The sequence below is a fragment of the Streptomyces sp. NPDC006458 genome (assembly GCF_040612135.1).
Lineage (GTDB): Bacteria > Actinomycetota > Actinomycetes > Streptomycetales > Streptomycetaceae > Streptomyces.
Genome location: NZ_JBEXPR010000005.1, coordinates 113,747 through 169,272, shown reverse-complemented (window position 1 = coordinate 169,272; position 55,526 = coordinate 113,747). Strand labels below are relative to the sequence as shown.

Below are 55,526 nucleotides of genomic sequence, written 5' to 3'. Positions count from 1 at the left end.
CTCGGCGGCGGGGTGCTCGCCGCGTACGGCGGCGGCGTAGGTGCCACGCTCGCGGGCCTCGGGGGTGGCGGCCTGCTGCTGCGGCACCCGGACGGGGCTGATGCCCGGTTCCGGAAGGCCGGTTCCGGCGGCGGAGCACTGCGCGCCCTGGTTCACGGGTCCTCCTCCGGGCTTGTCGGTACTTGGGGTCATTACGGCGGGTTGTCACTCGTCCGTCAAGCACCTTAGGCGTAAGGCCGGACAGTTCAAATTCCGGACGGAGCCAGTAAGGTAAGCCTTGCCTACTTGAAGTGCGGGCCCTCTGCTCACGCCCGCACTCCTGCTCCCACCCCCGCCCCCGCCCCCGCTCGTCCCCTCGTGAATCGGTGGTCCCGGAATGCCTGTCCCCGCCTCGGCCCTCGCGGACGCCCACGCCCGCCTCACCGAGGCCTACCCGGGCCTGACCGTCACCGAGCTGAGCTGGTCCGAGCCCCTGCCGGAGGGCGACGGATGGGTCACCGCCGCCTCGCTCGCGGCCGGAGGCGAAGCCCTGGAGACCTTCCTGGCCTGGGACGACGCCCAGATCCTGCGGGACTACGGACAGCGCGGCCGCCCGGACGTCGTCGCGAGCTTCGGTCTGCACCGCTACGCCTGGCCCGCCTGTCTGCTGTTCACCGTGCCGTGGTTCCTGCACCGCCGGGTGCCCCGCCACGGCGTGGCGGACGTGTCCTACGACCGCACCGCCGGCCGGCTGGCCGTGCGCACCGCCTCCTTCGCCTGTCTGCCCGGCGACCCGGCCGCCGCCCTGCCCGGCGCCCGCGTGGTCGACGGCGAGGACGCGCTGCGCGCCGAGCTGCGCGCGGCGGTGGCCGAACACCTGGAGCCGCTGCTGGCGGCCTTCGGGCCGCGGCTGCGGCGGCGCGGCCGGGCCCTGTGGGGCATGGTCACCGACGAGGTGGTCGAGGGCCTGTGGTACGTCGCCGGGCAGCTCGGCGCGGACGCGGAGCGGCGGGCGAGGCGCGAGCTGGAGCTGCTGCTGCCGGGCTCGGCCGTGCCGTACGTCGGCACGCCCGGGTTCCGCGAGCTGAACGGGCCGAAGGGCGAGGCGCTGCCCACCCGGGACCGGGCCAGCTGCTGCCTCTTCTACACGCTGCGCCCCGACGACACCTGCGTCACGTGCCCGCGCACCTGCGATGCCGACCGCGTCGCCAAGCTGACGGCCGCCACGGCCGCCTGACGTCCGTTCAGTGGGACGGAGCACTGCAGTTCAGCCGCTAGGATCGTCGCGAACGAGGCCCCCCGCTCGGTTACAGCGGTTTCACAATTTTCTCACTCGGCACAGGAACTTTCCGTGGAACCACCCGTACGGGTAGTCTTATTCGAACTCAACTCCCGCGCCTCAAGCGGCAGTTCGAGCAGAAAGCCGTCTTGGGCAACCCCTTGCGCCTCGTTGGCGGCCTCTTGCCCCGAAACCCCCTGAGGACCGGAGGGTTTGGGTCACTATGGCGGGCGTTACGCCCTATCCCAATGCAAGGGACCCCAGATGAGACTGACCGACATATCGCTGAACTGGCTGCTTCCGGGCGCCGTACTGCTCCTGGGCATGCTGGCGGCGGTGGCGGTGCTGCGCGGCAAGCGCTCCATGGGGAAGGACTCTGGCTCGGAGGACTCGTGGGAGCGCAGCGAGGAGCGCCGCAGGCGCAAGGAGGCGCTGTACGGCACGTTCTCCTACGTGCTGCTGTTCTGCTGTGCCGCGGTGGCCGCCGCGCTGTCCTTCCACGGCCTGGTCGGCTTCGGCGAACAGAACCTCGGCCTGACGGGCGGCTGGCAGTACCTGGTCCCGTTCGGCCTGGACGGGGCGGCCATGTTCTGCTCCGTCCTCGCGGTGCGTGAGGCCAGCCACGGCGACGCCGCGCTCGGCTCCCGGATACTCGTGTGGACCTTCGCCTTCGCCGCGGCCTGGTTCAACTGGGTGCACGCGCCGCGCGGCCTCGACCACGCGGGCGCCCCGCACTTCTTCGCGGGCATGTCCCTCTCCGCGGCCGTGCTGTTCGACCGGGCGCTGAAGCAGACCCGCCGGGCCGCGCTGCGCGAGCAGGGCCTGGTGCCCCGGCCGCTGCCGCAGATCCGCATGGTCCGCTGGCTGCGGGCGCCGCGCGAGACGTACAGGGCCTGGTCGCTCATGCTCCTGGAGAACGTGCGCAGCCTCGACGAGGCCGTCGAGGAGGTGCGCGAGGACATGCGCCAGAAGGAGGAGAACCGGCTGCGCCGCCGCGATCAGCAGCGCGTGGAGCGGGCGCAGCTGAAGGCCATCAGCCGGGGTCACCGCGGCCCGTTCCCCGGCCGTGGCCTGGGACGGCAGGCGGAGGTGCCGGCGGTGGAGCGCGCGAGCTCCGAGCGCGTCACTGCGGAGCCTGCCATATCGACGCCGGAGCAACTGCCCGTGCGTACGCGGCCCTCCCTCCAGCCGGTGCGCCAGAGCACTGAGCCGATCACCGTCGACCTCACCGCGGAGGACGACACCATGGCCCTGCCGCGCCTGGACTCCCTGGAGCGCAAGCTCAAGGACCTGGAGCAGCAGTTCGGCTAGGAACGGCGTTGAACGCGGCAGGGGCACGGCTCGTCAGGGGCCGTGCCCCTGCCGCGTGGTCAGGGTTTCACGCGGCGTCGGCGCCGAGTTCGAACCAGACGGACTTGCCCACCCCGTGCGCCTGCACACCCCAGTCGTCGGCGAGCGACTCGACCAGGATGAGCCCTCGGCCGTGCGTACCGTCGTCGGCGGCCGGTACGCGTGGCCGGGGCCTGCTGCCCACGAAGTCCCGTACCTCCACGCGCAGTCCGCGGGTGGAGACGACGGCGGTCAGGACCGCTTCGCGGTCGGTGTGCACGAGTGCGTTGGTGACGAGTTCGCTGGTGAGCAGCTCCGCGATGTCCGCTCGTCCCGGCCTCCCCCAGTGCCGTAACAGTTCCCGCAGTTCGCGGCGCGCCTCGGGCACCGCCCTGAGGTCCGCCCGTCCCAGTCTGCGGCTGATCTGCGGCTCCCGTTCGGGAGCGCCGGCGGCCCGGTCCCGGGCCGAGTGTGAGGACGCCCCGAATGTGAGCGGACCGCCCCTTGGTGCCTGCCTTTTCATGACCCCCGCCTGCGCGCCGATGCCGGTTTCCCCTCTGATCGAACACGTTCACGGGAATCCATGCCCCGTCGGCACCGGGACAGTCATACGGGTTGACAGAGCTGTCAGAGGTTCGGACCTTGCCTGTCAGGGCCGGGGCACGTTGCGCAGATTGGAGCGGGCCATCTGGAGCATGCGCCCCACGCCTCCGTCCAGCACAATCTTCGACGCGGACAGGGCGAAGCCGGTCACCATGTCGGCGCTGATCCGCGGCGGGATCGACAGCGCGTTCGGGTCGGTCACCACATTCACGAGCGCCGGTCCCTTGTGCCTGAAGGCGTCCTTGAGCGCGCCTGCGAGCTGTCTCGGCTTCTCCACGCGCACGCCATAGGCGCCGCAGGCGCGGGCGACGGCCGCGAAGTCCGGGTTCTTGTTCGCGGTGCCGTACGACGGCAGCCCGGCGACGAGCATCTCCAACTCGACCATGCCAAGCGAGGAGTTGTCGAACAGGACCACCTTCACCGGCAGGTCGTACTGGACGAGCGTGAGGAAGTCGCCCATGAGCATGGCGAATCCGCCGTCCCCGGACATCGACACGACCTGCCGGCCGCGGTCGGTGAACTGCGCGCCGATCGCCATCGGCAGGGCGTTGGCCATCGAGCCGTGGGAGAAGGAGCCGATGATCCGGCGCCGCCCGTTGGGCGTCAGGTAACGGGCCGCCCAGACGTTGCACATGCCGGTGTCGACGGTGAACACCGCGTCGTCGTCGGCGAGTTCGTCGAGCACCGAGGCCACGTACTCGGGGTGGATCGGCACATGCTTGTCCACCTTGCGGGTGTAGGCCTTGACGACCCCTTCCAGCGCCTCGGCGTGCTTCTTCAGCATCTTGTCCAGGAAACGCCGGTTCTCCTTGGGCCGCACCCGCGGGATGAGACAGCGCAGGGTCTCCTTGGCGTCGCCCCACACCGCGAGGTCCAGCCTGGAGCGGCGGCCGAGGCGTTCGGGCCGTACGTCGATCTGCGCGATGGTCACGTCGTCGGGCAGGAACGCGTTGTACGGGAAGTCCGTGCCCAGCAGGATCAGCAGGTCGCACTCGTGGGTGGCCTCGTAGGCGGCGCCGTAGCCGAGCAGACCGCTCATGCCGACGTCGTAGGGGTTGTCGTACTGAATGAATTCCTTGCCGCGCAGGGCGTGGCCCACCGGGGACTTGATCTTCCCCGCGAACTCCATCACCTCGGCGTGGGCGCCCGCGGTACCGCTGCCGCAGAACAGCGTGATCCGTTCGGCGCGGTCGATCAGCTCGACCAGCCTGTCGATCTCGGCGTCACCGGGGCGCACCGTGGGCCGGGCGGTCACCAGGGCGGTCTCGGCCGTCTTGTCCGGGGCGGGCTGGGCGGCGATGTCGCCGGGCAGGGCGACGACGCTGACGCCGCCCCGGCCGATCGCGTGCTGGACGGCGGTCTGCAGCAGCCGGGGCATCTGCCGGGGGTTGGAGATCAGCTCGCTGTAGTGACTGCACTCGCGGAACAGCTGGTCCGGGTGGGTCTCCTGGAAGTAGCCAAGGCCGATCTCGCCTGAGGGGATGTGCGAGGCGAGCGCGAGGACCGGGGCCATGGAACGGTGGGCGTCGTACAGGCCGTTGATGAGATGGAGGTTGCCGGGGCCGCTGGAGCCCGCGCAGGCGGTCAGCCTCCCGGTGATCTGGGCCTCCGCGCCGGCCGCGAAGGCGGCCGTCTCCTCGTGGCGCACATGCACCCAGTCGACGGCGGAGCTGCGGCGTACGGCGTCCACGACGGGGTTGAGGCTGTCGCCGACCACCCCGTACAGGCGTCTGACCCCGGCGCGGGCGAGGATGTCCACGAACTGCTCGGCGATGTTCTGCTTGGCCATGGTGGTCGGGTGCCCTTCGGTCTCCGGGAGGATCCCTGTGGGTTTCCATCAATCCACACCCGGGCCCGCTACGCCTCCCACACGGCCGCCGCCGTACGGTCGTCGGCGTACCCCTTGACCCGGACCTGGCTGTCGGCGAGGAATTCCGCGAGGCCGGGTGCCTGAGGGCCGGACCACCGGTCGGTGAGATGCGCGCACAGCTCCGGCTCGCCGCGCAGGGGCTCCGCGAGGCCGCCCGTGCACAGCAGCAGCGTGTCACCCGGCCGGGCTACCGAGGCGCGGAAGCGGAAGGGTTCGCGGGGTGGCCGCGGGGCGGGTTCGTAGGGGCTCGGGGGCTTCGGGATGCCGAGTTCGAGGGTGAGCCGGTCGCCCTCGGGGGTCTCGGCGGGTGTCGCGGCGAGTGCCTCGGCGGACGGCGAGCCGAAGCCGACGACGGGCTCGCCCGTCACATCGGTCGCGGCGGGCTCGATGTCTCGCCACACCCCGTCCCGCAGCCGGAACAGCCCACCCGCGCCGACCCCGAAGAACACCCGGGTACGGCACTCGGGGTCGCCCGGCAGCAGCAGACAGCGCAGGGTCGCCGCGTACTCCGCCGGGGACACCCCCTGCTCGGCGGCGCCGGCCCGCAGCTTTCCGAGGCTGCGGTCGGTGAGGCGGTGCAGTCCGGACTTCAGGTCGCCGCGCCGGCCGGAGCGGATGTCCTGCGCGAGCCGCACATGGCTGCGCCCGACGGCCTGCCCGATCCACCGGCAGACCTCGGCCGCCGCCCGGTGCGCCCCCGTGGTGGCCCGCGCGCCGGTCGCCATCGCGACGAGCACCAGGGCCTGCTCGCCGGCGCCGAACCGGGCGACGAGCAGCGCGTCCCGCCGCGGCTCGCCCCGGTACCGGGCCGAGTCCCCGCGCACGGACACCGCCCGCAGTGTGCCCGCCCCGCACCGGGCGCCGTCCAGCACGGTGTCCGCGACCAGATCGTCGAGGCCGTCGGGGTCGGCCGGGGGCAGGGTGGTGGGCTCGGCCTCGTAGGTGGGCGGACCGGAGCCGAGGTGGACGGGCCGGGGGGCGGGGGCGACGGACAGCCGCTCGGTGTCGGCGTCCTTCGGGGTTCCGCCCGGGGGTGGTGCCGCGTCACCGGTCGCCGACGTGGTGTCGCCCGCCGGTGCCCGCCGGGTCGAGGCCGCCGGACCGGGGTCGGCCGGGAAGGTGGCCGGACCGGCCGGTACGGCGGGCGGGCGCTCCCAGGGGGCGCGGGTCCGTGGCTGACGGGTGGCGGAGCGAGGGCTGCCGGGCCTGTCGTCGGCGGCGCCGGGGTCCGGCTCACGGGCGGGCGCACGGGGATCCGGCTCACGGGCAGGCGCACGGGGATCCGGCTCACGGGCCGCACCGGCGGCGGTGGGCGCGGCCCCACCGTCACCCGCGCGGGGTGGGGGGACCGGCCCGGCCCCGGTGCCCGCCGGGGAGGCCGGTGCCGGGCCCGCGCCGGAGTCCGCGGGGTCCTCCCCGGCCGCCACCCCCGAGGCCGAGGCGAAGCGGTCGTCCAGGGAATCCGCCGCGGCCGTGGGGCCGGTGTCCGAAGTGCGGTCGTCGTAAAGCTGCCCCCACCAGTCGTCCTCGGGAGCGGGATCGGTGGGCCTTCCCCCCTGCTGGCTCATGACCCTCATTGTCCACCGCGCGGGCGCGTTGAAAACGGGGCATCGGGAAAATCCCGCGCGCCCGTGTCAGCGCTGACGGAGCGTCAGGGAGCCTTCGCACGGGGGTGCGAGCACACGTGTCAGGTGTCGCGCGGCGGGCCGGACCGTGCCGGACAGGCCCTCGGGGTGGCCACCGGGCGGCTCCACCCCCCACGGGAGAACCGCCCGGTGACGTTTGTGTGACCCGGGTCCGGCTCCCCTGCGCTCGAACGCGTGCCGGGTCCGGGGCCACCGCCTTGGGAAACGGCCGGGTACCCGCCGTCGCGCGGCCAGGCCCGGCCCACCGGGACGGGCGGCTGAGCACCGCCCCCGGTGAACCATTGGCCAACACCTTGGCAGAGTGATCAGACGTACGGGGATGATGTCCCAGGCGGATTTGCGCCGTGGCCGGTTTCCGCCATGGCCGGTGCGCATGGAGTCGAGGGTTCCGGGAGGGGCTGCGCCTGATGCTGACGGCGATAGGGCTGGACGAGACGCACGAGTCGGCGTACCGGGCGCTGGTGACGGTGGGCGCGGCCGACGTACCGGATCTGGCCCGGCGGCTGGCACTGGGCGAGCACGACACCGAGCGCGCGCTGCGCCGGCTGGAGCGGCACGGCCTGGCCGCCCAGACCCCGGCCCGCCCCGGCCGCTGGGTCGCCGCCCCGCCCGGCGTCGCGCTGGGCGCGCTGCTCACCCAGCGGCGGCACGAACTGGAACAGGCCGAGCTGGCGGCCGCGCTGCTGGCCGAGGAGTACTGGGCGGCCGCGGCCGAACCGGCCGTGCACGACCTGGTCGAGGTGGTGATCGGCGCGGCCGCCGTCACCCAGCGCTTCCTCCAGCTCCAGCTCGGCGCCACCGAGGAGGTCTGCGCGCTGGTCACCGGCAATCCCGTCGCCGTCACCGGCATGGAGAACGAGGCCGAGGAGCAGGCCGCCGGGCGCGGGGTGCGCTACCGGGTGGTGCTGGAGCGCGCGGCGCTGGACCGGCCCGAGGGGATGACCGAGCTGAGCGCCGCGCTCGGCCGCGACGAGCAGGTGCGCGTGGTGGACCAGGTGCCGACCAAGCTGGTGGTCGTCGACCGCGCGCTGGCGCTGGTGCCGCTGACCTCGCACTCCGCCGAACCCGCCGCCCTGGTGGTGCACGCCAGTGGGCTGCTGGAACTGCTGTCGGGCCTGTTCGAGTCGGTGTGGCGGGACGCCCTGCCGCTGCGCATCGGCGCGTCCGGCCTCGGCGAGGAGGACCCGGACGGCCCCGACGCCACGGACCTGGAGATCCTCTCCCTGCTGCTGGCCGGCCTGACCGACGCGAGCGTCGCCAAACAGCTCGACCTGGGCCTGCGGACCGTACAGCGCCGGGTGAAGCACCTGATGGAACTGGCCGGTGTGACGACCCGTCTGCAGCTGGGGTGGCACGCGTACGAACGGGGCTGGGTGGCGCGCGAGCGCTAGGGGCTGTCGTTCCTCCTGACCTGCGACGCAGGACGTCCTCCTGCACGCTGGGCAGATGGGCGTGTGGGAGCTCCTGCTGGTCGGCACGGTGATCCTGCTCGGCCTGGGCGGGGTGCTGGTGCCCGGCGTCCCGGGGTCGTGGCTGGTGTGGGCCGCGGTGCTGTGGTGGGCGCTGAAGGACCCGCAGCCGGTGGCGTGGTGGGTGCTGGTCGGGGCCACGCTCGCGCTGTTCCTGTCCCAGGTGGTGCGCTGGGCCCTGCCGCCGAGGCGGCTGCGCGCCAGCGGCGCCACCCCTCGGATGGCGGTGTACGCGGGGGCCGGCGCGCTCCTCGGGTTCTTCCTGATACCCGTGCTGGGGGCGATCCCCGGCTTCATGGGGGGCATCTACCTGTCCGAGCGCCTGCGTCTGGGCCGCCACGGCGAGGCCCGCGCCGCTCTGCGCCAGGCGATGCGCAACGGCGGCTCCAGCGTGCTGACGGAGCTGTTCACCTGTCTGCTGATCGCCGGGGCGTGGCTGGGCGCGGTGATCTGGGGGTGACGGCGGGGGTGAGGGCGTAGGCCCGAGGGCCTAGGGCGCGCTGCCGATGTGCGGGGCGGGCCGGAGTGCTTGGCTGCTGCCATGACCGAATTCAGCGAGGCCGAGCGCGCCTATCTGAGGACGCAGCGGCTGGGACGGCTGGCGACCGTCGACCCCGAGGGCCGGCCGCAGGCCAACCCCGTGGGCTTCTTCCCGCAGGACGACGGCACGATCCTGGTCGGCGGCCTCGCGATGGGCCGCACCAAGAAGTGGCGCAATCTGCGGAGCAACCCGAAGGTCGCGCTCGTCGTCGACGACATCGTGAGCCTGCGGCCGTGGCGGGTGCGCGGCGTCGACATCCGGGGCGAGGCGGAGCTCCTCACCGGCCCGCACGAGCTGGGCCCGCACTTCAGCGAGGAGGTCATCCGCATCCACCCGCGGCGCGTCCACAGCTGGGGTCTGGAGGACCAGGGGCCGTCGTCCGGATCAGACCGGCCATGACACGATCCCGACGAGAGCCGCTGGGGTCCTAGCTAGAGATTTTCCTCCAGCGTCAGCAGCAGCCGCTTGCGTTCCAGGCCGGCGGCGTAGCCGACCAGTGAGCCGTCCGCGCCGATCACACGGTGACAGGGGCGCAGCACCAGCAGCGGGTTGGCGCCGATCGCGGTGCCGACAGCCCGTACGGCGGCCCGGGAGGCGCCGATGCGGGCGGCGATCTCGCCGTAGGTGACGGTCGAGCCGTAGGGCACGGACTCCAGGGCCGTCCACACCCGCTCGCGGAACGCGGTGCCCTCGCTGCGCAGCGGCAGCGAGAACTCCTTCAGGTCGTGCGCGAAGTACGCGTCGAGCTGCGCCCCGGCCTCCCGGAACAGCCCGGGATCGTGCACCCAGCCCTCCTGCACGCTCCGCCCGCCCTTCTGCTCCGGCAGGGACAGCGAGGTGAGGGTGCCGTCGGGGTCGGCGGTGAGCAGGATCGGCCCGAGGGGGCTCTCGTGACGGGTCCAGTGGGTGGTCATGCGTACTCCAGGTCACGGGCCGTGCGCAGATGGCGTACGGCGTACGAGCGCCAGGGGCGCCAGGCATCGGGGACGTCCTCGCCGGGCGGGGCGACGTCGGGGTCGCCGAGGGCGCGGGTGCGGACGACGGCGACCACGGCGGGGGCCATGCCGGGCAGTGCGCGCAGGGCCGCCTCGGCGTCGTCCCGGTCGGCGCCCGCGTCCAGCCGCACGGCCCCGTCCGCGAGCGCGGCGGCCAGCGCCCCCGCCCTTCCGTCCGGCTCGGCCTCGGCGAGGACGGCCGGCTCGGGGAAGAGGTGCGTCAGGCTGCCGCAGGGGGCGTCGAGGGCCTTGCCGTAGGCGCGGACGAGACGCTCGGCCTCGTCGCGCCCCACCAGAGCACGTATCGCGAGTTCGTCGGGGTCGGCGGCGCCCGGCGAGCGCAGCCCCGGCCGGGCGGCGACCAGCGGGGCGAGCCGGGGATCGGCCGCGAGCCGCTCGTCGACGGCGTACGGGTCGGCGTCCAGGTCGAACAGCCGCCGCAGGCGCTGCACGGCGGTGGTGAGATCCCGGGGGTCGGTCAGATGGAGCCGGGCCTCCAGCCAGCCCCCGGGGTGTGCTGCACCCGAGGCGCCCGCCGTGCTCCGCTCCTCGACGGCCGCGATCCCGGTCCCGTACGGCAGCCGCAGCGTACGGCGGTAGGTGCGCGCGCCGGCCGGGCCGCCGACCTCCTCCACCCCGGGCACGGCCTCGCGCGCGAGCAGGTCGAAGACCGCGGCGGCGGAGTACGGCCCGCGGTGGGCGAGCCGCAGGGGGATCCCGGCGGCCGGGGTCCCGGAGCGCCGGGCCCGGTGCCCGCCCCGGGGCGCGGCGGCGCGCAGCCCGCTGGGGGTCAGGGCGTAGACGGCCCGGACGGTGTCGTTGAACTGCCGGACGCTCGCGAAACCCGAGGCGAAGGCGATCTCGGTGACGGGCAGCTCGGTCGTCTGCAGCAGCACGCGCGCGGTGTGCGCACGCTGGGCGCGGGCCAGCGCGACCGGCCCGGCCCCCAGCTCGGCGGTGAGCTGGCGCTGGACCTGCCGGGCGCTGTACCCCAGCCGCCCGGCGAGCCCGGCCACGCCCTCCCGGTCCACGACCCCGTCCCCGATCAGCCGCATGGCCCGCCCTACGACATCCGCGCGGGCGTTCCACTCGGCCGACCCGGGCGAGGCGTCCGGCCGGCACCGCCGACAGGCCCGGAACCCCGAGCCCTGGGCGGCGGCGGCCGTGGGGAAGAACTTCACGTTCCGCCTCTTGGGCGTGACCGCCGGACAGCTCGGCCGGCAGTAGATCCCGGTCGTCGAGACGGCGAAGTAGAACTCCCCGTCGAACCGGGCGTCCCGGCTCCGCACCGCCTCGTACCTGCTGTCCTCGTCCATCACACCCCCCAGTGTCCGCCCCCCGCCGAACCCCCGCTGGCGGATTTCGGACACAGACATGAGGCACCCCCAAGGACACGAGAAAAACAGCGCGACCACCGCCTCAGGGGCGCAGGGGAACAGGGGCGCGGGGAACTGCGCGACCACCGCCTTAGAGGCGCAGGGGAACAGCCCGACCACCGCCTTAGGGGCGCGGGGAACTGCGCGACAAGCCACACACAACCGGCACCCGAACCACCGACCCCCACCCCCACCCCCACCCCCAGCAGAGGGGCGCGGGGAACTGCGCGACAAGCCACAGACACCCCGCACCCGAAACCCGGCACCCGCCCCCTACCGCCCCCGCTACCGCCCCCCACGCTTGAACTCCATCGCGGCCCGCCCGGCCGCCCCCTTCCGCTTCCACTCCTTCCGAATCTCCGCCCGAACCCGCGCATCCGTCTTCGCGACGATCCGCTGGTTCTCCCGCAGCAGCTTCCGATAGCTGTCCAGCCGCCGCTGCGACAACTCCCCGCTCTCCAGCGCGGAGCGCACCGCACAGCCCGGCTCCCCCTCATGCGCACAGTCGTGGAACCGGCACCGCTCGGCCAGCGACTCGATCTCGGAGAACGTCTGCCCGACCCCGCCCTCGGCGTCCCAGAGCCCGACACCGCGAAGCCCTGGCGTGTCGATGAGCGCACCGCCCCCTGGCAGCAGCATCAGGTTGCGGGTGGTGGTCGTGTGCCGCCCCTTGCCGTCGGCGTCCCGGGTGGCCTGAACGTCCATGACGTCCGCCCCGAGCAGCGCGTTGGCCAGCGTGGACTTGCCCGCGCCGGACTGCCCGAGCAGCACGGACGTACCGCCGCCGACGGTCGCGGCGAGGACGTCGAGCCCCTCCCCGTCGTGCGCGCTGACGGTCAGCACGGTCACACCGGGCGCGGTGTTCTCCACGTCCTGGACGAGATACGCCAGGGAGACCGGGTCGGGCACGAGGTCGGCCTTGGTGAGGACGACCACCGGCTGGGCGCCCGACTCCCAGGCCAGGGCGAGGAACCGCTCGACCCGTCCGAGGTCGAGTTCGACGGCCAGCGAGACGGCGACGATCGCGTGGTCGACGTTGGCGGCGAGGATCTGCCCCTCGGACCGCTTGGAGGAGGTGGAACGCACGAAGGCGGTACGGCGCGGCAGATACGCGCGGACGTAACGGGGGTTGCCGTCGGCTTCGAGGGCGACCCAGTCGCCGGTGCACACGACCCGCAGGGGATCGTGCGGGGTGACGAACGCGGTGTCGGCCCGGACGATCCCGTCGGCGGTGACGACGTCGCACTGCCCGCGGTCGACCCGGATCACCCGGCCCGGAAGCAGGCCTTCGGCGTCGAGGGGGGCGAACTCGTCCGCCCATGCCTCGTCCCAGCCGTAGGGAGCGAGAGCGGTGAAAGCATCAGCGAAAGCGCTGGAGGTCAAGGGGGAACCCTTCCCAAGGGTGGCCCCGGCGAAGGAAGTTGTGTCAGCCGGCGGCCACGGAGGTGGACTTGATGATCTGAATGCGGGCAGCGCCCATCGCAATGACAGCCATCGTCGGCACCTCCTCGGTCACAACTCGCTCGGCAAGAACACGCACACCGTAGCCGGAACCCCCGCGGGCTCGTCAACGGGTTTTTCCCGCGCACCTCGGGCCCCCGCGCCCGCCGGGTCCGCGCGCCCCTCGGGCCCCGCACCCGTCAGGCCCCGCGCACCTCAAGTCCCCGCGCACACCTTGCCGTTGAGGGCGAAGCCGGCCGCCGGGCCGTTCGCCCCGCTCCGGGAGCCGAGGAAGCCGAAGGACAGGGTGCCGCCGGCTGGGACGGCCCGGTTGTACGACGTGGCGGTGGCGGCGACGTGGGAGCCCTGCTGGGTGAAGTCCGCGTCCCACATCCGGGTCACCCGCTGCCCGTCCGGGAAGGACCAGGTCAGGCGCCAGTCGTCGAGGGCCTGCTCGGTGGTGACGGTGACGGTGGCCTGGAAGCCGTCGGGCCACTCGCCGGCCTGGGCGTAGGCGACCCGGCAGGCGGGCCGGGCGCTCGGCTCGGGGACGGTCGTGGTGGGCGTGCCCAGGGGTCCGGGGACGGTCCAGGCGGACGGGCGCGCGGAAGCGCGGCCGGGCTTGCGCGCCTCGGACCGGGTCGGTGTCGGCGACGGGGCGGCCGGGGAGCCGGTGGCCGCCGCCGACGAGGGTGGCCGCGTCGGCTCCCGCGGTGAGGGCTGGGTGTCCGCCACCGGCCGCCGGTCGTCGGCGTCGTCCGCCGCGGCCCCGTCGTCCGTGCCGCCGGGCGGCATCAGCGAGACCGCCAGCGCCAGCAGCGAGACGAGGACGGCCGCGACGATCAGGCCGTTGCGCAGCACCCGCCCCCGGTTGCCCGGCTCCGGCTCGGCGCCGGCCTCGGGACGGCCCGCGCCCAGCCGCACCTCGGCCGCGCGGCGGCGGCGTTCCAGATAGGCGAGGCCGCCCCAGCCGATGACGCCGCCGGCCAGGGCCGCGGGCAGGCCGCCGCCGTGCGGGCGCAGACAGGCGGCGGCCTCGGCGCACTGCGCACAGCGGGCGAGATGACGGGAGAGGTCTTCGGGGGTCTCGCCGGCCGGGGCGCGGGTGACGGCGTCGAGCAGCCGGGCGTAGGCGCGGCACTCGGCGTCCATGGGCCGGTCGAGATGGCCGCGCCGGCAGCGGTCGCGGAACAGGCCGCGCACCTCGGCGAGTTCCTCGGCGAGGCCGGCCGGGTCCAGGCGCAGCCGGCGGGCCACGACCGCCGACGGCAGCGACTCGACCTCGATCAGCCACAGCAGCTCGGCGTCGCCCTCCTGCATGTCGCGCAGGGCGCGCAGGGCGAGGGGGCGTCGCAGCGGCGGGCCGGCGTAGCGGGCGGCCTGCTCGGAGTGGAGCCACAGCCGCAGGTCGGGGGCGAGGCGATGCCCTTGTCCCTGGGTCTCCCAGGCGGTGGCGGTGGCGCGTACGGCGGTCAGCAGCTGGAGGACGGCGGGCAGCCGGGGGACGCGGCGGCCCGGGTTGCCACCGCCGCCCGACTCCTCGGCGCGCAGCTCGCGCAGGCCGTGGGTGAGCGCCTCCTGGGCGAGGTCGTGTGCGGCCACGGAGCCGGCGGTGCACAGGTCGGCGTAGGACAGGACGGTGTCCCAGTACTCGGAGAAGAGCGCGGCCTCGGCGGCGTTCCGGGGGCTCGGCAGGTCGGGCATGACTCTCCTGCGTTCAGTGCGAGATCAACTCACCGTAGGACATGGGGAGTTGTGGGGGAACCTCGCCACAGGCCGAGCCTTTCACGTATTCGTCACAACTGACAAGCAAGCTGTTCAGATGCCGACGGGCCCCGACTCCGTTGGGAGCGGGGCCCGTCGGCGGGGTGCGCGGGTCAGACGGCGGCCGGGTTCGCGGCGGGGAGGCTGTCCATGAAGGAGCTGACGGAGAACACCGCGTTGCCGGGTCCGGGCGGGCCGTATCCGGGCGGGGAGGTCAGGCCGAACTCGTCCATGGTGGCGCGGTAGGCCTCCAGCAGACGGATGTGGTACTCCAGCGGCGCGCCCTGCGGGTTGGCCTTGCCGAGCGGGGTGGTGGGTTCGGGGCACCAGGTGGTGAAGCGGGGCGTGATGCCGTGCGACATGAAGAAGCGCAGGCCCTCGGTGGTGGAGGCGATGGCCTCGTCGACGGTGGTGAAGCCGAACGGCTCGGCCATCTCCACGCCCGCGACGAAGTTGGGGATGACGTTGCGCGCGCCGAACACCTCGGCCGAGTCCAGGATGCGCCGGTGCCACTCGTCGCGGCCGACGTAGCGCTCCTTGCCGGGGCAGTACAGCTCGAACAGGCGGCGGTCCCACACCTCGTAGTTGGGGTGGTAGATCTGCACGCCGTAGTCCTTGAAGCGCTGGACGTCGTCGCGCGGGAGGGCCTGGGCGACGACCTTGCCGATCCAGCGGCCGGGGAAGCGCTCCTCGATGGCCTTGGCGTAGTGGCCGTAGAAGTCGGCCTCGTCACGGCCGGCGACGGTCTTGGTGATCGCGCCACCGGTGAGGGTGTAGGCGGTGGAGGCCTTGGCGGTGTCGTACCGGTCGATGATCTCCAGCGCCTCCAGCACCTCCTCCACGTCCTTGACGCCGGTGTAGGGGCGGCCGGCGGCCTTGTGCTGGCGCCAGTTGTGGTTGATGTCGCAGTACTGGCACTCCTCCTTGGCGCCGAAGTACTGGCAGACCCGGAAGACGGTGAGGTAGATCAGGTAACCCCACTGGATGGTCGGGGCGACCTCCATGACCGACTTCCCGTTGGAGAGCTTGTGCCGGTAGTACTCCGGCATGGGCGGCACGCCCACGTCCGCGATCCGGCTGCCGTCCAGGTACAGGCCGAGCAGGCCCTCCTCGTCGGCGGCGACCCGGTAGGGCGAGGCGGGATTCACCCGCACGGAGACCACGGTCCGGCGCAGGTCGTAGGGGCCCCCGGTGAGGATGATCTCCTCGGGCGGCCGGCGCAGGGCGGCCTCGCCCAGCTCGGGGAGCGTGCCGTGGTCGAAGGAGAAGATGAAGTACGACTTCGGTTTCACCTCGCCGTCCTCGTTGTCGCTGAGGGCGGACGCGTCGAAGGCCACACCTCCGCGGAGCAGGTCCTCCTTGAAGACCGCCTCGCGCGGTACGTGCGGGAAGCGTTCCATCAGATCCTCGACGAGCGCGGTGCGGCTGCCCATCCCGTGTCTCCTCCCGATTCAGGCGTACGACTCCTCACGGTATGCCCCTTCCCGATCGGCCGCGCAGCCGGGGTCGGGGCACAGGGCGGGGCGAGCGGTGGTGATGTGATGTGTCCGACACGCTCGACACCTCGGAAAGGGGACCGCATGACCGGTGCTTCGGCCGTGACGAACTGGGCCGGCAACATCACCTATGCCGTCGACGAGCTGCACCGCCCGCGGACGCCCGACGCGCTGCGGGCGCTGGTCGCCGGGAGCCCGGCGGTGCGGGTGCTGGGCAGCGGGCACTCGTTCAACCGGATCGCCGAGCCGCCGCCGGGCGGTGTGCTGCTCTCGCTGGACGCGCTGGACGCCGGGATCGAGGTGGACGCCGCGGCCCGGACCGTCCGGGTCGGGGGCGGCGTCCGCTACGCCCGGCTCGCCGAGGCCGTGGACACGCACGGCCTCGCCCTGCCGAACATGGCCTCGCTGCCGCACATCTCGGTGGCCGGGTCGGTGGCGACCGGCACCCACGGCTCGGGGGTGCGCAACGGGTCGCTCGCGGCGGCCGTGCGCGAGGTGGAGCTGCTGACCGGCGACGGATCGGCGGTCGTGATCGGGCGGGACGACGAACGGTTCGGTGGCGCGGTCACCGCGCTCGGCGCGCTCGGGGTCGTCACGGCGCTGACGCTGGACCTGGAGCCCGCCTTCGAGGTCGAGCAGCATGTGTTCACGGAACTGCCCCTGGAAGGGCTGGACTTCGAGAAGGTGGCCGGTGCCGCGTACAGCGTGAGCCTGTTCACCGACTGGCGTGCCCCCGGCTTCCGGCAGGTGTGGCTCAAGCGGCGCACCGACCAGCCGCTGCCGGAGTTCCCCTGGGCCGCCCCCGCCCGTGAGCCGCGGCACCCCGTGCCCGGCATGCCCGCGGTCAACTGCACCGAGCAACTGGGGGTGCCCGGCCCCTGGCACCAGCGGCTGCCGCACTTCCGCGCCGAGTTCACGCCCAGCAGCGGGGAGGAGCTGCAGAGCGAGTACCTGATGGCGCGCCCCTACGCCGAGGAGGCGCTGGGCGCGCTCGACCGCGTCCGGGACACCGTCGCGCCCGTGCTCCAGACCTGCGAGGTGCGCACGGTCGCCGCCGACGGGCAGTGGCTCAGCCCGGCGTACGGGCGGGACTCCGTCGCCGTGCACTTCACCTGGGTCGCGGACGCCGGGGCGGTGCTGCCGGTGGTGCGGGCGGTGGAGGCGGCGCTGGAGCCGTTCGCGGCGCGGCCGCACTGGGGCAAGGTGTTCGAGATGCCGGCGGCGCATGTCCGCGCCCTGTATCCGCGCACGGAGGACTTCGCGGCGCTCGCCCGGGAGCTGGACCCGGCGGGGAAGTTCGGCAACGCCTTCGTACGGGACGTACTCGGCGGCTGAACTCACCCCACGACGGCTCGCCGCGTCGTTCACGGCTTGCCCAACTCGCTTGTATGCCAGGCTTGTTGGTGCCGCGCCGGGCGTGGCAGGCGAAGCCCCTGAGCGGACGGGAGACCAGATGGGCGACCGGGACGAGCTGCTCGCCGGGTTGCGCGGCCTGATCGACACGGTCGTCCAGCGGCAGGACGGCACCGTGCTGTACACACCCGCCGCCGAGCGCGCGGCCGCCGCGCTGGCCGCCGCCACGGACCCGGCCGCCGATCCCGAGGCGGCCTACGTCCTGGGCTGGTTCCACTGGCTGCGCTTCGAGACGTCCGACGAGGAAGACGAGAGGGCCGAACTGGTCGAGGGCGTCCGGCTGCTCGCCCCCGTGTACGACGCCGCGCCCGAGACGATGCCCGACCTGCTGCACCTGATACTGAAGGGCGGCCCGCGGGACGGGGTGACCGGTGAGGCCGCGCTCGAACTCGGCCTCGCCGTCACCCTCGCCTACGAACACGGCCGCCATTTCCCGCTGCTGAACCGGGCGGTGACGCTGTTCCGCTCCGCGGTCGCGGGGCCGTTCGAGAACCCGCTGGACCGTGCGATGGCCCTGAACAACCTCGGGCACGCGCTCCGGATGCTGCACGAGCAGGGCGCCGGGGACGGGGAGCTGGACGAGGCGGTCGCGGTGACCCGGCAGGCCGTCGCGGTCACCGGACATCCCGAACACGTCATGTTCCGGAGCAACCTGGGCGTCGCCCTGCTCCTGCTCCACTTCCGCGACAAGGACGTGGCGCATCTGGAGGAGGCCGTGGCCCTGGCCCGCGCGGCCGTGGCGGCCGCCCCGCCCGAGGACCCGAACCTGACGCGGTACCGCAACAACCTGGGCGTCGCCCTGCACACCCTCGCCGACGAGCGCGACGACCCCCGCGTCGGCGAGGAGGGACTCGCACTGACCCGCGCCGTCCTGGAGGTGCTGCCCGACGGCCCGGCACGGCTCGCCCAACTGCACATCCTGTCCATGGCGTTGCGCACCCAGTACGAGCGGGTGCGCGAGGCGGGTCTGCTGGACGACGCCGTGGCGGCCGCACGCGCGGCCGTCGCCGGCACGCCCGAGGGGAACCCCGCCCGCCCCGAGCGCCTGGACAAGCTCGTCGTCTGCCTGATCCTGCTGTTCCAGCGGACCGGGGACCTGACCGTGCTGGCGGAGGCCGTCACCGCGGCGCGGTCCGCCGCCCGCGCGCCGGTCGCCCCGCAGCGGCCCCGCTACCAGGCCAACCTCACCGAATGCCTGCGCCTGACGGCCGAGCACAGCATCGATCCGGCGGCCGCGCACGAGGCGGTCGCCGCGGCGCGTGCCGCGCTGGCCGCGGGGTCCGACGACGTCGTGACGCACAAGAACCGGGTGGGCGCCCTCGGCACCGCCCTGCACACCCTGTACCTGTACACCTCCGATCTGGACCACCTCACCGAGGCCGTGGCCCGCGCCCGCGAGGCGCTCGCCGCCCTGCCCGCAGGTGACCCGGATCGTCTCCGGGAGCTGAGCAACCTGGGGTTCGGGCTGCGCACGCTGTACGAGGCCGTCGGCTCCGACGAACTGCTCGACGAGGCGATCGAGGTGACCCGCCGGGCGCTGGCCGCGATGCCCCGCAGCCACCGCATGCGGCCCGGCGTCCTCACCAACCTCGCCAGCATCCTCATCCGCAAGCACGAGCGCGTCGACAGTGTCACGCACGCGCACGAGGCCGTCGCGCTCGCCCGGGACGCCGTCGCGGCGACACCGCCCGGCCATCCGGACCGCCCCAGCTGGCAGAACAACCTCGTGCTGGCCCTCTACGACATCGGCACCCGGCTGGGCCTGCCCGATCGGCTGCGGGAGGCGATCGCCGTCTGCCACGAGGCGCTCAGCGCGCTCCCCGAGCGGCATCCACGCCGGTCCGTCCTCCTCAACAACCTCGCCAACAGCCAGGTGGCCCTGTTCGAGCTCACCGGCGACCTCGCCCTGCTGCGCGAGTCCGCGGCGACCGCGCGCGCCGCCGTCGACGCCACCCCCGAGGGACATCCGCACCGGGGCATGCACCTCAACGGCCTCGGCCGCATCCTCCAGCACCTCACCTGGAACACCGGCGACTCCGCGCCGCTGGCCGAGGCGATCGCCGCCTGCCGGGCCGCCGTCGCCGCAGCGCCTCCCGGCCCGATGCGCCAGATGTTCCTGGGCAACCTCGGGGCCGCCCTCGACCTGGCGTTCCGCCGGCAGGGCCGCCGGGAGGACATCGCCGAGGCCGTCGAGATCTGCCGGGCGACGGTGGCCGCGCTCGCCTCGGACCATCCGCTGCGGGTGGTGCACCTGCACTCGCTGACCACGGCGTTGCTGGCGCACGCGCTGCTCGGCGACGGCGGCCCGGATGGCGTGGACGAGGCCGTCGACTGCTCCCGCGAGGCCCTCGCCGGCCGGCCCGCCGACCACCCCGACCGGGTCCGCGCACTCGCCGACCTGGCCCACGCGCTGCGCGCCCGCCACCTGGTCCGGGACGATCCCGCCCCGCTCGCGGAGGCGGTCGCCGTCACCCGCGAGGCCGTCCGGCTGCTCCCGCCCGGCGCGCCGGTGCGTCCCGGGCTGCTCCACGACCACGCGGTCACGCTGCATCTGCTCCACGAGCAGACCGGCGATGCCGCGCTCGTGCCGGAGATCCTCGCCGCGTCACGGGAAGCGGCGGCCGACTCGTCGGCGCCGATCACCGTGCGGGTGGCGGCGTACCGCAGGACCGCGGTGCTGCTCGGGCAGGCCCGCGGGTCCGGCGGGCAGGGGAACACGATCGCCGCCGGGAACGGGCGCCCCCGAGCCGACGCGGACGACCCCGTCGCCGAGGCCCTGGCCGCCGTGGAGGCCGCTGTCGCGCTGCTGCCGCAACTCGGGCTGAACGGGCTCGACCTCGGGGATCAGGGGCACCAGATCGGCGAGGCCGGTTCGCTCGCCTCCGCCGCGGCGGCGGCCGCGCTGGACGCGGGGCTGCCGGGCCGGGCCGTGGAACTGCTGGAGCAGTCACGGGGTGTGCTGACGGCGGACTCGGCGACCGACGGCGGTGCCGAGGGCGACCGGCTGCGGGCGACGGTGCCCGAACTGGCCGATCTCTTCGAGGAGGTGCGCTCGCGGCGCGAGGCCCTGAACCGGCCCGTCCCGCCGCCCACCGACACCCCGCAGCCGTACGACGTGCGCGCCGCCGCCCGCCGGGAGGCGCAGACCGAGTGGGAGGCCGTCCTCGCCCGCATCCGCTCGCTGGACGGCTTCGCCGGATTCCTCGCCCCGCCCTCCGCCGCCCGGCTGACCGCCGAGTCCGCGGAGGGCACGGTGGTCTACGTCTCCGCCGCACCGACCCGCTGCGACGCGCTCGTACTGACCGGCGACCCGGCCGAACCCGTACGGGTCGTCCCGCTCGGCATCACCGAGCGGGACGTGCTCGCGCGCATCCGGACCCTGGGCGGGGCCATCGACCGCGCCGCCGACCGCGACGTCGGCCTCGACGACCGGCAGACCGCCCAGCACGACATCCTCGGCGTACTGGACTGGCTGTGGGACACCGTCGGCGAGCCGGTCCTGACCGCGCTCGGCCGCACCGGCCCCCCGGCACCGGGCGAGCCGTGGCCGCGGGTGTGGTGGTGCCCGGTGGGTCTGATGGCCTATCTGCCGCTGCACGCCGCCGGACACCACGCGGACCTGGCGGCGGCCCCGGAGGCACCGCGCGCCGTCGAACCCGCCGAGCCGGACACGGCACCGCCCCGCACCGTCCTGGACCGGGTCGTGTCGTCGTACACGGCGACCGTGCGCGGCCTGGCCCGGGCCCGCCGGCACCGCCGGCGCGGCGCCGCGGCACCCGCCGCACGCCCCGCGGTCGTGGCCGTGCCGGAGGCTCCCGGGGTCGTCGGCCTCCCGGGCGCCCTCGCCGAAGCGGACCTCCTCGCCGGGCTGCTCCCCGGCGCCGACGTACTGCCGCACCCCACCCGCGCCTCCGTGCTCGCCGCGCTGCCGGGACATCCGGTGGCCCACTTCGCCTGCCACGGCGCACCCCACCGCATCGACCCCTGGCGCGGCCGGCTGATCCTCCACGACCACGACACCGACCCGCTGACCGTCGCCGACATCGGCGCCCTGCGGCTGGACGGCGGGCTCGCCTTCCTGTCCGCCTGCAACACCACGCTCGCCCCTTCCCGGCTGGCCGACGAGGCCCTGCACATCACCGGAGCCTTCCAGCTCGCGGGCTATCCGCACGTCGTGGGCACGCTGTGGCCGGTCTCCGACCGCGCCGCCCACCAGCTCGCCGCCGACTTCTACACCCGCCTCACCGGCTCCGGCGCCACCCCGCCCGACCCCCTGCGCTCCGCCGACTCCCTGCACCACGCCACCCGCGGCCTGCGCGCCCGCTACCCACGGACGCCGACCCTGTGGGCGGCGCACACGCACACAGGGGCCTGACACCCCCTCAGAACGCTGTGCGAAACTGCGGCCCACAGGCTCACCCCGGCCGGCTCCCGGAGCCTGTCGGAGCAGACGTGAGGAGCAGAATGAGCACCAGCGAACCGGCCCGGTCCGACAGCGGGCGCCGGTGATACCCGAGGCCCTCGGTCCGTACAACCGCAGGGTTCGCCTGGTCGTCGAGGTCCGTGACGACCAGGACGAACTGGACCTGACGACAAGCCTGTTCACCGCGCAGGGCTGGGGCGTGCGACCGGCGCAGTGCAGGCGCTGATCAGCGGGTTCCTCCGCGTGATGCTGGGTCTGGCGGGACTGGTCGCCGTCCTGACGGTGGTGCAGCTCGCGCTGGACGACGTGGAGCGGGCCGCCGACCGGGCGATGGACGCGGCCGCGGAGGGACGGCGTCCCCCCGCCTGGTTCGGGCTGCGCGCCGACCTCGTCTGCGTGGAGCCGCTGGACAAGGAGACCCCGGTGGTCAACGGCCCCGTCCCGACCACACACCCGGTGCTCTCCTTCCAGCCGAGCGGGGACACCGTCTGGCTCTGGGACCCCGACCCGGCACGCGGCGAGGAGACCGAGCGGCACGCCCTGCGGGTGCGGGCGGAGGACGTGGCGCTGGTGGGGGCCCGGGGCAAGCACTGCTGAGCAGGGGCGCGAACCTGGGCCCACTAGGCTTTTGCCCAGACCCCCCAGGTTCTCGTCGAGGAGGCCCCATGGCCCGTGCCGGTGTCACCGTGGACCGGCTGGTCGCCGCCGCGGCCGAACTCGCCGACGAGGCGGGCTTCGAGCACGTCACCCTGTCCGCGCTGGCCCGGCACTTCGGCGTGAGGGACGCGAGCCTGTACGCGCATGTGCGCAGCCTCCAGGACCTGCGCACCCGGCTCGCGCTGTACGCGGGCGGCGAGCTGATCGACCGGATCGCCGAGGCGGTGGCGGGCCGGGCGGGCAAGGACGCGCTGGTGGCGTTCGCGGGCGCCTACCGGGAGTACGCCCTGACGCACCCCGGGCGGTACGCGGCGACGCAGATCCGGTGTCGACCAGGATCTGATCGCCGACTCGCCCGCGATGCGCCGTACCGCCGACATCACCTACGGCATGCTCCGCGCGTACGGCCTGGCCGAACCCGACCTCACGGACGCCGTCCGCCTGCTGCGCAGCACCTTCCACGGCTACTGCGCCCTGGAGGCCGCCGGCGGCTTCGGCGCCCCGCGCGACGTACGGCTCTCGTGGGACAGGGCGGTGCAGGCCCTGCACGTGGCCCTGGAGAACTGGCCGCGACAGGAGTGAGCCCGCGGCCGCCTCAGAGGGTCAGCTGGAACTCCAGGGCGGTGTGCGTGGGGCGGTAGCCGAGCCGGTCGTTGACCGCGCGCATGGGGTGGTTGTGGTCCGCGGTGTCGGTGAGCAGCCCGCCGAGGCGGGGGTGGCGCTCACGGGCGTGGAGGATCGAGGCGGCCTTCATCCGGATGCCGAGACCGTGGCCGCGGTGCTCGGGCAGGACGGCCGTACCGTAGTGCTGGGCATCGCCCTCGCCGCTGCCGGGGACGACCAGTTCGGTGAAGCCCACGAGCGATCCGTCGGTCTCGTCGACGGCGGCCACCGTGTGCAGCACGTCGCCGCGGCCGGCGACGGCGGCGGCAGCGGCCCGCACCCGGTCCAGGTCCCAGACGACCCGGCCGTGGTCGACGGCCCCCATCGGCATGTCGTCCATGGCCCGGCGCGAGGCGACGTAGCTCTCGGCGAGCTCGTCGGGCACCAGGCCCTCCCAGGACGTGAGCCGGTACCCGGCGGGTGCCCCGGCCACGAGCGCGGTGAGCGCCGGCAGGTCCGCCCGCTCCAGCGGCAGCCGGGCGTGGACGAGACTCAGCGCGGTCTCGAAGCCGCGTGCGCCGAGGAACCCGGCTCCGGGGCTGCCGCTGTCGGCCTGGGCGAGAACGGCGCGCCGCCCGTCCTCGCGCGCGGCCCGCACGACGGCGTCGAGCAGCAGCGTCGCCACTCCCCGGCGGCGTTCGGCCGGGTGGACCCGGACGTCGGCCTCGGCGAGATGCCGCTGCCCGTCCTTGTCGAACAGGCGCAGGGAGGCCGTGCCGAGGGGGCTGCCGTCCTCCCCCGAGGCCAGCCACACCAGCCGGCGGCTGCCACCGTGGACGGCCGTGTCGGTGAGGGCGCGGAGGTGGACGGGCGGTTCGGTGCGCGAAGAGGTCAAGGAGACTCCGTGGACGAGGGAGGCCCGCCTCACGGGAGGGGAGCCCGACGACGGAGGTCACTCTGCACCCGCCGCCGCCGGCCCTCAACCGAGTTTCGCGATCACCTCACTCCGTCAGCTCGGCGAACATGCCGGGCTGGTAGGAGCCGCCCTTGGCGCGCACGATCACGCCGAGCCGGTTGGCCGCGTTGATCATGGCGACCAGGTAGACCAGCGCGACGGTCTCGTCCTCGTCGTAGTGCTTGCGCACCAGGGCCCAGGTGTCGTCCGAGACGCCCTGGTGGGCGTCCGCGAGCCGGGTGCCCTCCTCGGTGAGCGCGAGCGCGGCGCGCTCGGCCTCACTGAACACCGTCGACTCTCGCCAGGCGGCCACCAGATGGAGCCGCACGGCGCTCTCTCCCGCCGCCGTGGCCTCCTTGGTGTGGAAGTCCACGCACCAGCCGCAGCCGTTGATCTGACTGGCGCGCAGCATCACCAGTTCCTGGAGGTCCCGCGGCAGCGACGACTGCTGGACGGCCGCGCCCACGGCGGCGAACCGCCGGGCGAGACCCGCGCCGAGCCGGTTGTCCATCAGATTCATACGGGTTTCCATGACGTGTCCCTCTCTCGGGATCGAGCGTGCTGACGACCACGAGATGCCGCCGCCGCGGCCCCTGTGACGACCCGGTCCTGTGACGTACGCCACCGGCCGGGGACGTCACAGAAGTGCGCGGCCCGGCATCTCGTGCCTGTGCGAAGGTCGGAGACCGACAGGCGGGAGCGGGCAGTGACAGACCGAGGAGCGGCACCGGACGAAGGCAGCGACGCCCGGCAACACCCTGAAGGGGAGCGGGGATCCGCGCGAGGGGCCGCGACGGGCCCGCGGACGGCCCCCGACAACGACCCGCCACCCCGCGCCCCGGGTCCGGACGCGGCCCCGGCACGCCGTGCGGACCTGGCCACCGAGACCTTCGTCGCCCACCGCGGGCTGCTGTTCACCGTCGCCTACGAGATGCTCGGCTCGGCCGCCGACGCCGAGGACGTCCTCCAGGAGACCTGGCTGCGCTGGGCGGGCGTCGACCTGGACGCCGTCCGCGACCAGCGCGCCTATCTGGTCCGCATCACCACCCGTCAGGCCCTGTCCCGGCTGCGCACGCTCGGCCGCCGCAAGGAGTCCTACGTCGGCCCCTGGCTGCCCGAGCCGCTGCTGACCGCGCCCGACGTGGCCGAGGACGTGGAGCTGGCCGACAGCGTCTCGATGGCGATGCTGCTGGTCCTGGAGACGCTCACGCCGACCGAGCGCGCGGTCTTCGTGCTGCGCGAGGTGTTCGGCCTGGAGTACGGCGAGATCGCCGAGGCCGTGGACAAGAGCCGGGCCGCCGTCCGCCAGATCACCCACCGGGCCCGCGCCCATGTCGCCGCGCGCCGCCCGCGCGCAGCCGTTTCGGCGGCGCAGGCCCGAGCCGCGCTGGAGGCGTTCCGGCAGGCGGCGGAGACGGGTGATCTCCAGGGTCTGCTGGACATCCTCGCCCCGGACGTGGTCTTCCTGGGTGACGGCGGCGGACTCGCCCAGGCCGCGCCGACGCCCGTGGTCGGGGCCTGGCGGGTGGCCCCGCTGGCCGTCGGCCTGAGCCGGTTCGGCCCCGGCTCGCTGCGGACGGTCCAGGTCAACGGCCACCCGGCGCTGGTGCTCCGGCTGAACGGCCGGGTCAACACCGTGATGGCCGTACGCGTCGACGACGGTCTGATCACAGGCCTGTACGCGGTGCGCAACCCCGAGAAGCTGTCCCGGATGAACCGGGAGACGGCGCTGCACCGCTGAGCCGGGTCACACCGACAGCGCCGGCACCTCGTCGTACGACAGCACCTGCCCCGGCGTCTGCCGGCCGGTCAGGACATCGAGGGCAGCGCTGTGCGCACGCGGGTGGGTACAAGGGGGAGCATGCTCCGCGGGAGGGGCCGGGCCGCGGGAGGGGCCGTCCGCGGGGCCGTCCGCGGGAGGGGCCGTCCGCGGGGCCGTCCGCGGGGCCGTCCGCGGGGCCGTCCGCGGGGCCGTCCGCGGACGGCCGAGTTCCCCCCTCCTCGACTAGCGTCGAGGCATGACCGGCAACACCGCGCCCTCCCTGGCCTCCGCCCTCGCCGCCGGGGCGGTCGTGCTCGACGGGGGGATCTCCAACCAGTTGGAAGCCGCCGGGTACGACCTGGGGGACGAGTTGTGGTCGGCGCGGTTGCTGATGGAGGGGCCAGAGGCGGTGGTCGGGGCGCATCTCACCTACTTCGAGGCGGGGGCGAGTGTGGCGATCACGGCGAGCTATCAGGCCACCTTCGAGGGGTTCGGCAGACGGGGACTGGGGCCGGGGCGGGTGGCCGGGCTCCTGGCGCTGAGCGTGGAGTCGGCGCGGGAGGCCGGGCGCCGGGCGAGGGCGAAGGGCATCGCCCGGCCGCTCTGGGTGGCCGCGTCCGTGGGCCCGTACGGGGCGATGCTCGCCGACGGCTCCGAGTACCGGGGCCGCTACGGCCTGAGCGTCGCCGAGCTGGAGCGCTTCCACCGGCCCCGCGTCGAGGCGCTCGCCGCCGCGGCCCCCGACGTGCTGGCTCTCGAAACCGTCCCCGACACCGACGAGGCCCAGGCACTCCTGCGTGCCGTCCGCGGCCTCGGAGTCCCCGCCTGGCTGTCGTACACCGTCTCGGGCGACCGGACACGCGCCGGCCAGCCCCTGGAGGACGCCTTCGCCCTGGCGGCCGACGCCGACGAGATCATCGCCGTCGGCGTCAACTGCTGCGCGCCCGAGGACGTGACCGACGCCGTCACCACCGCCGCCCGGGTCACCGGCAAGCCCGTCGTCGTCTACCCCAACAGCGGCGAGTCCTGGGACGCGAAGGCACGCGCCTGGGACGGCCGGGCCACGTTCGACGCGGCCCTGGTCGACGCCTGGCGTGACGCCGGGGCCCGGCTCGTCGGAGGGTGCTGCCGGGTGGGACCGGAGGGGATCGCCTCGATCGCACGGGCACTGGGAGGGTGAGCGAGGGCCCCGTCAGCGGTCCGCGCTCGGCCCGGCCGCGCCGTCCGAGGCCGGTTCGACCTTCGTGTAGAGGACCTCACGGGCCTGCTCCGCGGCGCGCGCGATGCTCTCGCCGATGAAGTCGACGAACCGGGCGATGCTCTCCAGCCGCCCGGCGGCCGGGGTGTCGGGGCCGAGGATGGCGACACCCTGCCGCGCGGTCTCGGCGAGCTGGACGTTGGACCGGGCGGCGGCGATCGTCGCCTGGTACCAGAGCTCGTTGTCGACGACATAGCGCTCACGGCGGCCTTCGTCACGCTGCCGGCGGACGAGATCCTGACTCTCCAGGAACGTGATCGCCTTGGACACGGAGGCCGGACTGACCTCAAGGCGCTGGGCGAGCTCGGACGCGGTGAGGCTGCCGTCGTCGGTGATGTAGAGGCAGGTCAGCACCCTCGCCATCATCTTGGGCAGACCCGACGCCATGAGAAGCGTCGTGAAGGTCTCCTCGTACGCCCGCACCGCCTCCGCGTCGCGCCCATGGGCCTGTTCGGGCGCCCGCCGGTCCCGGGGCGCGGCCTGCCTGCGGCGATGTGCGCGCTGTTCGGTGGCGCGGTGGGCGAGGTCGGCGCGGTAGCCGGTGGGGCCGCCGTTGCGCATCACCTCGCGCGTGATCGTCGAGGTCGGGCGGTCCAGCCGCCTGGCGATCTCCGCGTAGGCGAGACCGTCGGCCAGCCCCAGCGCGATCTGCTGGCGTTCCTGCTGAGTGAGCCTGCCTCCCGGCATCGCGGCCTCCTTCGTGTTCCGTAACCCCGCCCACTATAGCGTTCACCACCATTCCATTGCAACGAGCAGCAAGTCGACGTTGCGTTAGACCTCACCATCATTGCAACAAATTCCCCCATCTGAGCTGCACATATACTCATCGCGCGCAACGAGTACGTTGCCAGAATCTCGAACGCAACGTAGCTTTTCCCAAGTCGGAAACAACGACCGAAGGAAGAGACGATGCAGAAGTTCGCCACCCCCGCCCCCATCTCCGTCGTCCTCGACATCCCCGCCGGCCGCATCCAGCTCATCGCCGCCGACCGGCCCGACACCACCGTCGAGATCCGCCCCGCCGACGCCGCCAGGAGCCGCGACGCCGAGGCCGCGGAGCAGATCGAGGTCGCCTACGACGACGGCGTCCTGCGCATCGGGGCCCCGGAGGCGAGGAACCGGATCCTCGGCCACCGCGGAGCCGTCGAGATCACGGTCCAGGTCCCCGCCGGCTCCCGCGTCCAGGCCAGGGCGGCCGACGCCGAACTCCGCGGCGTGGGACGCCTCGGCGACGTCACCTACGAGGCCGCGCGGGGCCCGGTCAAGCTCGACGAGACCGCCACCGCCCGCCTCACCGTCCAGGCCGGCGACATCACCCTCGGCCGCCTGACCGGCCCCGCCGAGATCACCACCCAGAAGGGCGACATCCGCGTCACCGAGGCCGCCCGCGGCACGGTCACCCTGCACACCCGCTACGGCGACATCGCGGTCGGCGCGACCCGCGGCACCTCCGCCTCGCTGAACGCCGGCACCGCCCACGGCCGCATCAGCAACACCCTCCGCAACACCGAAGGCGAGGCCGCCACCCTCGCCGTCCACGCCACCACCGGCCACGGCGACATCACCGCCCGCGGCCTCTGAGACCCGACATCACCGAAGGGGGACCACCCATGACCGACCTGGCCATCACGGCGAGCGGACTGCGCAAGTCCTACGGCGACAAGACCGTCCTGGACGGCGTCGATCTGTCCGTCCCGCAAGGAACGACCTTCGCGCTGCTCGGCCCGAACGGCGCGGGCAAGACCACGACCGTGCAGATCCTCTCCACCCTCGTCAGCGCCGACGGCGGACGGGCCCGGGTCGCGGGCCACGACCTGACCACCGCGCCACAGGCGGTCCGCGCGGCGATCGGCGTCACCGGACAGTTCTCCGCGGTCGACGGCCTGATCACCGGCGAGGAGAACATGCTCCTGATGGCGGACCTGCACCACCTCTCCAAGCGCGAGGGACGCCAGGTCACCGCCGGCCTGCTGGACCGCTTCGACCTCACCGAGGCGGCGCGGAAGCCGGCCGCCACCTACTCCGGCGGCATGAAGCGCCGCCTGGACATCGCGATGACCCTGGTCGGCAGCCCGCGGATCATCTTCCTCGACGAGCCCACCACCGGCCTCGACCCGCGCAGCCGCCACAACATGTGGCAGATCATCCGCGAACTCGTCTCCGACGGCGTCACCGTCTTCCTCACCACCCAGTACCTGGAAGAGGCGGACGAACTCGCCGACCGCATCGCCGTCCTCGACAACGGAAAGATCGCCGCCGAGGGCACCGCCGAGGAACTCAAGCGCCTCGTCCCCGGCGGACACGTCCGGCTCCGCTTCACCGACCCGGCCGCGTACCGGTCGGCCGCCGCCGCCCTGCGCGAGACCACGCGGGACGACGAGTCCCTCGCCCTCCAGATCCCCAGCGACGGCAGCCAGCGCGAGCTGCGCGCCATCCTCGACTGGCTGGACGCCGCCGGCGTCGAGGCCGACGAACTGACCGTGCACACCCCCGACCTCGACGACGTGTTCTTCGCCCTGATCAGCTCCACCGCCGTCCCCCACCAGCCCAAGGAAGACGCCCGATGAGTTCCCCCCTGGCTCCCGCCCGCCCGGCCCGGCTCTCCATCGCCGTCCGCGACTCGACAACCATGCTGCGCCGCAACCTCCTGCACGCCCGGCGCTACCCGTCCCTCACCCTCAACCTGCTGCTCACGCCCGTGATGCTGCTCCTGCTGTTCGTCTACATCTTCGGCGACACCATGAGCGCGGGCATCGGCGGCGGCGGCCCGGACCGCTCCGAGTACATCGCGTACATCGTCCCGGGCCTGCTGCTCATGACCATCGGCAGCACCACGATCGGCACGGCGGTCTCCGTCTCCAACGACATGACCGAGGGCATCATCGCCCGCTTCCGCACCATGGCGATCCACCGCGGCTCGGTCCTCGTCGGGCACGTGGTCGGCAGCGTCCTGCGGAGCGTGATGAGCGTGGTCCTCGTCGGCGCCGTGGGCGTGGCCATCGGCTTCCGCTCCACCGACGCCACCGTCCTGGAGTGGCTCGCCGCCTTCGGACTGCTCGTGCTCTTCGCCCTGGCACTCACCTGGATCGCGGTCGGCATGGGCCTGGTCAGCCCCAACGCCGAGGCGGCCGGCAACAACGCGATGCCGCTGATCTTCCTGCCGCTCATCTCCAGCACCTTCGTGCCGGTCGACGCGATGCCGGGCTGGTTCCGGCCGGTCGCCGAGTACCAGCCCTTCACCCCGGCCATCGAAACCCTGCGCGGACTGCTCCTCGGCACCGGGATCGGCCACAACGGCTGGCTCGCCGTCGCCTGGTGCCTGGGCCTGGCAACCCTCGGCTACTTCTGGTCGACCTCGAAGTTCAACGCCGACCCGAAGTAACCACCATGACCACGCGGACCGACTCCGCAACCCGTCCCGCCCGAGGGCGGCGTACCCGGCACCCGTCGACGTACGCCGCCCTGTGGGAAGCAGCGCTACCGCCCCCCACCCCACCGGACACCAGCGGGCCGCCGCAGGCACCAGCACACCGGCCGTCAATGCCTCCGCACGGTCGCCGACCGCCGCAACCGACTGATCACCGAACGAAGTTCCGCGCCCCGCAGCAGGGCGTGATCCCCCTCGGACATCCCCACGTCGACCGCCCCGGCCCCCGCCCACAACGCGAACTCCTCGTCCCGAAGCCCGAACACGGTACGCGGCGCCAGCACCACAGAACCGTCCTCCCCGTCCCCCGCCTCCTCGCCGAACACCCGCACCGGGTGGGAGGCGTCCCACGCCTCCCACCCCGGATCCCCGTCCCGCACGAACCGCACCCACGCCCCGTGCATCGCCTCCGCCAACTCCACCGGTGCCCCCTCCCCCGCCAGTTTCACCGCGTCCCGCGCCTCCCCCGTGCCGAACACGAACCCCAGCTCCAGCGCATGACACGACCCGAGGTCCGGCAGCCGGGAGGGCCAGGCGAACTCGTACACGTACGACGTCCCGGCCCGAGCCTGGGCCAGCCGGTGCAACGGCACCCGCAGCAGATGGTCGGTCACCATCTGCCCGACGACCTCGGCCGTCCCCGCCTCCGGATGCAGCGCCCGGTACCCGCGCGTCACCTCCGGCCCGCACCGGCACCGGGCCCGCGCCCCCGCCAGCCCGACCGCGCCCAGCCGGTCCACCCGCTCCAGCAGCCCGCCCGGCACCAGCCACAGCCGGTACTCGTCCCGGGTCCACCCCAGCATCAGCTCGGCACCCACCGCGACCGACCCCTCGACCAGCGCCTCCAGCGGATCGCGCGGCACGAGATCCCCGTCGACGACGATCCCGAAGGCGGGCCCGCCCAGCACGGGACTGCTCAGCCGCCCGGCCTCCGCCTGCGTGCGCAGCAGCAGCTCCCGGTCGACCTGAGCGAAGGCCTCCGCCGTGGCCGGCACCTTCAACCGGGCGGCCATGCGCCGGACCATCCGCCGCACCTTGTCCCGCTCACCGGCCTCGGGCGGCCCGCTCTGCAGGACGGCCCGCCGGAACAGCCCCTGCGCCTGGGGCGCGGCGATCAGCGCCCCGGTGCTGATGGCACCGGCCGACTGCCCGGCGAGGGTCACCCGTTCGGGGTCGCCCCCGAAGGCCGCGACGGCCTCGTGGACCCACTGGAGCGCGGCCAGCTGGTCGCGCAGCCCCGCGTTGGCGGGGGCGTCGGGGAACAGCCCGTAGCCCTCGACGCCGAGCCGGTAGTTGACGGAGACGACGACCACGCCGTCCCGGGCGAAGGCCCGCCCCTCGTACACGGGCACCGCGGAGGACCCCCGGGTCAGCGCGCCACCGTGCAGCCACACGAGCACGGGCAGCCGCGCACCGGGGCCGGGCTCCGGGGTCCAGACGTTCAGGTTGAGGCAGTCGTCACCCGCCACGACGGGATCGGACAGATACTGCGCGAACGCCTCGGAGTACGGCGGTTTCGGCGCGGTGGGCCCGAAGGCGCCGGCGTCCCGCACCCCCGCCCAGGTCTCGGGCGGCTCCGGCGGCCGGAACCGGCGCGGCCCGAAGGGCGGAGCGGCGTAGGGAATGCCCCGGAACACCGCGACGCCGTTCTCGAACCGGCCTCGCACGGCCCCGTACGGCGTCGTGACCACGGGTTGCGCCTGGTCCGCTCTCATGCGCCCACCAGCCCTTCGCGAGGCTCGACAACATCAGAGCATCACATCATCCGCTCGTATTCCGTCGCTCGATTAGGCCACTGGACGTACAGCGGAGCGGGCACCCGCGCCCGGAACAGCCGCACCCCGAACAGCCCGCCCCTCGAACAAGAGGCAATGCGGAGGGGCGCCGAGGATTCCCGCACCGGGCCCGCATATCCTGCACGGTCGCAGCCCGCGACCGTCCTGGAGAGGCACACCCGATGAAGATCCGTTCGGCCCCCGTCCCGATCAGGGGCCGGGCCCTGGCCGCCGCTCTGGCCACCGTCGCGGTCGCGGCCTGTCTGGCGGCCCTCCCGTCCCCCGCGCGGGGTGGCGAGGCGGCGGGTGCCGACGAACTGCCGCTGGGCCCCGGCCCGCTGCCGGAGACCCGGACGTCCCGGCAGCTCGCCGAGGGGGTCACCCAGGTCTCGATCGAGCGGGGACAGACGTCGGCGGAGGAGTTCTGGACCGTCACGGTCGGCCTGGGCACGAACGAGCAGGAAGTCGCCGAGCTGGAGGGCAAGGTCCGCGCGGCGGGTTACGAGCCGCGCCGGGACGCCACGGCCGGACCGGACCCCCGCGGCCCGCGCGACCAGCCGCTGGGCTGGATGGTGCGGGTCGGCCGGTACACCGACCGGGCGGAGGCCGACCTGGTCAGGACCGAGATGGCGGCCGGCGGTCTGACCGGGAGCGTCCACCACACCGGCGAGGACGGACACGGCACGACCGGCCCGTGGTCCCTCGACGTGCTGGTGATCGACCCCACCCGGTTCACCGGCCGTCTGCGCTCGGTGCTGTCCAACGGGATCGTGCCGGGCCGCGAGACGACGAGCGCGACGGCACGGCGCACCGGGGCGCTCGCCGCGGTCAACGGCGGCTTCTTCGTCATCGGCGGCGAGCGCACGACGCCCGGCCCGTGGCTGGCCGGTACGGACGGCGACCTCGCCGGCATCTCGGTGGTCGGCGGGGACCTCGTCTCGGAGGCCGTGAACGACCGGCCCGCGCTGATCCTGCCGAGCGAGTCCGGCCGGCGGGCCGCGGTCCGGCGGGTCAGCACGAAGATCACGGTGCATCCGGCGGACGGCACGGCACGGCTGGTGACCGGCCTCAACCGCCAGGCGGGGCTGGTCGTCAACTGCGGAGGCGTCGGGACGGCCACGCCCTTCACCCATCCCGCGCACGACTACACCTGCGGCAACGCCAACGAACTGATCGCCGTCACACCGAAGTTCGGCACCAGCGCGCCGGAAGGGCCCGGTTTCCAGGCCACGCTCGACGCCGACGGGAAGGTGACCGCCGTACGCAACGGCCGGGGCGGCGCCGTGCCGGCGCGGGGCACCGTCCTGCAGGGGACCGGCAGCGGTGCCGAGTGGCTGCGCGCCCAGGCCCGGGTGGGAGCGCGGCTGACGATGCGGACGACGGTGGCGGACGTGGACACCGGGTTGCGCGTGCCGCTCAAGTCGACGACCTCGGTGGTCAACGGCGGCCCGCTGCTGCTGCGGAACGGCCAGGTGGTCCTCGACCCGGTGCGGGACGGCTGGAGCCCGCAGGACATCCAGGGCGCGGACCGCGCCGCCCTGTACAACAGCTGGTACCTCCAGCGCGCCCCGCGCACCGCGGCCGGGGTCACCGCCAACGGGCGGATCGTCCTGCTCACCGTCGACGGCCGGCGCCCCGGCCACAGCGCGGGCCTGACGATCGCCGAGACGGCCGAGGTCATGCGCAGCCTCGGCGCGGTGAACGCCATCAACCTCGACGGCGGCGGTTCGACGGCGATGGTGGTGAACGACGAGCTCCAGGGCGTCCCCAGCGACCGCGCGGGCGAACGCCCCGACGGAGACGCGCTCGTGGTCCTGCCGCACTGAACGCGCTCGCGGTCCTGCCGCACCGGCCACCACGGGAACGGGCCACTCACCGCCCACCCGCTCCGCCACTCACCGCCCGCCCGCACCGAACCCACAAGAACACCCACTCACCGCCACTCCGCCATGTGCCCTCCGTTCGCGGGCGAGGATGCGTAGCCTCGGCCAGGATGAACACGACTCCCGCACAGCTCGACCACCTCGTCCTCGCGACGCCCGACCTGGCGGGCACCGTCGCCGACTTCGCCCGCCGCACCGGCGTGACGCCCGCCCCCGGCGGCGTGCACGTCGGCCTCGGCACCCGCAACCACCTGGTGTCACTGGGGGGTTCGGCCTACCTGGAGATCATCGGCCCCGATCCCGAGCAGGCCGGACACGACGGGCCACGCCCGTTCGCCGTCGACGTGCTGCCCGTGCCGCGCACGGTCACCTGGGCGATCCACCCCGCCGACCTGGACGCCACGATCGCCACCGCCCGCGCCCGCGGCTACGACCCGGGCCCCGCGCGCCCCATGAGCCGCCGCACACCCGAAGGCACCCTGCTGAGCTGGCGGCTGACCGACGGCACCGACGCCCACCCCTCCGGTCTGGTCCCGTTCCTGATCGACTGGGGCGCCTCGCCCCACCCCTCGGCGTCCGGGCTGCCCGTCACTCCCCTGCTCGCGCTCACCGCCACCACCCCGGATCCGGACGGGCTGCGCCCGCTGCTCGCCGCACTGGACGTCGAACTCCCTTTGTCCGAGGGCCCGGTGGGGATGCGGTTCACGGTGGAGACACCACACGGGCCGGTCAGCTTCGACTGAACGGGGATGTCCGATTCCTTCAAGACACCCCCACCCCACCCCGCCTACCGTCGAGCCATGAGCCCACGATTCGACGCCATCGGCCTGATCGTCACCGACATGGCCGCCTCCGTCCCCTTCTACCGCCGCCTCGGCTTCGCCTTCCCCGACGGCTCCGAACAGCAGCCGCACGCGGAGGCCCGGCTGCCCGGCGGGGCACGGCTGATGCTGGACACCGAGGAGACCGTGCGGTCCTTCCACCCGGGCTGGCGGGCCCCCACCAAAGGCCCGCGCAGCGCCCTGGCCCTGCTCTGCGACGGCCCCGCCGAGGTGGACACCGTGTACGAGGAGCTGACCGGCGCGGGGTACCACGGCGAGCTCAAGCCCTGGGACACCGCGTGGGGCCAGCGGTACGCCGTCGTGCACGACCCCGACGGCAACGCGGTCGACCTCTTCGCCCCGGCCGAAGCGTCCTCAGCCGAATAGCCGCCCCGGCGTGGCGCCGGTCAACTCCCGCACCTCACGGGTGAGATGCGCCTGGTCGGCGTACCCGGCACGCGCGGCGGTCTCGGCCAGGGCGACACCGGAACGGGCCAGCCCCAGGGCCCTCTGGAGGCGCAGGATCCGCCCGAGGGTCTTGGGGCCGTATCCGAAGGCGGTCAGCGACCGGCGGTGCAACTGCCTTTCCCCGAAGCCGAGTTCGGCGGCCACGTCGGCCACCGGACGGCCCGCGTCGAGCGCCTGGACGACCCGCCCGAGCAGCGGGTCGCCGAGTTCGGCCTCGCCCGCGAGCCGCAGCGCCACGTCCTCCAGTCCGCGCGCCGGATCACCGGCGGCGGCCACCCGCGCCGCCAGGCGCCGCACCTCACCGGCGGGCCGGAGGTCGGCCAACTCCACTCGTCGGTCGCGCAGTTCATGGGCGGGGACGCCGAGCAGAGCGGGTCCGTCCCCGGGCCGGAAGCGCACGCCCGCCCAGGCTCCGCCCGCCGCGTCGGTGACGTAGGCCCGGGTGTCGGGCCCGGCGACCAGCAGCCGCCCGTCGTGCCAGAGCAGATCCATGCATCCGTCGGGCAGGACACGTCCGCCACCGGGCCCGGGGCTGTTGCGCCACACCACGGCCCCGGAGACCCGGGACGGCCGCTCCGCGTACCCGCCGCTCACGTCCTCACGCCCCTCGTGCCCGATGCTCCTGTGGGCTCACCCCGTACACCCGCTTGAACGCCCCGGACAGCGCGAACGCGCTGCCGTACCCGACCCGCCGGGCGATGGCCTCCAGGGTGTCGTCGGTGTCCCGCAGCGCGTCCGCCGCGAGCGCCAGCCGCCAGCCGGTGAGGTAGCTCATCGGCGGCTCCCCGACGAGTTCGCCGAACCGGCGCGCGAGGGCGGCGCGCGAGACACCGGCCTTCGCGGCCAGGCCCGCGACCGTCCAGGGGTGCGCGGGATCGTCCTGGATCAGCCGCAGCGCGCGTCCCACCACCGGGTCGGCCATCGCCCGGTACCAGGCGGGTGTCTCCGCCTCGGGCCGCGAGAACCAGGCCCGTAGCGCGGCGATGACCAGCAGGTCCAGGAGCCGGTCGAGGACCACCTCCTGCCCGGGTTCGTCGCGGACGATCTCCTCCATGAGCAGGTGCGTGAGCGGGCAGTCCCAGGTGTCGGAGGTGAGGGTGAGCAGCGGCGGCAGCGCGTCCAGCAGGCGTCCGCTGACCTCGCCGGGCCACAGATAGGTGCCGATGAGCACCACGGTCCCGCCGTCGAGGGTGTCGCCCCAGGTCCGCACGCCGAGGTCCATGGAGCCGTTGAGCGGCCGCCCGTCGGGGTAGCTGCACTCGCCGCCGGGCAGGACCAGGGCCTGCGGGGCGGTGCCGGGGTCGTCGGCGCAGGTGTAGGGGTCGGGGCCGCGTGCGACGGCGAGGTCGCCGGCGCGCAGTCGCACCTTCTCGCCGCTGTCCGGCACGACCCACGCGTCCCCGCGGACCACCAGCATCACGGTGAGCGGCGCCCGGTCCTCCACCCGCACGCTCCACGGCGGGTCGAAACACGCCCGGATCATGAAGGCGCCGCGGGCCCGGGGCCCTTCGAGCAGACCTGCGAGAGCGTCCATGGAGTCAGCGTAGACGCGCGCTTATGGCAATGAGCCGTTCGGCGATGGGCCCGCGCCGTGCACGGCAGTTGACTGAGGTCATGACTCAGCGCACACAGAACATGACCGTGGTGGTGACGGGTGCCTCGGGGCGCACCGGGAGCAGGGTGGCCGAGGCGGCGAAGTCCGCGGGGCTGACGGTACGGACGGCCTCGCGGGCCGACGGGTTCGACTGGAGCGACCCGGGGACCTGGGTGCCGACGCTGCGCGGCGCGGACGCCGTCTACCTCGTCCACCCCACCGACGTGGGCTCGCCGCAGGCCACCGCGCAGATGGGTGCGCTGGCCCGCGAAGCGGTCGGGCTCGGCGCACGGCGGCTGGTGCTGCTGTCGGCGCGCGGTGAGGAGCAGGCGCTGGCGACGGAGGAGGCGGTCCGGGCGTCGGGGGCGGACTGGACCGTCGTACGGGCGGCGTGGTTCATGCAGAACTTCAGCGAGGGCGTGCTCGCGGACGGCATCCGGGCGGCCGGTGAGCTGGTGTTCCCGGGCGGTGACGTGCGGGAGCCGTTCATCGACGTGCGGGACGTCGCGGATGTGGTGGTGGCCGCGCTGACGTCGGGCGACCGGTACGTGGGGCGGGAGATCGAGGTGTCCGGGCCGCGGCTGCTGTCCTTCGGGGACGCGATGGCGGAGGTGTCCGTGGCGGCCGGGCGGGAACTGCCGTACCGGGCGGTGCCGGCGCGTGCCTTCGGTGAGATGCTCGCCGAGTTCGGGACGCCCGCCGAGGAGGCCGACTTCCTCGTCGAACTGTTCGAGACCCTGCTCGACGGGCGCAACGCCCACCTCTCGGACGGCGTCCGGCAGGTCCTGGGCCGTGCGCCGCGCGACTTCGGGGACTTCGTACGGGAGGCCGCGGCGTCCTGGAAGGACTGAGCGGGCCCGGCGGCCGGTCCCGGCCGGTCACCTCGGCGACGGCCGCTCCCCGGCGCCGGGGGCGCCGGCCCTCACTTCTCCGGCGGAGTCTCCCCCGTCGCGGACCCCGGCTTCTCCGTACTCTTCGCATGCGCGCGAAAGCGCGCGGTGACGTCGTCGTGCGGCAGGAAGCGGGACCACCGTTCGGGGAACTCGGACGGCATGTCCGGATCCTCGGGGTCGGTCTCGTCGCGGTGGGCGGCGGCGCGGGCGACGTACTCGGCGACCTGCTGCTGCCGCAGCCGCTCGTTGGCCTCACGGGCGGCGGCGGTCGCGGCGGCCGGCCAGACCCGGTCGATGGCCGCGTTGACGGCGGCGCCGACCAGAACGGCGAAGGCGGAGACGCCGATCCACAGCATCACGGCGACGGCGGCGGCCAGCGAGCCGTAGATCGTGGCGCCCTCGACCGTGTTGGTGAGGTAAATGCGCAGCAGGAAGCTGCCGAGCACCCACATACCGAGGGCGACCAGCGCGCCGGGCACGTCCTCGATCCACGGGGAGCGCACGGGCACGGAGACGTGGTAGAGCGTGGTGAGGAAGGCGATGGACAGCACGATGACGACGGGCCAGTAGAGCACCTGGACGAGCGTCGTGGACCAGGGCAGGACCCGCAGCACCGCGTCCGGCCCGGCCACCATCAGCGGCAGCGCGACCGAGCCGATCAGCAGGCCCACGATGAACAGCCCGAACGCCAGCAGCCGCGTCTTGACGATGCCGCGGACGCCGTCGAGGCCGTACATCACGGTGATGGTGTCGATGAAGACGTTGACCGCGCGCGAGCCGGACCACAGGGCGAACAGGAAGCCTATGGAGATGATGTCGGGGCGGCCGCCCTGCATCACGTCGTCCAGGATCGGCCGCGCGATCTGGTGCACTCCCTTCTCGGACAGGACCGTTCGGGAGGCCTCCAGGAGGTTGGTCTCCAGGCTGGTGATGGTGTCGGTGCCGGTCCAGTCGTCGACGTAGGCGAGCATGCCGATCAGGCTGAGCAGCAGCGGCGGCACGGAGAGCAGGGTGAAGAACGCGGCCTCCGCGGCGAGGCCGAGGATGCGGTACTCGATGCAGGAATTGACGGTGTCCTTCAGCAGCAGCCAGGCCGTCCTGCGCTTGGAGACGTTCCGGTAGAGCGCACGCGCGCGGTGGAGACGGCCGGAACGCCGTCTCCCGGGGGATTCACTTGCTGGCTGCACGACCCAACGGTATCCGCCGTGGCGGAGTGCACTCACCCTGGTCGGGCGGCGGACCGTGTCCCCCTCGTGCCCCCTTACCCGTACCGGGGTAGGTTCCGGTGCATGGCACGCAGCACCCACACCGTGACCAACCAGCCTCCCGCGCTCACCGGCTACGACGTCTTCGGCACCGATCAGGTGCTCGTGGAGGCGGTCGAGCGGCATCTCGCCCCGGATCTGATCGCGGAGGCGACGGGCGAGCTGTCGCTGCTCGGGCGTACCTCCGGCTCGGCCCAGGTGCAGGAGTGGGGGGTGCAGGCCAACGAGCATCCACCGCGGCTGCGCACCCACGACCGCTACGGCCGGCGGGTCGACGAGGTCGACTTCCATCCGGCCTGGCACCGGCTGCTCGGCAAGGGCGTGGCCGCGGGACTGACGTCGGCCTGGAACCGGCCGGGCGGGCATGTGCGGCGGGCGGCGGCGTTCCTGGTGTGGACGCAGGTCGAGGCGGGCAATCTGTGCCCCCTGTCCATGACCCACGCGGCCGTCCCGGCCCTGCGCACCGATCCGGACCTCGCCGCCGTCTGGGAGCCGCTGCTCACGTCCGTCCTGTACGACCGTGACCTGCGGCCCGCCCGGCTGAAGGCGGGCGCGTTGTTCGGGATGGGCATGACGGAGAAGCAGGGCGGCAGCGACGTCCGAGCGAACGCCACGGCCGCGCGGCCGCTCGCCGAGGACGGCACGTACGAGCTGACCGGGCACAAGTGGTTCTGCTCGGCTCCGATGTCGGACGGCTTCCTGGTGCTGGCGCAGGCTCCGGACGGTCTGACCTGTTTCCTGGTGCCGCGGGTGCTGGAGGACGGCTCACGGAACGTGTTCCTGATCCAGCGGCTGAAGGACAAGCTGGGCAACCGGTCGAACGCCTCCGCCGAGGTCGAGTTCGACGGCACCTGGGCGCGCCGGGTCGGTGCGCGGGGGCGTGGGGTGCGCACCATCATCGACATGGTGGCGGCGACCCGGCTGGACTGTGTGCTGGGTTCGGCGGGCCTGATGCGGCAGGCGGTCGCGCAGGCCGTCCATCACTGCGCGCACCGCGAGGCGTTCGGCGGGAAGCTCGTCGACAAGCCGCTGATGCGCAATGTGCTGGCCGATCTCGCGCTGGAGTCCGAGGCGGCGACGACCCTGGCGCTGCGGCTGGCGGCGGCGTACGACGACGGCGGTGAGCAGGAGCGGGCGTTTCTGCGCCTGGCGCTGCCGGCGGCCAAGTACTGGGTGACCAAACGCTGTACGCCGCTCGTGGTGGAGGCGGCGGAGTGCCTGGGCGGCAACGGGTACGTCGAGGACTCGGGGCTGCCCAGGCTGGTGCGGGAGTCGCCGCTGAACTCGGTCTGGGAGGGCGCCGGGAACGTACAGGCGCTGGATGTGCTGCGGGCGCTGCAGCGCGAGCCGATGGCGCTGAACGCGTTCCTTCAGGAGGTCGGGCAGGCACGCGGGGCCGATCACCGGCTGGACGCGGCGATCAAGGGGCTGCTGACGGAACTGGCCGACCTGGAGGGCATCGAGGCCAGGGCGCGGCGGCTGGTGGAACGGCTCGCGCTGGTGCTCCAGGGGGCGCTGCTGGTGCGGTACGCGCCGCCCGCGGTGGCCGACGCGTTCTGCGCGGCCCGGCTGGGCAGGGACGGGGGCGCGGCGTTCGGGACGCTGCCGCACACGCTGGACCTGGCCTCGATCGTGGAGCGGGCCCGGCCGCCGGTGTGACCCGGGGGCGCTCCGCGCCGCCGGCGGGGGAAGTCCCGCCCTGCCGCCGGGGGTGGTGCTGCGCCGACACGGCACCACCCCCGCACGACTGGCCCCTGAGAAGGCCATGGACGCCGCACGGGCGACGTCGCTCAAGTTTCAATCACCGTACTGCTGTTCACCAGGGTTGCAGAGGGTTGCAACTTTGCACGGCGATGACCGGACTGCGCCCCTCCGTCCCGAAAGGGCGGCAGTATGGACGAACCCGCCAGTACACGACCGGAAACCGTCGACCCCAGGGGCTTGACATCCGGTCGCCGCACAGCTTTTCCCGGGAGGATCCCGTGGCGAACCCGCCGATGAACGTGACGCAGTTGGCCGCCTTCGACGCGGCGCACGCGGCGCGGATGCTCTGCGCGGTGCGCGAGGCGACGCTCTCCGGGCAGCGGACGCCCCTCGCGCCCCGGCCGGTGATCGAGGACTCCTGGGGACGGATGCTGCGCGGCGGGGTCGATCCCGACCACGACTTCCGCTCGGGCCTGCTCACACCGGACGAGGTGCGCCGGCGCCGGGAGGAGTCGCCGCTGCTCCCGGTGCTGTCGGTGCTGCGGGAGGGCCTGTTGTCGGTCGCGGACGCCGCGCGGCACATCATGGTCGTCGCGGACGCGGACGCCCGGGTGCTGTGGCGGGAGGGCAGCGTGCCCGTGCTGCGCAAGGCGGACAGCCTGGGCTTAGAGATCGGCGCGGACTGGCGCGAGCACGTGGTCGGCACCAACGGGGTGGGCACGCCGGCGGTGGTACGGCGGCCCGTGCAGGTGTTCGCCTCCGAGCACTTCGTGCGCTCGCACGCCACCTGGACCTGCGCGGGGGCGCCGATCACCGACCCGCGCGACGGCCGGCTGATCGGCGTGGTCGATGTGAGCGGGCCGCTGGAGACGATGCATCCGGCCACGCTCGCCTGGGTCGACGCGGTGGCCAAGCTCGCCGAGGCGCGGCTGCGGGAACTGCATCTGACCTCGCTGGAGCGGTTGCGGGCGGTGGCGGCCCCGGTGCTGGCCCGGATCGGCGGACGCGCGCTGGTGATGGACCGGGACGGCTGGACGGCCGCGGTCACCGGCGTGCCGTACACGAGCCGGACCGTACTGCCCAAGTCCCTGTCGGCGGGCCAGCGGTGGCTGCCCGGGCTCGGGCTGTGCACGCTGGAGCCGCTGGCCGGGGGCTGGCTGGTGCGGTCCGCCGCGGCGGACCGGCCGCAGTCGCGCGCGGGCACCCGGATCGTGCTCGATCTGACACAGCCGCGCCGCTGGTCGGTGGCGGTGTCCGGCGGGGCGGGTGAATGGTGCCGCGAACTCAGCCCCCGGCACGCGGAGTTGCTCTTTCTGCTGGCCAGACGGCCGGCCGGGCGCAGCGCCGCGGGACTGGCCGAGGACCTGTTCGGCGACGGTGGGCGCACGGTGACGGTACGGGCCGAGATGTCCCGGGTCCGACGGTATCTGGAAGGGTTCCTGGAGCATCGGCCGTATCGTTTCTGCGAGGACCTGGACGTAGAGGTTCTCCTGCCGGACGATCCGGGCGACCTGCTGCCGCACTCCAGCGCACCCGCGGTACGGGCGGCGCGCCGAGGCGCGGCGCCCTGAGGGGAAGCCGGCCGGCGAGGGCCCTCTCGCGGCCCGGGAGTGCGGAACCCGGCACAGGAGCGCTGAACCCGGCGACGGGGCCGGAGCCCCGTCTCCGCCGTCCGGCGCGGTGAACCCGCTCCGCTCCCGGGTGACTTCCTCCGCCGAATTGCCCGGTCCTCGTCCGCCCGCCCACCCCGCTGCCGTAGCATCGGCTGAGGCCGTCTCGACTGTGTCTTGATCAACGTACGGATCACCAGGCGCAGTTGACCCGGCCCGGGCGAGCCTGGAGAGGGAGCTCATGAAGCATCGCGGCAGACACCGCCGACGCAGACGGGGCAGGGCGCTGCGCGCGTTCCTGACCGGGACCGCGCTCGCGCTGACCGGCGCCGCGACCATGATCAGCGTCTCCCAGGCGACGGTCGACGAGGACCCCGGCGCGCTGAAGACCCTCGCCGCCGACGGATCCGCCCGGCTGACCGAGGACCTCGTACCCTCCCGTGCCCTGGACCGCCTCACCCGCGAGATGGGCCACCCCGTCGGCATCGGGACCCTGCTCGCCCGCACCGACCACACCCTGCGCCCGGCGGACTCGTGCACCACCGCCGAGCGCGCCGCGCTGCCCGTCGCCCCCACCGCCACCCGCGCCCACTGCTGGGACCCCGCCGACACCGACGCCCGCCGCCCGGGGGCGGTCACCACCTCCGCGGACGCGGACGACGACGGCGCCTGGGGCACGCACCGGGTGGTCCTCGCGGGCTGGTCCACGACCACGGCGGGCACGGACACCGGAAACAGGACGGACACCGCGAACGGGACGGACACCGGCGGCGGGACGGACGCCTCGGCCCGGGCCGAGCGCCCGGCGCTCGCCCGTGTCTCCTTCGTCGACGCCGACCCCTCCCACCACCCGGCCTACACCTCGGCCCTTCTCGTCGTACCGGTCGACGACGGGCGCGACTACCGGCCGCTGGCCTCCGACCTGTCCGGCATGGTCTGGTACGAGGACAAGCTGCTGGTCACCGCGGACGACGCCGTGTACGTCTACGACATGCACCGCATCCTGCGCACGACCGTGTCCGCCCCCTCGGCCGGCCGGGTGCCCGGGGGCTGGTCGGCGTACGGGCTGCGGTACGTCCTGCCCGCCGTCGGCGCCTACCGACTCGCCCCCGGCGCGCCCCGCCCCGGTGCCCTCTCCCTGGACCGCAGCACGGCACCCGACAGCCTGGTCCTGACCCAGCGCGCGGCCGGGGACGGCGAGGACGGCACCCTGCTGCGGCGCTACTCCTTCAGCACCGACCCGGACCGTTCCGGCCTCCTCGCCACGGGCGCCCCGGGCGCCACCGGACAGGCCGACCCCGTCGAGACGCTCGGCACCGCGGCGAACGACGTGCGCGGCGTGCTGTCGTACCGCTCGGGCTGGTACGTCAGCCGGGCCGGTGAGGACGGGCCCGGCTCGCTGTGGCGCCAGGACACCGAGGGTGCCCGGGTCACCGAGTGCGGCTCCGACCACGCCTCCCGCTGCTGGAGCACCTCGACCGCCTCCCTGTCCTACTGGGCGCGGACCGGGGAGGTGTGGACGCAGTCGGGACGCATGCTGTTCGCGCTGCCGCTGCGCGAGATCGACCGGGCCCTGGACTGACGGCCGCCCGGACTGACGCCATCCGGGCTGACGGCCGTACCGCTCCCGGGGCGGCCGCGGCGTCGGCGGCGGCCCTGACGGCCGTACTCCGGACCCGATCGACAGATGTGCGGAAGGGATGATTCCCTGACGGACATGAGCACTGTCGTCGTGACCACCTGGTCCCTGGAGCAGACCGCGCCCACCGATCTCCTGCCGGCCGCCGCGCCGGAGGGCGCCGTGCGGATCGTGCGGGCCGAGCTGCCCTCGCCCGAGTTCAGCCGCTTCCTGTACGCGTCCGTCGGCGGGGACATCCTGTGGACCGACCGGCTCGGCTGGACGTACGCGCGCTGGCAGGAGCACCTGGGGCGGCCCGGCGCGGAGACCTGGGTCGCCTACGAGCGGGGCACGCCCGCCGGGTACGTGGAGCTGAGCCCGCAGGACGACGGCGTCGTGGAGATCGAGTACTTCGGGCTGATCCCCGCCTTCCGCGGCCGGCGCATCGGCGGTCATCTGCTGTCGGTGGGCACCGCCCGCGCCTGGGACCTCGCGGACCGCTGGCCGCGGCGCACCCCGACCAAGCGGGTGTGGCTGCACACATGCAGCAAGGACGGCGAGTTCGCGATGGACAACTACCAGCGCCGCGGCTTCAAGCTGTTCGACACCAAGGTGGAGGAGGAGCCGGTGCGGCCCACACCCGGCCCCTGGACCGGCGCATACCCTGCCTGACCTGCGCCGACAAGCCTGTCCGCCGACGGTGTGACCGAGGACACCCTTGTCCCACATACCGGGACAAGGGTGTCCGCATGTTGGACGAAGCTGGACTGTGTCCAGATCGCCGTGACACGCTTCCGTCATGTCTGGAACTGGAATTGCCTTGGTGAGTCGGCGGCACGTCGACCTCGGCCGCGTGTCCAGCGCCATCTGTCCGGCGAGCTGACACCACCAGCACTGCCGCGTTCCCCTTTCCAGACTTTCCCGGCGTTCCCTGCGCGATGATGCGCGGGTATGCCCCCATGCGCCCGTAGGCGCAGGTCAGAGCCGCTCCCCGGTCCCGAAGGACGTAACAACCATGGCCGCCAACCCGCAGAACCCCGCTGCCGCGACTCCCCGCCGCAAGGTGAGCCGTCACCGTGGCGAGGGTCAGTGGGCCGCGGGGCACTTCACCCCGCTGAACGGCAACGAGCAGTTCAAGAAGGACGACGACGGTCTCAATGTGCGGACACGCATTGAGACGATCTACTCCAAGCGCGGCTTCGACTCGATCGACCCCAACGACCTGCGCGGCCGGATGCGGTGGTGGGGTCTGTACACGCAGCGCAAGCCCGGGATCGACGGCGGCAAGACCGCGATCCTGGAGCCGGAGGAGCTGGACGACGAGTTCTTCATGCTGCGCGTCCGCATCGACGGCGGCCGGCTGACCACCGAGCAGCTGCGGGTGATCGGCGAGATCTCGCAGGAGTTCGCGCGCGGCACCGCGGACATCACCGACCGGCAGAACGTCCAGTACCACTGGATCCGCATCGAGGACGTGCCCGAGATCTGGAACCGCCTGGAGGCGGTCGGTCTTTCCACCACCGAGGCGTGCGGCGACACCCCGCGTGTGATCATCGGCTCCCCGGTCGCGGGCATCGCCGCCGACGAGATCATCGACGGCAGCCCGGCCATCGAGGAGATCCAGCGCCGGGTCATCGGCAACAAGGCCTTCTCCAACCTGCCCCGCAAGTTCAAGTCCGCGATCTCCGGCTCGCCGCTGCTGGACGTGGCGCACGAGATCAACGACGTGGCGTTCGTGGGCGTGAACCACCCCGAGCACGGCCCCGGCTTCGACGTGTGGGTCGGCGGCGGCCTGTCCACCAACCCCAAGATCGGCGTCCGGCTCGGCGCCTGGGTGCCGCTGGACGAGGTCCCGGACGTCTACGAGGGCGTCATCTCGATCTTCCGTGACCACGGCTACCGCCGTCTTCGTACGCGGGCCCGCCTGAAGTTCCTCGTCGCCGACTGGGGCCCGGAGAAGTTCCGCGAGGTCCTGGAGAACGACTACCTCAAGCGCAAGCTGGCCGACGGCCCCGCCCCCGATCAGCCGGTCGCCCGCTGGCGCGACCACGTCGGAGTGCACCGGCAGAACGACGGCCGCTTCTACGTCGGTTTCGCCCCGCGCGTCGGCCGCGTCGACGGCACCACGCTCACCAAGATCGCCGACCTGGCGGAGGCGCACGGCTCGGGCCGGGTGCGCACGACGGTCGAGCAGAAGATGATCGTCCTCGATGTCGAGGAGGGGCAGGTCGAGTCGCTGGTCGAGGCGCTGGAGGCGCTGGACCTCACCGCCAAGCCCTCCCCGTTCCGGCGCGGCACGATGGCCTGCACCGGCATCGAGTACTGCAAGCTCGCGATCGTCGAGACCAAGGCGCGCGGCGCCGCTCTGATCGACGAACTGGAGCGCCGCATCCCGGACTTCGACGAGCCGATCACCATCAACCTCAACGGCTGCCCCAACGCCTGCGCCCGTATCCAGGTCGCGGACATCGGTCTCAAGGGCCAGCTGGTCCTGAACGACCAGGGCGAGCAGGTCGAGGGCTACCAGGTGCACCTGGGCGGCGCCCTCGGTCTGGAGGCCGGATTCGGCCGCAAGGTGCGTGGCCTGAAGGTCACCTCCGAGGAACTGCCCGACTATGTCGAGCGGGTGCTCAAGCGGTTCGAGGCCGAGCGCGAGGACGGCGAGCGGTTCGCGGCCTGGGCCGCGCGTGCCTCCGAGGAGGCCCTGTCGTGAGCGAGCGTGCCGCCCCCTTCTACTGCCCCTACTGCGGCGACGAGGATCTGCGTCCGAACGAGCAGGGCCATGGCGCCTGGGAATGCGCGGCGTGCAACCGCGCATTCCAGTTGAAGTTCCTCGGGCTGCTGACCCGTGGACTTCAGCCCAACTCAAGCGGAGGGGACGAGTCATGACGACGGCTCAGGAAGTGCGTACGGCCGAGGAGTTGAAGGCGCTCGCCGAGCAGGCGGGCCGCGAGCTGGAGGACGCCTCCGCGCTGGAGATCCTCAAGTGGGCGGTCGACACCTTCGGCAAGCGCTTCTGCGTGACCTCCTCCATGGAGGACGCGGTGGTCGCGCACCTGGCCTCGCGGGCGATGCCCGGCGTGGACGTCGTGTTCCTCGACACCGGCTACCACTTCGAGGAGACCATCGGCACCCGTGACGCGGTCGAGGCGGTGATGGACGTCAACGTCATCACGCTCACCCCGCGGCAGACGGTCGCCGAGCAGGACGCCGAGTACGGCCCGAAGCTGCACGACCGCGAGCCCGACCTGTGCTGCAAGCTCCGCAAGGTGCGGCCGCTGGAGGAAGGGCTCACTGCCTACCAGGCCTGGGCGACCGGGCTGCGCCGCGACGAGTCCCCGACCCGGGCGAACACCCCGGTCGTCGGCTGGGACGAGAAGCGGCGGAAGGTCAAGATCTCCCCGATCGCCCGCTGGACCCAGGACGACGTCGACGCCTATGTCACCGAACACGGGGTGCTCACCAACCCGCTGCTGATGGACGGTTACGCCTCCGTCGGCTGCGCGCCCTGCACCCGCCGGGTGCTGGCAGGCGAGGACGCGCGGGCCGGACGCTGGGCGGGCCGCGCCAAGACCGAGTGCGGACTGCACGCATGACGAGCCCTCAGACCCCTCAGACTCAGGAGAAGCACGTGACGACCGGAGCCACCGTCTGGCTCACGGGTCTGCCGAGCGCCGGCAAGACCACCATCGCGTACGAGCTGGCCGGCCGGCTGCGCGAGGAGGGCCACCGCGTCGAGGTCCTCGACGGCGACGAGATCCGCGAGTTCATCTCCGCGGGCCTCGGCTTCAGCCGCGAGGACCGGCACACCAACGTCCAGCGCATCGGCTTCCTCGCCGAACTCCTCGCCCGCAACGGCGTCCTGGTCCTCGTCCCGGTCATCGCGCCGTACGCCGACAGCCGCGACGCCGTGCGCAAGCGCCACGAGGCGAACTCGACGGCGTACGTCGAGGTGCATGTGGCCACGCCCGTCGAGGTGTGCAGCGTGCGGGACGTCAAGGGTCTGTACGCCAAGCAGGCCGCGGGCGAGCTGACCGGGCTCACCGGGGTCGACGACCCGTACGAGGAGCCCGAGACGCCCGATCTGCGGATCGAGTCCCAGAACCAGACCGTGCAGGAGTCCGCGGCGGCGGTGTACGCCCTGCTGACCGAAAGGAGCCTGGCGTGACCACGGTTGCCACCCTCCACGAGGACACCGACACCCCGTACTCGCTCTCCCACCTGGACGCCCTGGAGTCCGAGGCCGTCCACATCTTCCGGGAGGTGGCGGGCGAGTTCGAGAAGCCGGTGATCCTTTTCTCCGGCGGCAAGGACTCGATCGTCATGCTGCACCTGGCGCTGAAGGCGTTCGCCCCGGCGCCGGTGCCCTTCACGCTGCTGCACGTGGACACCGGGCACAACTTCCCCGAGGTCATCGAGTACCGCGACCGCACGGTCGCCGCGCACAACCTGCGGCTGCACGTGGCCTCGGTGCAGGACTACATCGACCGCGGTGTCCTCAAGGAGCGCCCGGACGGCACCCGCAACCCGCTCCAGACGCTGCCGCTGACGGAGAAGATCCAGGCGGAGAAGTTCGACGCGGTCTTCGGCGGCGGCCGCCGCGACGAGGAGAAGGCCCGCGCCAAGGAGCGCGTGTTCTCGCTGCGCGACGAGTTCTCCCAGTGGGACCCGCGCCGCCAGCGCCCCGAGCTGTGGAACCTCTACAACGGCCGGCACGCGCCCGGTGAGCACGTCCGGGTCTTCCCGCTGTCCAACTGGACCGAGCTGGACGTGTGGCAGTACATCGACCGCGAGGGCATCGAGCTGCCGGAGATCTACTTCGCGCACGAGCGCGATGTGTTCCAGCGAGGCGGCATGTGGCTGACCGCCGGTGAGTGGGGCGGGCCGAAGGACGGCGAGACCGTCGAGAAGCGCCTGATCCGCTACCGCACGGTCGGCGACATGTCCTGCACCGGTGCCGTCGACTCCGACGCCACCACGCTGGACGCCGTGATCACCGAGATCGCCGCCTCCCGGCTCACCGAGCGCGGCGCCACCCGTGCCGACGACAAGCTCTCCGAGGCCGCGATGGAAGACCGTAAGCGCGAGGGGTACTTCTAGCCATGAGCACCACCACGACCGAGGAACTCTCGGCCACCACCCTGCTGCGGTTCGCCACCGCGGGCTCCGTCGACGACGGCAAGTCCACCCTGGTGGGCCGGCTGCTGCACGACTCCAAGTCGGTCCTCGCCGACCAGCTGGAGGCCGTGGAGCACGCCTCGCGCAACCGCGGCCAGGAGGCCCCCGACCTCGCGCTGCTCACCGACGGCCTGCGCGCCGAGCGCGAGCAGGGCATCACCATCGACGTGGCCTACCGCTACTTCGCCACGCCCCGGCGCCGGTTCATCCTCGCCGACACCCCCGGGCATGTGCAGTACACGCGGAACATGGTCACCGGCGCCTCCACGGCCGAGCTGACGGTCGTCCTGGTCGACGCCCGCAACGGCGTCGTCGAGCAGACCCGCCGGCACGCGGCCATCGCCGCCCTGCTGCGCGTGCCGCACGTCGTCCTCGCCGTCAACAAGATGGACCTGGTGGCCTACCAGGAGGCTGTCTTCGCGAAGATCGCCGAGGAGTTCACCGCCTACGCCACCGAGCTGGGCGTCCCCGAGGTCACCGCGATCCCGATCTCGGCGCTGGAGGGCGACAACGTGGTGGAGCCCTCCGCCCACATGGACTGGTACGGCGGCCCGACCGTGCTGGAGCACCTGGAGACGGTGCCGGTCAGCCACGACCTGGCGCACTGCCACGCGCGGCTGCCCGTGCAGTACGTGATCCGCCCGCAGACCGCCGAGCACCCCGACTACCGCGGCTACGCGGGCCAGATCGCCGCCGGTTCGTTCCGCGTCGGCGAGGACGTCACCGTCCTGCCGTCCGGCCGTACCACGAAGATCTCCGGGATCGACCTGCTGGGCAGGCCGGTCGACGTGGCGTGGACGACCCAGTCGGTGACGGTGCTGCTCGCGGACGACATCGACGTCTCGCGCGGCGACCTGATCGTGCCGACCAAGGACGCGCCGGCGACCACGCAGGACGTGGAGGCCACGGTCTGCCATGTCGCCGACCAGCCGCTGACCGTGGGCCACCGGGTCCTGATCAAGCACGGCACGCGCACGGTGAAGGCGATCGTCAAGGACATCCCGTCCCGGCTCACCCTCGACGACCTGTCCCTGCACCCGCACCCGGGGCAGCTCGTCGCCAACGACATCGGGCGCGTGAAGATCCGCACCGCGGAACCGCTGCCCGTCGACGCCTACGCCGACTCCCGCCGCACCGGTTCGTTCATCCTGATCGATCCGGCCGACGGCACCACGCTCACCGCGGGGATGGTCGGCGAGTCCTTCGCCACGCCGGAGCCGGTCAAGGACCACTCCGAGGACGACGGGTGGGACTTCTGAACATGAACTCGACCGACTACTACTCCACGTTCGCCAAGGAAGGCGGCCGCGTCGGCAGCGGCGCCCTCGGCAGCGGGCAGGGCGGGGTGGCGCGATGTGTGCGATGACGTACGCGCACTGCCTGCGCGCCCTGTCCCCCCACCCGCCGTCCCGGAAGAGACGAAGACCTGCCGACCTCCCGGCCACGACCTGAAGTTCGTGACCGCCGGGCCAACGAGAGGAAAGCCTCCCGTGCCTGCCAATTCCGCTCTCCGCCGCACCTTCGCGGTGATCACCGCCCTCCCCCTGCTCACCCTCGCCGCCTGCGGCTACGGCTCCGACTCCAAGGACGACGCCGCCCCGAAGGCGAAGGTCGCCGCCGACGCCGTGAAGATCGACGGTCTCGACTCCGTCAGAATCGGCTACTTCGGCAATCTGACCCACGCGACCGCGCTGGTCGGCAACCAGAAGGGCTTCTTCCAGAAGGCGCTCGGCGCCACGGAGGCCAAGTACCAGGTCTTCAACGCGGGTCCCTCGGAGATCGAGGCGCTGAACTCGGGCTCCATCGACATCGGCTGGATCGGCCCGTCCCCGTCGATCAACGGCTACACCAAGTCCAAGGGCACGAACCTGCGCATCATCGGCGGCTCGGCCTCCGGCGGCGTGAAGCTCGTGGTCAACCCGGACAAGATCAAGTCCATCAAGGACGTCAAGGGCAAGAAGATCGCGACCCCGCAGCTGGGCAACACGCAGGACGTGGCGCTGCTCAACTGGGTCGCGGAGCAGGGCTGGAAGGTCGACGCGGAGAGCGGCAAGGGTGACGTGTCCGTGGTCCGCACGGACAACAAGGTCACGCCGGACGCCTACAAGGCCGGTTCCATCGACGGCGCCTGGGTGCCGGAGCCGACCGCGTCCAAGCTGGTGGCCGAGGGCGCGAAGGTGCTGCTGGACGAGGCGGACCTGTGGCCGGACAAGAAGTTCGTGATCACGAACATCATCGTGTCGCAGAAGTTCCTCAAGGAGCACCCGAAGGCCGTCGAGGCCGTGCTGAAGGCGTCGGTCGACACCAACAAGTGGATCAACGCCAACCCGGACGAGGCCAAGGCCGCGGCCAACACCCAGCTCGGCATCGACTCGGGCAAGGAGCTCAAGCCCGAGGTCCTGGACCCCGCGTGGAACTCCATCCAGTTCACCAACGACCCGCTGGCGGCGACCCTCAACACCGAGGCGCAGCACGCGGTGAAGGCCGGTCTGCTGGAGGACCCGCTGCTGGCGGGCATCTACGACCTCAAGCTGCTCAACCAGGTGCTCGCCGCCGCGGGTGAGAGCTCGGTCGACGACGCCGGACTCGGCACCAAGTAAGCCCGCTGACCCCTTCGTTCCCCAGGAGGTGACGACCATGGCCACCGCGATAGCCAAGGCCGAGACCGCCGAGTCGGTCGAGCACGCCGCACGTCTCGAGCACGTCTCGAAGTCCTTCGCCGGACCTTCCGGGCAGCAGCTCGTCCTCGACGACATCAGCCTCGATGTCGCGCCGGGTGAGTTCGTCACCCTCCTGGGGGCGTCGGGCTGCGGCAAGTCCACGCTGCTGAACCTGGTGGCGGGGCTCGATGCCCCGTCCGCCGGGCAGATCACCACCGACGGGCGTCCGGCTCTGATGTTCCAGGAGCACGCCCTGTTCCCGTGGCTGACCGCGGGCAAGAACATCGACCTCGCCCTGAAGCTCAGGGGGGTTCCGAAGAACGAGCGGCGTGACCGGACCGAGCAGCTGCTCGAACTGGTACGGCTCCAGGGCGCGTACGGCAAGCGTGTGCACGAGCTGTCCGGCGGTATGCGCCAGCGGGTGGCCCTGGCCCGCGCGCTGGCCCAGGACAGCCGGCTGCTGCTGATGGACGAGCCGTTCGCCGCGCTCGACGCCATCACCCGGGACGTGCTGCACGACGAACTGACCCGGATCTGGGCCGAGACGGGCCTGTCCGTGCTGTTCGTGACGCACAACGTCCGCGAGGCGGTACGGCTCGCGCAGCGCGTGGTGCTGCTGTCGTCGAAGCCGGGCCGGATCGCCCGCGAGTGGCGGGTGGACATCCCGCAGCCGCGGCGCATCGAGGACGCCCCGGTGGCCGAACTGTCCTTGGAGATCACGGACGTACTGCGTGGGGAGATCCGCCGTCATGGCAAGCACTGAGACGACGACGGACACCTCCGTCAAGGACGGCGCCGCGCTGGGCGGTCTGGAGGCCGGCCTGGACGCGCTGGAGTCCCGGGCGGTCACGCGGACGCCGTTCCGCAAGACGTTCGTCGACAAGATCCTGCCGCCGATCGTGGCGGTCGCGCTGGTGGTGGTCGTCTGGCAGGCCCTGGTCTCGCTGAAGATCGTCGACGATCCGACCAAGCTGCCCTCGCCCGGCGAGGTCTGGGGGGAGGTCCAGGACGCGTGGCTGAAGGGCACGCTCCTGGAGTACATCTGGACCAGCGTCTCGCGCGGTCTGCTGGGCTTCCTGCTGGCCCTGGCGATCGGCACGCCGCTGGGCCTGCTGGTGGCCCGGGTGAAGTTCGTCCGCGCGGCGATCGGGCCGATCCTGTCCGGGCTGCAGTCCCTGCCGTCGGTGGCCTGGGTGCCGCCGGCCGTGCTGTGGCTGGGTCTGAACAACTCGATGATGTACGCGGTCATCCTGCTGGGCGCGGTGCCGTCCATCGCCAACGGTCTGGTGTCCGGCATCGACCAGGTGCCGCCGCTGTTCCTGCGGGCGGGCCGCACCATGGGCGCGACCGGGATCAAGGGCGCGCGCTATGTCGTGATGCCGGCCGCGCTGCCGGGTTATCTGGCGGGTCTGAAGCAGGGCTGGGCGTTCTCCTGGCGTTCGCTGATGGCCGCGGAGATCATCGCCTCCTCGCCGGATCTGGGCGTAGGACTCGGCCAGTTGCTGGAGAACGGCCGCAACGCCAGCTCCATGCCGATGGTGTTCCTGGCGATCCTGCTCATCCTGACCGTCGGTATCGCCATCGATCTGCTGATCTTCAGCCCGCTGGAGCGAGCCGTGCTGCGCAGCCGCGGTCTGCTGGTGAAGGGCTGAACCACCATGTCCCAGCAGCCGGTTCTCCTCGTCGTCGCCCACGGCAGCCGCGATGCGCGGCACGCCGCGACCGTGCACACCCTCGTGGAGCGGGTACGGTCGCTGCGGCCCGGGCTGCGCGTGGAGACCGGCTTCCTGGACTTCAACATCCCTTCCGTACAAGGGGTGCTGGAGTCGCTCGCGGCGGAGGGCGTCCAGGACGTGGTCGCCCTGCCGCTGCTGCTGACCCGTGCCTTCCACGCGAAGGCCGACATCCCGGCGGTCCTGCGGGACGCGCCGCGGGGACTGCGGGTCCGCCAGGCGGAGGTCCTGGGCCCGAGCCCGCTGCTGCTCTGCGCTCTGGAGCGCCGGCTGTACGAGGCGGGCCTGACGCCCGCCGACAAGTCCTCGACCGGGGTCGTGCTGGCCTCGGCGGGGTCCACCGACCCGGAGGCGATCGCGGTGATCGCAGCAATCGCGCGGGAGTGGCGGCACACCGGTTGGTGCGCCGTGCGGCCCGCGTTCGCCTCCGCGTCCCTGCCGCGCACCGAGGACGCGGTGCGTGAGCTGCGCGCCCTCGGTTGCGAGCGGGTAGCGGTGGCGCCGTACGTGCTCGCCCCGGGTTTCCTGCCGGACCGTATCGCGCGGGGCGCGGCGGAGGCGGACGTCCTGGCCGAGGTGCTGGGCCCGGCGCCGGAGGTGGCGCGTGTGCTGCTGGAGCGCTACGACCAGGCTGCCTTCGGGGCACGGGGCGCCGCCCCGGCTCAGCAGGCGCCGGACACCGCCCGGCGGCCCCTGCTGCGGCGAACCGCCTGACAGAGCCGCACGACACCGTCGCTCCGGGGCTCGGCCGGCTCAGTCGAAGGACAGGCCGCCCGTGCGGGTGCGCTTGAGCTCGAAGAAGTCGCTCTCACCCGCCAGCACCCGGAAGCTGTCGAAGAGTTCCGCGGCCCGTGCGCCGCGCGGGACGGCCCGCAGCACCGGCCCGAACCACACCGTGCCGTCCACGTGCAGGGTGGGCGTGCCGACGTAGCCGCCCGTGTCCGGCTCGACGCCCGCCTCGTGGCTGCGCCGCACCGCCTCGTCGTACGACGTGTCGTGCGCGGCGGCGGCCAGGTCCGCGTCGAGGCCGAGTTCGGCGAGCGCCTCGGTGACCACGGCGTCGAAGTCGGTTCTCCCGCGCTCGTGGATGCGTGTGCCGAACGCGGTGTACAGGTCGCGCAGCACCTTCTCGCCGTGCCGGTCGGCCGCGGCCACCGCGACCCGCACCGGGCCGATCGACTTGTCGACCAGTTCCCGGTACCAGTCGGGGAGTTCGTTGCCGATGTTGTGCAGGTACAGGCTCATGGGGTGGAAGCGGAGGTCGAGGGCGCGCTCGCGCTCGACCTCCAGCAGCCAGCGGGAGGTGATCCAGGCGAAGGGGCAGGCGGGGTCGAGCCAGAAGTCGACTCGGGTGGGCGATCCATGGGTCATGACTTCGACCCTATGGTCCGATTGGCGCAGGGATCTGGTCCAATCGGCTGCCGTTCCGATGGGCCACTCGGCCGGGTGTGACCGTCCGTCGTGCGTGCCCGGCCGGGGTGTCCTCACCCCTGCGCGGCCGCTTTCTCGGCCAGCCGCAGCAGCTCCGCCACGGGCAGGGACCCGGGCACCCGGCGTTCGCGCGCGAAGGTGTCGGCGAGCCGCTGGAGCAGGTCGTTCAGCGGGGTGGGCACGCCGTGCAGACGGCCCAGCAGGGCGATCTCGCCGTTGAGCCAGTCGGCCTCGATGGTGCCGGTGCCGCGGGCGAGCGACTGCCAGGAGGAACCGCCGCCGCGCGGGGCGCCCGGCAGCGGGACGAGCGTGACCTTGTCACCGCGCACGGCCCGCTGCTCCTCGGCATCGGCGTACTCGATCCCGGCGGCGTCGAGCACGGCCACGCCCTCCGCGCGGACCCTGTCGTACAGCGCGACGGCCTCCTCGTCGGCGACCGGCCCAGTGACGGCCTCCAGGGCGTTGCCGAGGTTGCCCAGCAGCTTGGCGTACTGCCAGCGGGTCACGTCCGGGACGACGGGCGCCTCGAAGTGCGACGCCTCCAGGTCGGCGGCGATCCGCCGGGCCGTGTCGTCGGTGCCGTGCGGGAAGCGGCCGAGGTGCAGGAT

General features: G+C 73.2%; 51 protein-coding genes and 1 pseudogene (2 of these 52 running past the window's edge). 34 read left to right on the top strand and 18 right to left on the bottom strand.

Annotation, left to right across the window (positions count from 1 at the left end):
- A protein-coding gene (locus ABZZ79_RS08935; protein WP_356688002.1) for a GntR family transcriptional regulator crosses the window boundary here: on the bottom strand, positions 1–156 show its start. It extends 642 nt beyond the left edge of the window; the window shows 156 of its 798 coding nt (coding positions 1–156); the start codon lies at positions 154–156; the stop codon falls past the left edge of the window.
- 220 nt (positions 157–376) lie between these two features.
- Here ABZZ79_RS08935 and ABZZ79_RS08930 point away from each other — a divergent pair, with 220 nt between their 5' ends.
- Positions 377–1,216, top strand: coding sequence for a (2Fe-2S)-binding protein (locus tag ABZZ79_RS08930; protein ID WP_356688000.1), 840 nt, complete (start codon positions 377–379; stop codon positions 1,214–1,216).
- Between the two features lie 306 nt (positions 1,217–1,522).
- Positions 1,523–2,569: a DUF2637 domain-containing protein gene (locus ABZZ79_RS08925; protein WP_356687998.1), complete on the top strand. Its 1,047-nt coding sequence runs from the start codon at positions 1,523–1,525 to the stop codon at positions 2,567–2,569.
- A gap of 67 nt (positions 2,570–2,636) precedes the next feature.
- Here ABZZ79_RS08925 and ABZZ79_RS08920 read toward each other — a convergent pair whose 3' ends face one another.
- The 3 genes from ABZZ79_RS08920 to ABZZ79_RS08910 all read right to left on the bottom strand — a co-directional run bounded on the left by ABZZ79_RS08920 (position 2,637) and on the right by ABZZ79_RS08910 (position 6,628).
- A complete protein-coding gene (locus ABZZ79_RS08920; RefSeq protein ID WP_356687996.1) occupies positions 2,637–3,110 on the bottom strand; it encodes an ATP-binding protein in 474 nt (157 codons plus the stop codon).
- A gap of 126 nt (positions 3,111–3,236) precedes the next feature.
- On the bottom strand, positions 3,237–4,979 hold the full coding sequence (locus ABZZ79_RS08915) for a pyruvate dehydrogenase (RefSeq protein WP_356687994.1): 1,743 nt from the start codon (positions 4,977–4,979) through the stop codon (positions 3,237–3,239).
- A gap of 68 nt (positions 4,980–5,047) precedes the next feature.
- Positions 5,048–6,628: a protein phosphatase 2C domain-containing protein gene (locus tag ABZZ79_RS08910; RefSeq protein WP_356687992.1), complete on the bottom strand. Its 1,581-nt coding sequence runs from the start codon at positions 6,626–6,628 to the stop codon at positions 5,048–5,050.
- A gap of 485 nt (positions 6,629–7,113) precedes the next feature.
- Here ABZZ79_RS08910 and ABZZ79_RS08905 point away from each other — a divergent pair, with 485 nt between their 5' ends.
- The 3 genes from ABZZ79_RS08905 to ABZZ79_RS08895 all read left to right on the top strand — a co-directional run bounded on the left by ABZZ79_RS08905 (position 7,114) and on the right by ABZZ79_RS08895 (position 9,115).
- Positions 7,114–8,097, top strand: coding sequence for a helix-turn-helix transcriptional regulator (locus ABZZ79_RS08905; RefSeq protein ID WP_356687990.1), 984 nt, complete (start codon positions 7,114–7,116; stop codon positions 8,095–8,097).
- 55 nt (positions 8,098–8,152) lie between these two features.
- Positions 8,153–8,635, top strand: a complete 483-nt coding sequence (locus ABZZ79_RS08900) for a DUF456 domain-containing protein (protein ID WP_356687988.1) — start codon at positions 8,153–8,155, stop codon at positions 8,633–8,635.
- Positions 8,636–8,716: 81 nt separating this feature from the next.
- A complete protein-coding gene (locus tag ABZZ79_RS08895) occupies positions 8,717–9,115 on the top strand; it encodes a PPOX class F420-dependent oxidoreductase (RefSeq protein ID WP_356687986.1) in 399 nt (132 codons plus the stop codon).
- 32 nt (positions 9,116–9,147) lie between these two features.
- Here the strand turns inward: ABZZ79_RS08895 and ABZZ79_RS08890 are convergent, their stop codons facing one another.
- The 5 genes from ABZZ79_RS08890 to ABZZ79_RS08870 form a co-directional block, all read right to left on the bottom strand.
- Positions 9,148–9,630 carry a methylated-DNA--[protein]-cysteine S-methyltransferase gene (locus ABZZ79_RS08890; RefSeq protein ID WP_356687984.1) on the bottom strand — a complete coding sequence of 161 codons (483 nt, stop codon included), beginning with the start codon at positions 9,628–9,630 and terminating at the stop codon, positions 9,148–9,150.
- Positions 9,627–11,027 (bottom strand): AlkA N-terminal domain-containing protein, encoded by a 1,401-nt coding sequence (locus tag ABZZ79_RS08885; RefSeq protein ID WP_356688274.1) that lies wholly within the window; start codon positions 11,025–11,027, stop codon positions 9,627–9,629. Before ABZZ79_RS08885 ends, ABZZ79_RS08890 begins: the two co-directional genes overlap by 4 nt.
- 345 nt (positions 11,028–11,372) lie before the next feature.
- Complete coding sequence (rsgA, locus tag ABZZ79_RS08880) at positions 11,373–12,470, bottom strand: ribosome small subunit-dependent GTPase A (RefSeq protein WP_356687982.1); 1,098 nt, start codon at positions 12,468–12,470, stop codon at positions 11,373–11,375.
- A 273-nt stretch (positions 12,471–12,743) separates the two neighbouring features.
- Positions 12,744–14,231, bottom strand: a complete 1,488-nt coding sequence (locus ABZZ79_RS08875) for a cellulose binding domain-containing protein (protein WP_356687980.1) — start codon at positions 14,229–14,231, stop codon at positions 12,744–12,746.
- Positions 14,232–14,404: 173 nt separating this feature from the next.
- Positions 14,405–15,724, bottom strand: a complete 1,320-nt coding sequence (locus ABZZ79_RS08870; RefSeq protein WP_356687978.1) for a radical SAM protein — start codon at positions 15,722–15,724, stop codon at positions 14,405–14,407.
- Positions 15,725–15,871: 147 nt separating this feature from the next.
- On the opposite strand from ABZZ79_RS08870, the gene ABZZ79_RS08865 reads away from it, so the two are divergent.
- The 5 genes and pseudogenes from ABZZ79_RS08865 to ABZZ79_RS08845 all read left to right on the top strand — a co-directional run bounded on the left by ABZZ79_RS08865 (position 15,872) and on the right by ABZZ79_RS08845 (position 22,862).
- Positions 15,872–17,122, top strand: a complete 1,251-nt coding sequence (locus tag ABZZ79_RS08865; protein ID WP_356687976.1) for an FAD-binding protein — start codon at positions 15,872–15,874, stop codon at positions 17,120–17,122.
- Positions 17,123–17,240: 118 nt separating this feature from the next.
- Positions 17,241–21,575: a CHAT domain-containing protein gene (locus ABZZ79_RS08860; RefSeq protein ID WP_356687974.1), complete on the top strand. Its 4,335-nt coding sequence runs from the start codon at positions 17,241–17,243 to the stop codon at positions 21,573–21,575.
- Positions 21,576–21,705: 130 nt separating this feature from the next.
- Entirely contained in the window at positions 21,706–21,849 is a 144-nt protein-coding gene (locus ABZZ79_RS08855) for a hypothetical protein (protein WP_356687972.1), read from the top strand.
- Entirely contained in the window at positions 21,837–22,220 is a 384-nt protein-coding gene (locus tag ABZZ79_RS08850; RefSeq protein WP_356687970.1) for a hypothetical protein, read from the top strand. Before ABZZ79_RS08855 ends, ABZZ79_RS08850 begins: the two co-directional genes overlap by 13 nt.
- A 68-nt stretch (positions 22,221–22,288) precedes the next feature.
- Positions 22,289–22,862: pseudogene (locus tag ABZZ79_RS08845) on the top strand (TetR-like C-terminal domain-containing protein).
- A 13-nt stretch (positions 22,863–22,875) separates the two neighbouring features.
- Here ABZZ79_RS08845 and ABZZ79_RS08840 read toward each other — a convergent pair.
- On the bottom strand, positions 22,876–23,700 hold the full coding sequence (locus ABZZ79_RS08840; RefSeq protein ID WP_356688272.1) for a GNAT family N-acetyltransferase: 825 nt from the start codon (positions 23,698–23,700) through the stop codon (positions 22,876–22,878).
- Positions 23,701–23,884: 184 nt separating this feature from the next.
- Positions 23,885–24,370: a carboxymuconolactone decarboxylase family protein gene (locus ABZZ79_RS08835; protein WP_356687968.1), complete on the bottom strand. Its 486-nt coding sequence runs from the start codon at positions 24,368–24,370 to the stop codon at positions 23,885–23,887.
- Positions 24,371–24,712: 342 nt separating this feature from the next.
- Between ABZZ79_RS08835 and ABZZ79_RS08830 the strand changes: the two genes are divergently transcribed.
- Complete coding sequence (locus tag ABZZ79_RS08830) at positions 24,713–25,579, top strand: RNA polymerase sigma-70 factor (protein ID WP_356688270.1); 867 nt, start codon at positions 24,713–24,715, stop codon at positions 25,577–25,579.
- A gap of 277 nt (positions 25,580–25,856) precedes the next feature.
- A complete protein-coding gene (mmuM, locus tag ABZZ79_RS08825) occupies positions 25,857–26,780 on the top strand; it encodes a homocysteine S-methyltransferase (RefSeq protein ID WP_356687966.1) in 924 nt (307 codons plus the stop codon).
- A 12-nt stretch (positions 26,781–26,792) separates the two neighbouring features.
- On the opposite strand, the gene ABZZ79_RS08820 is transcribed toward mmuM, so the two are convergent.
- Positions 26,793–27,545: a helix-turn-helix domain-containing protein gene (locus ABZZ79_RS08820; RefSeq protein WP_356687964.1), complete on the bottom strand. Its 753-nt coding sequence runs from the start codon at positions 27,543–27,545 to the stop codon at positions 26,793–26,795.
- Positions 27,546–27,767: 222 nt separating this feature from the next.
- Here ABZZ79_RS08820 and ABZZ79_RS08815 point away from each other — a divergent pair, with 222 nt between their 5' ends.
- The 3 genes from ABZZ79_RS08815 to ABZZ79_RS08805 are packed head-to-tail and all read left to right on the top strand — an operon-like array spanning position 27,768 to position 30,240.
- On the top strand, positions 27,768–28,439 hold the full coding sequence (locus ABZZ79_RS08815) for a DUF4097 family beta strand repeat-containing protein (protein WP_356687962.1): 672 nt from the start codon (positions 27,768–27,770) through the stop codon (positions 28,437–28,439).
- A 29-nt stretch (positions 28,440–28,468) separates the two neighbouring features.
- Entirely contained in the window at positions 28,469–29,425 is a 957-nt protein-coding gene (locus ABZZ79_RS08810; RefSeq protein ID WP_356687960.1) for an ATP-binding cassette domain-containing protein, read from the top strand.
- Positions 29,422–30,240, top strand: coding sequence for an ABC transporter permease (locus ABZZ79_RS08805; protein ID WP_356687958.1), 819 nt, complete (start codon positions 29,422–29,424; stop codon positions 30,238–30,240). Before ABZZ79_RS08810 ends, ABZZ79_RS08805 begins: the two co-directional genes overlap by 4 nt.
- A 155-nt stretch (positions 30,241–30,395) precedes the next feature.
- Here ABZZ79_RS08805 and ABZZ79_RS08800 read toward each other — a convergent pair whose 3' ends face one another.
- Positions 30,396–32,000 carry a carboxylesterase family protein gene (locus tag ABZZ79_RS08800; RefSeq protein WP_356687956.1) on the bottom strand — a complete coding sequence of 535 codons (1,605 nt, stop codon included), beginning with the start codon at positions 31,998–32,000 and terminating at the stop codon, positions 30,396–30,398.
- A gap of 242 nt (positions 32,001–32,242) precedes the next feature.
- On the opposite strand from ABZZ79_RS08800, the gene ABZZ79_RS08795 reads away from it, so the two are divergent.
- From ABZZ79_RS08795 to ABZZ79_RS08785, 3 genes are all read left to right on the top strand, one after another.
- On the top strand, positions 32,243–33,886 hold the full coding sequence (locus ABZZ79_RS08795) for a phosphodiester glycosidase family protein (protein ID WP_356687954.1): 1,644 nt from the start codon (positions 32,243–32,245) through the stop codon (positions 33,884–33,886).
- A 167-nt stretch (positions 33,887–34,053) separates the two neighbouring features.
- Positions 34,054–34,686 (top strand): VOC family protein, encoded by a 633-nt coding sequence (locus tag ABZZ79_RS08790; protein WP_356687952.1) that lies wholly within the window; start codon positions 34,054–34,056, stop codon positions 34,684–34,686.
- A 57-nt stretch (positions 34,687–34,743) separates the two neighbouring features.
- Entirely contained in the window at positions 34,744–35,151 is a 408-nt protein-coding gene (locus tag ABZZ79_RS08785; RefSeq protein WP_356687950.1) for a VOC family protein, read from the top strand.
- Here ABZZ79_RS08785 and ABZZ79_RS08780 read toward each other — a convergent pair.
- Together ABZZ79_RS08780 and ABZZ79_RS08775 are read right to left on the bottom strand one after the other, a co-directional pair.
- On the bottom strand, positions 35,140–35,826 hold the full coding sequence (locus ABZZ79_RS08780) for a helix-turn-helix transcriptional regulator (protein WP_356687948.1): 687 nt from the start codon (positions 35,824–35,826) through the stop codon (positions 35,140–35,142). The two genes, ABZZ79_RS08785 and ABZZ79_RS08780, sit on opposite strands and share 12 nt — an antisense overlap.
- 4 nt (positions 35,827–35,830) lie before the next feature.
- Positions 35,831–36,766 (bottom strand): AraC family transcriptional regulator, encoded by a 936-nt coding sequence (locus tag ABZZ79_RS08775; protein ID WP_356687946.1) that lies wholly within the window; start codon positions 36,764–36,766, stop codon positions 35,831–35,833.
- Between the two features lie 80 nt (positions 36,767–36,846).
- On the opposite strand from ABZZ79_RS08775, the gene ABZZ79_RS08770 reads away from it, so the two are divergent.
- Complete coding sequence (locus ABZZ79_RS08770; RefSeq protein WP_356687944.1) at positions 36,847–37,677, top strand: NAD(P)H-binding protein; 831 nt, start codon at positions 36,847–36,849, stop codon at positions 37,675–37,677.
- A 71-nt stretch (positions 37,678–37,748) separates the two neighbouring features.
- On the opposite strand, the gene ABZZ79_RS08765 is transcribed toward ABZZ79_RS08770, so the two are convergent.
- On the bottom strand, positions 37,749–38,906 hold the full coding sequence (locus tag ABZZ79_RS08765; RefSeq protein ID WP_356687942.1) for a YihY/virulence factor BrkB family protein: 1,158 nt from the start codon (positions 38,904–38,906) through the stop codon (positions 37,749–37,751).
- Between the two features lie 102 nt (positions 38,907–39,008).
- On the opposite strand from ABZZ79_RS08765, the gene ABZZ79_RS08760 reads away from it, so the two are divergent.
- The 15 genes from ABZZ79_RS08760 to ABZZ79_RS08690 all read left to right on the top strand — a co-directional run bounded on the left by ABZZ79_RS08760 (position 39,009) and on the right by ABZZ79_RS08690 (position 54,201).
- Positions 39,009–40,643 (top strand): acyl-CoA dehydrogenase family protein, encoded by a 1,635-nt coding sequence (locus ABZZ79_RS08760; protein ID WP_356687940.1) that lies wholly within the window; start codon positions 39,009–39,011, stop codon positions 40,641–40,643.
- 323 nt (positions 40,644–40,966) lie between these two features.
- Positions 40,967–42,259: a GAF domain-containing protein gene (locus ABZZ79_RS08755; protein ID WP_356687938.1), complete on the top strand. Its 1,293-nt coding sequence runs from the start codon at positions 40,967–40,969 to the stop codon at positions 42,257–42,259.
- Between the two features lie 280 nt (positions 42,260–42,539).
- Positions 42,540–43,880, top strand: a complete 1,341-nt coding sequence (locus ABZZ79_RS08750) for a hypothetical protein (RefSeq protein ID WP_356687936.1) — start codon at positions 42,540–42,542, stop codon at positions 43,878–43,880.
- 135 nt (positions 43,881–44,015) lie between these two features.
- Positions 44,016–44,588: a GNAT family N-acetyltransferase gene (locus ABZZ79_RS08745; protein ID WP_356687935.1), complete on the top strand. Its 573-nt coding sequence runs from the start codon at positions 44,016–44,018 to the stop codon at positions 44,586–44,588.
- A gap of 127 nt (positions 44,589–44,715) precedes the next feature.
- Positions 44,716–44,799: a putative leader peptide gene (locus ABZZ79_RS08740; RefSeq protein WP_311203059.1), complete on the top strand. Its 84-nt coding sequence runs from the start codon at positions 44,716–44,718 to the stop codon at positions 44,797–44,799.
- A gap of 132 nt (positions 44,800–44,931) precedes the next feature.
- Complete coding sequence (locus ABZZ79_RS08735; protein ID WP_356687933.1) at positions 44,932–46,629, top strand: nitrite/sulfite reductase; 1,698 nt, start codon at positions 44,932–44,934, stop codon at positions 46,627–46,629.
- Entirely contained in the window at positions 46,626–46,805 is a 180-nt protein-coding gene (locus tag ABZZ79_RS08730) for a hypothetical protein (RefSeq protein WP_356687931.1), read from the top strand. Before ABZZ79_RS08735 ends, ABZZ79_RS08730 begins: the two co-directional genes overlap by 4 nt.
- A complete protein-coding gene (locus tag ABZZ79_RS08725; RefSeq protein WP_356687929.1) occupies positions 46,802–47,512 on the top strand; it encodes a phosphoadenylyl-sulfate reductase in 711 nt (236 codons plus the stop codon). The genes ABZZ79_RS08730 and ABZZ79_RS08725 overlap by 4 nt, the downstream gene beginning before the upstream one ends.
- Entirely contained in the window at positions 47,509–48,084 is a 576-nt protein-coding gene (gene cysC, locus ABZZ79_RS08720; RefSeq protein WP_356687927.1) for an adenylyl-sulfate kinase, read from the top strand. The genes ABZZ79_RS08725 and cysC overlap by 4 nt, the downstream gene beginning before the upstream one ends.
- Positions 48,081–49,016, top strand: a complete 936-nt coding sequence (gene cysD, locus ABZZ79_RS08715) for a sulfate adenylyltransferase subunit CysD (protein ID WP_356687925.1) — start codon at positions 48,081–48,083, stop codon at positions 49,014–49,016. Before cysC ends, cysD begins: the two co-directional genes overlap by 4 nt.
- 2 nt (positions 49,017–49,018) lie before the next feature.
- A complete protein-coding gene (locus tag ABZZ79_RS08710; RefSeq protein WP_356687922.1) occupies positions 49,019–50,353 on the top strand; it encodes a GTP-binding protein in 1,335 nt (444 codons plus the stop codon).
- A 231-nt stretch (positions 50,354–50,584) separates the two neighbouring features.
- Positions 50,585–51,694 (top strand): aliphatic sulfonate ABC transporter substrate-binding protein, encoded by a 1,110-nt coding sequence (locus ABZZ79_RS08705; protein WP_356687920.1) that lies wholly within the window; start codon positions 50,585–50,587, stop codon positions 51,692–51,694.
- A gap of 37 nt (positions 51,695–51,731) precedes the next feature.
- Positions 51,732–52,517 carry an ABC transporter ATP-binding protein gene (locus tag ABZZ79_RS08700; RefSeq protein ID WP_356687918.1) on the top strand — a complete coding sequence of 262 codons (786 nt, stop codon included), beginning with the start codon at positions 51,732–51,734 and terminating at the stop codon, positions 52,515–52,517.
- Positions 52,504–53,406, top strand: a complete 903-nt coding sequence (locus ABZZ79_RS08695) for an ABC transporter permease (protein WP_356687916.1) — start codon at positions 52,504–52,506, stop codon at positions 53,404–53,406. Before ABZZ79_RS08700 ends, ABZZ79_RS08695 begins: the two co-directional genes overlap by 14 nt.
- Positions 53,407–53,412: 6 nt before the next feature.
- The gene (locus ABZZ79_RS08690; protein ID WP_356687914.1) at positions 53,413–54,201 is read left to right on the top strand and encodes a sirohydrochlorin chelatase; all 789 of its coding nucleotides are present in this window, start codon (positions 53,413–53,415) and stop codon (positions 54,199–54,201) included.
- Between the two features lie 39 nt (positions 54,202–54,240).
- Here ABZZ79_RS08690 and ABZZ79_RS08685 read toward each other — a convergent pair whose 3' ends face one another.
- The gene (locus ABZZ79_RS08685; protein WP_356687912.1) at positions 54,241–54,858 is read right to left on the bottom strand and encodes a DsbA family protein; all 618 of its coding nucleotides are present in this window, start codon (positions 54,856–54,858) and stop codon (positions 54,241–54,243) included.
- Positions 54,859–54,971: 113 nt separating this feature from the next.
- Positions 54,972–55,526, bottom strand: the 3' portion of a protein-coding gene (locus ABZZ79_RS08680; protein ID WP_356687910.1) for a 2-dehydropantoate 2-reductase N-terminal domain-containing protein. The gene runs 459 nt beyond the window's last position; 555 of the gene's 1,014 nt are visible here — the last part of the coding sequence; its start codon lies beyond the right edge, outside the window — the gene reads right to left on this strand; it ends in the stop codon at positions 54,972–54,974.

Excerpts from the sequence above, each read along its gene's own strand:
- ABZZ79_RS08895 (WP_356687986.1), top strand. The coding sequence starts at position 8,717 with ATGACCGAATTCAGCGAGGCCGAGCGCGCCTATCTGAGGACGCAGCGG.
- ABZZ79_RS08900 (WP_356687988.1), top strand. The coding sequence starts at position 8,153 with ATGGGCGTGTGGGAGCTCCTGCTGGTCGGCACGGTGATCCTGCTCGGC.
- ABZZ79_RS08785 (WP_356687950.1), top strand. The coding sequence starts at position 34,744 with ATGAGCCCACGATTCGACGCCATCGGCCTGATCGTCACCGACATGGCC.
- ABZZ79_RS08795 (WP_356687954.1), top strand. The coding sequence starts at position 32,243 with ATGAAGATCCGTTCGGCCCCCGTCCCGATCAGGGGCCGGGCCCTGGCC.
- mmuM (WP_356687966.1), top strand. The coding sequence starts at position 25,857 with ATGACCGGCAACACCGCGCCCTCCCTGGCCTCCGCCCTCGCCGCCGGG.
- ABZZ79_RS08885 (WP_356688274.1), bottom strand. The coding sequence starts at position 11,027 with ATGGACGAGGACAGCAGGTACGAGGCGGTGCGGAGCCGGGACGCCCGG.
- ABZZ79_RS08745 (WP_356687935.1), top strand. The coding sequence starts at position 44,016 with ATGAGCACTGTCGTCGTGACCACCTGGTCCCTGGAGCAGACCGCGCCC.
- ABZZ79_RS08750 (WP_356687936.1), top strand. The coding sequence starts at position 42,540 with ATGAAGCATCGCGGCAGACACCGCCGACGCAGACGGGGCAGGGCGCTG.
- ABZZ79_RS08910 (WP_356687992.1), bottom strand. The coding sequence starts at position 6,628 with ATGAGCCAGCAGGGGGGAAGGCCCACCGATCCCGCTCCCGAGGACGAC.
- ABZZ79_RS08905 (WP_356687990.1), top strand. The coding sequence starts at position 7,114 with ATGCTGACGGCGATAGGGCTGGACGAGACGCACGAGTCGGCGTACCGG.
- ABZZ79_RS08865 (WP_356687976.1), top strand. The coding sequence starts at position 15,872 with ATGACCGGTGCTTCGGCCGTGACGAACTGGGCCGGCAACATCACCTAT.
- ABZZ79_RS08775 (WP_356687946.1), bottom strand. The coding sequence starts at position 36,766 with ATGGACGCTCTCGCAGGTCTGCTCGAAGGGCCCCGGGCCCGCGGCGCC.
- ABZZ79_RS08925 (WP_356687998.1), top strand. The coding sequence starts at position 1,523 with ATGAGACTGACCGACATATCGCTGAACTGGCTGCTTCCGGGCGCCGTA.
- ABZZ79_RS08740 (WP_311203059.1), top strand. The coding sequence starts at position 44,716 with ATGTCTGGAACTGGAATTGCCTTGGTGAGTCGGCGGCACGTCGACCTC.
- ABZZ79_RS08790 (WP_356687952.1), top strand. The coding sequence starts at position 34,054 with ATGAACACGACTCCCGCACAGCTCGACCACCTCGTCCTCGCGACGCCC.
- ABZZ79_RS08915 (WP_356687994.1), bottom strand. The coding sequence starts at position 4,979 with ATGGCCAAGCAGAACATCGCCGAGCAGTTCGTGGACATCCTCGCCCGC.
- ABZZ79_RS08805 (WP_356687958.1), top strand. The coding sequence starts at position 29,422 with ATGAGTTCCCCCCTGGCTCCCGCCCGCCCGGCCCGGCTCTCCATCGCC.
- ABZZ79_RS08710 (WP_356687922.1), top strand. The coding sequence starts at position 49,019 with ATGAGCACCACCACGACCGAGGAACTCTCGGCCACCACCCTGCTGCGG.
- ABZZ79_RS08700 (WP_356687918.1), top strand. The coding sequence starts at position 51,732 with ATGGCCACCGCGATAGCCAAGGCCGAGACCGCCGAGTCGGTCGAGCAC.
- ABZZ79_RS08725 (WP_356687929.1), top strand. The coding sequence starts at position 46,802 with ATGACGACGGCTCAGGAAGTGCGTACGGCCGAGGAGTTGAAGGCGCTC.
- ABZZ79_RS08875 (WP_356687980.1), bottom strand. The coding sequence starts at position 14,231 with ATGCCCGACCTGCCGAGCCCCCGGAACGCCGCCGAGGCCGCGCTCTTC.
- ABZZ79_RS08860 (WP_356687974.1), top strand. The coding sequence starts at position 17,241 with ATGGGCGACCGGGACGAGCTGCTCGCCGGGTTGCGCGGCCTGATCGAC.
- ABZZ79_RS08815 (WP_356687962.1), top strand. The coding sequence starts at position 27,768 with ATGCAGAAGTTCGCCACCCCCGCCCCCATCTCCGTCGTCCTCGACATC.
- ABZZ79_RS08930 (WP_356688000.1), top strand. The coding sequence starts at position 377 with ATGCCTGTCCCCGCCTCGGCCCTCGCGGACGCCCACGCCCGCCTCACC.
- cysC (WP_356687927.1), top strand. The coding sequence starts at position 47,509 with ATGACGAGCCCTCAGACCCCTCAGACTCAGGAGAAGCACGTGACGACC.
- ABZZ79_RS08690 (WP_356687914.1), top strand. The coding sequence starts at position 53,413 with ATGTCCCAGCAGCCGGTTCTCCTCGTCGTCGCCCACGGCAGCCGCGAT.
- ABZZ79_RS08760 (WP_356687940.1), top strand. The coding sequence starts at position 39,009 with ATGGCACGCAGCACCCACACCGTGACCAACCAGCCTCCCGCGCTCACC.
- ABZZ79_RS08770 (WP_356687944.1), top strand. The coding sequence starts at position 36,847 with ATGACTCAGCGCACACAGAACATGACCGTGGTGGTGACGGGTGCCTCG.
- ABZZ79_RS08890 (WP_356687984.1), bottom strand. The coding sequence starts at position 9,630 with ATGACCACCCACTGGACCCGTCACGAGAGCCCCCTCGGGCCGATCCTG.
- ABZZ79_RS08835 (WP_356687968.1), bottom strand. The coding sequence starts at position 24,370 with ATGGAAACCCGTATGAATCTGATGGACAACCGGCTCGGCGCGGGTCTC.
- ABZZ79_RS08920 (WP_356687996.1), bottom strand. The coding sequence starts at position 3,110 with ATGAAAAGGCAGGCACCAAGGGGCGGTCCGCTCACATTCGGGGCGTCC.
- ABZZ79_RS08735 (WP_356687933.1), top strand. The coding sequence starts at position 44,932 with ATGGCCGCCAACCCGCAGAACCCCGCTGCCGCGACTCCCCGCCGCAAG.
- ABZZ79_RS08695 (WP_356687916.1), top strand. The coding sequence starts at position 52,504 with ATGGCAAGCACTGAGACGACGACGGACACCTCCGTCAAGGACGGCGCC.
- ABZZ79_RS08820 (WP_356687964.1), bottom strand. The coding sequence starts at position 27,545 with ATGCCGGGAGGCAGGCTCACTCAGCAGGAACGCCAGCAGATCGCGCTG.
- ABZZ79_RS08685 (WP_356687912.1), bottom strand. The coding sequence starts at position 54,858 with ATGACCCATGGATCGCCCACCCGAGTCGACTTCTGGCTCGACCCCGCC.
- ABZZ79_RS08810 (WP_356687960.1), top strand. The coding sequence starts at position 28,469 with ATGACCGACCTGGCCATCACGGCGAGCGGACTGCGCAAGTCCTACGGC.
- ABZZ79_RS08800 (WP_356687956.1), bottom strand. The coding sequence starts at position 32,000 with ATGAGAGCGGACCAGGCGCAACCCGTGGTCACGACGCCGTACGGGGCC.
- ABZZ79_RS08870 (WP_356687978.1), bottom strand. The coding sequence starts at position 15,724 with ATGGGCAGCCGCACCGCGCTCGTCGAGGATCTGATGGAACGCTTCCCG.